This is a genomic window from Bacillus sp. MYb78 (assembly GCF_002975115.1).
GTDB classification, from domain to species: Bacteria; Bacillota; Bacilli; order Bacillales; family Bacillaceae_G; genus Bacillus_A; species Bacillus_A cereus.
On sequence record NZ_PCOB01000004.1, the window covers coordinates 244,728 to 302,398 of the forward strand.

The window sequence follows — 57,671 nt, forward strand, 5'->3', positions numbered from 1 at the left end:
AGGAACTGGAACAGGAGGAACTGGAACAGGAGGAACTGGAACAGAAGGAACTGGAACAGGAGGAACTGGAACAGGAGGAACTGGAACAGGAGGAACTGGAACAGAAAAACCAAAACCAGATCCAGAACCAACATACCCCACAATTACAGTATCACCAAAAACGGGTGATATTCTTGTAGAATGGTATACAGCAAATGGGGAGAAATCTAGTGCGGTGTTTTTTGGAGAGTTTTATAAGGCACAAAATCATTTGAAATTAATTGATGGTATGACAAATACAATGGCGGAACGTGATGATTTACAGCTTATTTCTCAGAGCTCCTCGACAGCCAAAGCCAATAAAGCAGCATTATTGTTAGCAGCACAGGATTCTGCTCAATTTGAAAAAGTAGCTAGTTCAAAATATGAGCAACTATTTTATATTCGAAATCAATTAACTTTATATCAAGATCCAGCGTTTAATGACCAAGAATTTGAACGCTTTAAAGAAAATAAGAAATATGTTATAGAAAAGTTGTCTAAAGACATTTTTAATGCGGCGCTTAGAGAAGAAGAACGAGATGTAAATGCAGCTTTAAGTAAATATTATTTATTAACTTCTGTATTACAAGGCGTTGATGAAGACTTACAAAAACAAGCTTACGATCGAGTGCAAGATATTTTTAATCAAATGCTTGAAAAAGAATTGAAACAAATGGTACAAGGGAAAGTTGATGTTCCAACTGTACCAGTTTTAAATCAAGGAAAAGAACAAAAGAAAAATGTAGAAGAAAAAGCAATGACTGAAAAGGAAGTACAACAATCAAAAGGTGAAGAAAAACAAGAGAATAAAGAAAATTCGAAGCCAGAAGAATCGAAAACAAATAAAGAAGATGTAAAACAAGAAGAAGCACAAACGAATAAAGAAAATGCAAAACAAGAAGAAGCACAAAATAATAAAGAAGATAAAAAGAATGAGGAACAAAAAGATAATAAAGATGGTACAAAGCAAGATGAAGTAAAAACACCTGGACAATGGGCGATTGAACAGGTAACAGCGTATATGAACGAAGCGAAGTGGAAAGAAGCAATTGTACTAGCAGATCAATACATTGATCAGACAAAAGGTGAAGAACAAAACACATTGCGGGATCAATTGAAAAATGCAATTGAGAACTTATTAACAAAATCAAAAGCAGAAGAGACATCTGCAGAAGTGGCATTACAAAATTATCACTTTATCTTAAATGTTAAAAATGTAGTTGTTGAGCAGAGAGAAAAGGCAAAATCGTTATCTTTACCTGTAATGTTAGAAGTAAAGGCAGATCAGGCATTAGTAGAGAAAGATTATTATAACGCTGTATTATATATGGCGAATTCTATTCGTAATGGAAATAAACATGCTCGTGCATTTGAAAAATTACAAACAAATACAAACTTCCTTTGGAATCAAACTATGGAGCAATGGAATAATTTAAAGGGGAATTCTGGATGGCAAAGTGAAGTTAAAAAATCTGTTCAACCATCCCTTGAATTAATTGTATATTTAAAAGATATTTCATCAGCTATAGTGGATGATGCAAGATTCAATGAGAAAATAAAGGAAGCAACGAAGAAATTAGAAGGTATTCAATTGTTGAATTTAGCAAGTTATGAAAATAGTAAGAGTGATGAAGCTAGTCAATTGAATGCATTATATTATTATGGACAAGCTTATGAACGTGGTATAGCTAATGCAGGAGATATGAGTAACATTTTTAATAAGTTATTAAATAAAGCACGTGGATTTGAAGTATCTGATCCTGCAAGAGCTATGAATTTATACCGATTAATGTATACAACGCCTGGTGCACAAGGACTTGGCTTCCAAGACGTAATTAGAAATTCTATTGATTACCTGAATGATTTCAATGTAGCAAGTCAATCGTTCGCGAAATATGGCAATAGCTCAAATGTGAAAGATATTGCAACTGCATTAGTTTATGCAAATACAGCTATTGAAAATGGATATACAAATGAACAAAGTAAAGCGAAAATAAGACAAATTGCAGAGACGATGGTTATTGTTGGGCAAAATGCATTAAAGGGAAATGATTTAAATACTGCATATCAGTGTTTCGAATTTGTAAGTCGTGCGGATTATAAACATGTTCCGCAGGACGTTCGAAGCCAAGCAAATGATGGGCTACAAGCGATAAAAAATGCTACTAAAAAATAAAGTAATAAAGTTCGCCATCTTACCCTAGGTAAGGTGGCGAACTTATTTCAAATAAGGAGTGAAAATTCATGAGTTTACTAGAAATTTGTCCATTAGATGAGGCGTTAGTGGAGGCTTTACAGAATGAAGAAAAAAGAGTTCGTTTTTATGAGATATTACAGAAATCAAATTTGTACGTTGTTGCTTCGGTAGAGGGCGATACAACTGTAGATGAAGAAGGAAATTTGATTTCAACTGAAAATACACAATTGCAAATTCATTATTTTGAAATGGAAGAAGGATTAATGTTACCACTGTATTCTGATTTGAAACATTTAGAAATGGTTATTCCAGAAGAATGTCCGTATGTCTCTATGAATGCAGTTGAATTATTAAAGACGATAGATTTAGAGGCAAATGTAATATTAAACCCAGGAACAAAATTTCAAAAATTATTTGTAAAGGAAGAAATTGAAGCGGTTTGTGATAACAGTATTTTTGATGTTTTTTCTAATGGGAATAAGTAAAAATTGATGCAGTTCTATTTCTTTTTGGTATAAAATAGAGGAAGGTGGGAGAAGGTTTGGAGATTAAGGTCAAACCTGAACAACTCGAACAAATTGCCAAAAACATATCAGAGATGCAAACACACAGCCAGACGATACAACAAAATCTCAATCAATCTATGTTTAGTATTCAAATGCAATGGCAAGGAGCAACGAGTCAGCATTTTTATGGGGAATATATGAGATCAATGAGACTCATGGAATCTTACATACGTAACTTACAAGTTACAGAAAAAGAATTACGGCGTATCGCTCAAAAGTTTCGTCAAGCTGATGAAGAATATCAAAAGAAACAAAATGAAAAATTGAAAGAAACCCATAAAAAAGAAAAGAAACATGAAAAATCATGGTGGGAAAAGGGAATAGAAGGAGCAGCTGAATTCATCGGAGTAAATGATGCAATTCGTGCAGTTACCGGTAAAGACCCTATTACAGGAAAAGAATTATCATCAAAAGAAAGACTCATCGCCGCAGGTTGGACACTCCTAAACTTTGTTCCTGTTGGAAAAGTGGCAAGTCTTGCTGGAAAAGGAATAAAGTATGTCGCTTCTAGCTTTGGGAAGACGATTGTAAAAGCCGGAAAAAGACTAGGCGAAGGCGTAACAATGGTAGCCGGAAAAGCTGGAAAAGCAGCTGTTGATGGCATAAAAACAGCCAGCCACAAAGTAACAGAAGGTGTAAACTTTGTAGCCTCGACAGCAAAAGGATTTGCCGACAAAATCGGCAATCTATGGAACAAAGGTGCCACAACCGTAAAAACAACTTTCTTGCAGGGGAATGAAAAGATCCAGCACGCAGTAAAAAAATTACTGGAATACAAATGGATCCCAGGCGAGGGAAAAGGCTTCGCCATGGCTGGAGTAGGAAATGTCTCAGGAGGACAGTATTCTCTGAAAGAGGCTTATCAGTATATGGAGAGTAAGGTTGTTAAGGGTACGGGTGAAGGTAGTAAGATAGAGAATATATCTAAATTAACTACAGAAGATATCCCGACTGCAAAAAGTGGCAAATTTAATGATTTCTTTAATTCTCTTTCTAGTGCAGAATTGGATGGATTATGGAAAGATAAAAAGATTAGAAAGAAAATTGAACGTCAGCTTAGAGAACCTGGTGGTTTACATGAATGGCATTTAGTATCGAGGGCTCCACAATTCAAGTTTTGGGATATAAGTGCTGAAAAAATTAAAGATTTAAGAACAGCAATATCTGATGTTAAATTTGTAAATCCTAAAGGCGTTCATGGGGGATTAGGTTCTACAAAAGCACATAATGAATTATTGGCAATTATTGATACATCAAATGACTATAACACATTTATTAGAAGACTTAATAATTGGGCTTACTATAGATTAGAGGGTGGAATTTCATCATTGCCAGAAGGATTAAGATTAAAATAGGGGTGTGTTATTTATGGAAAAGCAAGGAATGGTTTCAATATGGTTAGGTAATATTAAAACACAAAACCAGTTAGAGAAATACGTCAATTTAACATACGATGAAGACGGAGAGTCTGTACCTTCTAAATTTTTTGTAGATTTCAATATTGATATGGATGAAACAGATGAGGATTTTATTGAAAAAGCGGTATTAGAAGAAAAGAGTGATAATATCTCTGCTTTATTAGAGGGGTGTTCATATGAGGAAATTATACTACCTAAAATTAGAGGATATGTTAACGTAAATAAGTTATATAACGCTGTTATTTTAATTTACAATTTTGAGTACGAGAACCTAGTTAACTCTTTTGAGGATTTTGATTATATTACTTCTACTAGTTACTTACAATAGTAATTTTTTGATTGAAATTTGAATAAACTGCTGAATAGTGAAGAGCGTTAATCTTATATTAATTTGAAACCTTGATGGGCTATATGCCTCTCAAGGTTTTTATAATTTTATGTTAAAATCAAAAGCTTATAGTAAAAAGAAAAGTGCATGGGATTGGTTACAATGACTTTATAAGTATTGCAACTACACTTACTACTCGATATATACTTTACATAAGAAAATAAAAAAGCTCGTGGTGTTAAAGTTTAAATATACATTAGCACATATACGAATGGAAAATAAAGTACATGTGAAGTGGATAGAAAAAATAATAGGGTGTTTGAGAATACGTACTCCATGATGGTTGTACCATCATGGAGTACTATGTGCAATGATAGAATAGAAAAGGAAGTATGAGCTTAGGCGAGATGACATTTTACATGGCGATGAATATAGACATATGGAATGTATATTAAACTAATGAACTCGTACAAACTCGTAAGTTTTAACGTAACACTTGTTGCGACATGTAAAAGGTGTCATACTTGTACTACAAAACTTACAAATTTATGCTACTTAAAAACATATGAATTTAAAGCACTTGATTGTCAATTAAAGGCAATAAGTGCTTTTTTGCGTTTTAGCATAGAAATTTAAAAGAGCATTATAATTTTATAAGTGCATTAAGTGTTAAATTTTTATTGTTGTTTTATAGATTGTAATGGCTATGTACAGTGTACGACGATAGTAGAGGAAAAAATAAAGGGTTGTGTTATTTTTTGAAGTCATCGTAAAGTACGTTTTAACGGATGGACGTTATGCATACGTTATCCGCAAAAAACGGGTAAACGTTACAGGGACTTTAATTGCTGTAACGGGAAGGGGCTCAATATGGGAGAGAAAGTAGTTGGTTATGTACGAGTTTCAACGGAAGGACAAGTGCGTGAAGGGTATAGCCTAACGTATCAAGTAGAAGAAATTGAAGGGTACTGCATCGAAAATAAACTACAACTGCTTCACATATACGAAGATAAAGGAATCAGCGGAGCGAAAGTAGATGAAGATGGATTAACAGTTGAACGTGAGGGATTAGAAGAGCTATTGTCGGATATGGCGTAGCAACAAGTGAGTCAAGTTGTTGTACTAAATACATCTCGTTTATGGCGCTCAGACATGGCAAAAGTGTTAATACAACGAGAGCTAAAGAAATATGAGGTAGATGTGAAAGCAATTGAACAATCAAATTATAGTATATACACGCATGACCCAAATGACTTTTTAGTAAATGGTATGTTAGAGCTATTAGATCAATATCAACGTCTTGAGATTGCATTAAAGCTAAGTCGAGGTAGAAAGAAGAAAGCAGAAAGCAGAACAAGGTGGATATGCGGGGGGCGGTGTGATGTTTGGTTATAGAGTAAAGAAAGGACAAAAAGTGTTAGAAGTAGATACGGAGAAAGCAGTGGTTGTACGTAGACTATTTGAGTTAAGACACTTTTTTAAACATTGGTCGCTGACTCAATTGGCAGAACGACTAAATAGGGAAGGGTATTGTACTGAGAAAGGAAAGTTGTTTACGAAAGTGCAAGTGAAACGTATGTTAGACCGAGAGAACTTTTATCGAGGGGTATATACATACGGGCAAATACAAACAATTGGGAAACATCCAGCAATTATTTTATAAATTCACTTAAAAAATTAGCTCATTTTACTATACATACTACTAGAGTTATGAAAAATGGATAGGCTTGCGTACCTATGCGCATCGGAAGATGAACGCTCGAACTAAGGTTGCCGACATTTTTATATATGACTAAATCATTGAATAGAGGGATGAGTTATGCATAATAGACAGAACTATTTGTATGTAGGAGTAGAGTTACATAAGGAGCATCATACGGCTGTTATTATTAATTGTTGGCAAGAGAAACTAGGAGAAATACAATTTGAGAATAAACCATCTGCATTTTCGAAGTTTTTATTAGAAGTAGAGACATATGTGAGTGCTGGGGTATCAGTTGTATTTGGTTTAGAAGATGTTGGTGGTTACGGAAGAGCGTTAGCGAAATATTTAGTAGATCATGAACAAGTAGTGAAAGAAGTAAATCCAGCTTTATCATTTTTAGAGCGAAAAAGCCATGTGACGACACAAAAAAGTGATAGTTGGGATGCGGAATGTGTAGCACGCATATTGGTAAACAAATTTAATCAATTGCCAGATGCAAAGCCAAAAGATTTATTTTGGTCGATACAACAATTGGTTTCAAGAAGGAATGCATTAGTAAAAGCACAAAGTGCATTAAAGAACCAATTACATATTCAATTAAACCACCATTATCCAAGTTATAAAAAGTTTTTCTCAGAGTTAGATGGAAAAACAGCATTAGCGTTTTGGCAGCAATATCCGTCACCCTCTTGTTTAGAGGGGGCAAATATAAAGCAATTAACAGCTTTTTTATTAGATGTTAGCAACAATACATGTTCAGTAAAGAAAGCAAGCGAAATATTAAAACTTGTAAAAGAAGATGAACATACAATGAAGGAATATCAAGAAACACGAGACTTTTTAGTAAGAAGTATTGTACGGGATATTGAGTTTAAAAAGACAGAAATTAAATACATCGAAAGAGAATTAAAACAGCTAGTAAAACTACTAGCTTATCAATTAGAAACGATGCCGGGAATAGAACTTGTGACGGCATCAGCATTAATTGCAGAAATTGGGGATGTAAGGCGATTTCCAAATGCCAACAAATTAGCACGATTTGCGGGGATTGCGCCTGTTTACTTTGGTTCTCTGGTGGGAAAGGTAAGACACACAAAAGCAAACAAGGAAACAGGGCGCTACACGCTTTATTTTATAATTTAGCAGTACAGCAAGTGCAAGTAGCAAAAGGCAGTAAGAAGCCACGGAATCCAGTGTTTCATGCGTACTACCAAAAGAAATTAAAAGAAGGAAAAACAAAAGGACAAGCATTGGTATGTATTATGAGAAGGCTTGTAAACATTGTATATGGCATGATGAAATATAAAATAGCTTATGAGTTGCCGGTAGTGGAAGAAAAAGAAGTAGTTTAATAAGGTTTACATGGTTTGTTTTTTTGTTGTGAGGGTTTAAGATTACAACATAGGGTACGGGTGAAGTCAAGCATTTAGATGATATACCTAGAATAAAAGAAATTGAAGTGAAATTTAACTACAAAACAAAATTCGATTCAGAAGAATTTGCAAGACAGTTAAAGGATCAAGAAAAAGGTATGAATGAATTAACCGTACATGAATACCGGGAAAATCGAAATCGATTTATTGATAAAGGTAGGGCAATAGAAGGAAATGCATACCAGCAGGCAGCAAGAGAAAGAGCATTAAGAGATAAAATTGATGAGTTATTTGAACAAGGATTAACACTTAAAGAAGCAAAGACGCAAGCGAATGAATGGATGAAAACTCAAGCAGCACTTCATAATCCAGATCAGGTTGCGGGTGGAAGACCTGAAATAATAGGAGGGATGGGAGATAAGAGGGTTAATTTCTCTATAGGTAGTCAATGGCGGACTAGAATCAAAATTGTTGATAAACAAATCGAGGAAATAGCAAAAAACATGACATCAGAACAACTAAAAAATACTTATTTGAATGTCAAGTTAACACATTAAAGGAGGAAAAAAATTGCATAAATTAAAAATAATGAAGGAATTTAAACTGGAACAAAAAGTCCCTGAAAGTATAATTGAAAAATATTCTAATACACTTCCTGAATCATTAACTGATATTTGGAAAGAGTATGGATTTGGAACGACCTTGAATGGATTTCTTAGGTTAATTAATCCTGAAGGTTATTTTGAAATTGTCAAAGAAACATATATTAGACACCAAAATACAATACCATTATTTACAACAAGTATGGGGGATATCCTTTTGCTTGAGAAATATGGTGATAAATCATATATTATTCAATTAAATTATCGTAAAGGGAAATCAAAAGTCATTGCTTCTAAATTTGAGCTATTTTTAAGGTTTCTTGAGGAAGAAGAATATTTAGAAGAAGACATGGAATGGAATCCTTATTCAGTAGCTATCCAAAATTACGGAATACCAACTTATAATGAGTGTTTTGGTTATGTTCCTCTTCTTGGATTAGGAGGGGCAGAAAAAGTAGAGAATCTGCAAAAAGTTAAATTGATTGAGCATATTTATTTAATTACTCAGTTTATGGGACCGATTGAATAAATAGAAAGAATAAATCATTGTAGACCAAGAGATTACTTAAAGGTAGTCTCTTTTATTTTAGATAATACCTATTGTAACACTATGGAGAAGAATTGGCAGAATCTATGATTCTTTTATTAGATTATATGATTTTGAGTACGATGGAGATATAGATGAAGTGAAATTTAATTTTAATTTATAAAGGATCAGTTGTATATGAGGAGTGGGATGAATAGTTTATAATAAATAATTTAAGAGGTTAAGCATATATGTAGATGAGTAAAAAATAAAGTATATTTGCAGTGAAAAGAAAAAGAATAGGCTGTTAGAAAGTACGTACTTCATGATGGTTGTACCATTATGGAGTACTGTGTGCAATGAGAGAATATAAAACGAAGTACGAGCTTAGGTGAGATGACATTTTACTAGGCGATGAATATAAACACATGGATTGTATATGAAGCTAATGAACTCGTATAAATTCGTAAGTTTTAAAGTAGTAGTTTTTATGACATACAAAAGGTATCACATTTTTTACTGCAAAACTTACAAATTCATGCTACTTAAAAACACATGAACTTAAAGCACTTGATTGTCTATGAGAGGCAACAAGTGCTTTTTGCATTTTAAGATAGAAGAGAGGATAGTATAATAAATAATAAGTACATATGTTGTTTCAGCAAATAGTATAAGAAAATAGATTAGAAGGAGCAGCTGAATTCATCGGAATTAATGATGCAATTCGAGCGGTTACTGGTAAAGACCCTATCACAGGCGAAGAATTATCAACAAAAGAAAGACTCATCGCCGCAGGGTGGACACTCCTAAACTTTGTTCCTGTTGGAAAAGTGGCAAGTTACCGGGCGATAAATATAAACACATGGAATGTATATTAAACTAACAAGCTCGTACAAACTCGTAAGTTTTAATATAGTATTTGTCATGATGTACAAAAGGCGTCATACTGTTACTACAAAACTTACAAATTTACGCTACTTAAAAACATTTGAACTTAAAGCACTTGATTGTCAACTAAAGGAAACAAGTGCTTTTTTGCGTTTTAGGATAGAAATAGGTAGACACATTATAATTTTATAAGTGCACGAAGTATTAAATTTTTATAGATTGTAGTGGCGTTGTACAGTGTATAACGAGAGTGGAAGAAAAAATAAAGGGTTGTATTATTTTTTGAAGTCATCGTAAAGTACGTTTTAACGGAAGGACAAGTACGTGATGGACTACAAGCGCTATTGTCCGATATGGCGAAAGTATTAATACAACGAGAACTAAAGAAATATGAAGTAGATGTGAAGGCGATTGAACAATCTATAGTATTTACACATGATCCAAATGACTTTTTGGTGAATGGCATGTTAGAGCTATTAGAACAATATTAACGTCTTGAGAAATCTTTTTCGACAAAAAAATAATATATCCCTTGACAGTTACAAATATAACCGATATACTTCATATTAATTTCAAAAGAAAATATATTCTAAATATTAAAATGTGTTGAATAGGAGTAGTAAGGTCATGTATTTGTACAGAGAGCTATGGGTTGGTGCGACATAGTCAAATGACATCCTGAACTCGCCTAGGAGCAGTAAGGTGGAACGGAATCACATTCTTAGTAAATCTTAACGGTTAACCTTCGATATTAGGTTTGTAATCAAACGATTACTACTAAGGTGGATTCATAATGGAATCAATAAGGGTGGTACCGCGTTAAGTAAATGGCTTAGCGTCTCTTTAAATAGAGATGCTAGGCCATTTTTTTATTATATGGAAGAAGAAATGGAGGGTTTATTTGGATAGGTATATAAAATTTATTTATTTATATAAAAAGATTTAATTAGGAGGAAAATGAGATGAAACAGACGGAGCAATGGACTTCGAAATTAGGTTTTATAATGGCAGCAGCCGGATCAGCAATTGGACTTGGTGCGATATGGAAGTTTCCTTATATCGCTGGGAAGAGTGGGGGAGGAGCGTTCTTTTTAATCTTTATATTATTTACTGTTTTAATTGGACTACCGCTACTTATAGCTGAATTTATGATTGGACGCAGTACGCAGAAACAAGCAGTTGGAGCATTTAAAAGCATCGCACCAAATACAGGATGGCACTGGATCGGACGCCTTGGCGTTGGAACGTGTTTTATACTACTTTCGTTTTATAGTGTTGTAGGTGGATGGGTATTAATTTATTTATTCAGAGGAATAACAGGACAACTGATTACTCCAGGACAAAATTACGGTGCGTTATTTACTGAAACAATTGGGAATCCCGCTTGGGCTATTATGGGACATTTCGCTTTTATGTTCATTACGATATGGGTTGTATCAAAAGGTGTACAAAATGGAATTGAAAAAACAAGTAAATATATGTTGCCAGCATTGTTCGTTTTATTTGTCGCTCTTATTATTCGTTCGTTAACACTTGATGACGCAATGAAAGGTGTGAAGTTTTTCTTACAACCAGATTTCTCAAAGATTACTTCGGAAAGTATTTTGTTCGCAATGGGGCAATCATTCTTTGCGATTAGTATCGGGATTTCAATTATGGTTACCTATAGTTCCTATTTAAATAAAAAAGAAAGTTTACCAAAATCAGCAATAACAATTGTTGGATTGAATTTATTTGTTTCTTTATTTGCGGGTCTTGCTATTTTTCCAGCCGTATTTTCATTAGGAATGGAGCCAACAGAAGGACCTGGATTACTATTTATCGTATTACCATCTGTATTTAGTCAAATCCCATTTGGTGGATTTTTCTTAACAGTATTTCTTGCACTATTTACATTTGCGACATTAACATCGGCATTTTCTTTACTAGAGACTGTTGTTTCAGCATTAGCAAATGGTAAACAAGACAGAAGAACGAAATTATCATGGATGATCGGTTTCTGTATTTTCTTAGTAGGTATACCATCTGCGTTATCATTTGGAGTATGGAGTGATATTACGATTTTTGGAAAGAATATTTTTGATGCAGTAGACTTTTTATCTAGTAATATATTAATGCCGCTTGGTGCACTATTTATTAGTATTTTCGTTTCATTCAAAATGGAGAAGAAGGTACTAGAAGCAGAGTTTTTTGTAGGTGGAAATTATGGAAAGAAAGTATTTACTTGTTGGGCATTTTTACTTCGATTTGTAGCACCACTTGCAATAATTATCGTCTTCTTAAATGTAATAGGGATTATTTAACATTAAATGTTATAATATTCAGTAAAAAGAGAGGGTGATGATCATAAAGGCAAATTTGATAGAAGCAGGGAAATACATGAATATTAGAGGGAAAAAGCTATACGTTGAAACGCATGGAAATCCTAAAAATAAGCCAGTCTTATACTTGCATGGTGGTCCAGGAGAGAGTTGCTATGATTTTTCATTTCATCAAGCGGAACGTTTAAAAGATTCTCTATATGTAATTATGATAGATCAAAGAGGTGTTTGTCGTTCAGAAGTAATTTCAGAAGAAGAACCTTTTGGACTAATTGATTTAGTTGAAGACGCTGAGGAACTAAGAAAAGTATTACAAATTGAGAAATGGTCTGTAATTGGACATTCTTTCGGTGGATATGTAGCGTTGTTATATGCTTCGGCATATCCAAGTTCAATAGAGAAAATAATATTTGAAGGACCAACTTTCGACTTTGCATTAACAAGTAGAGCTTTGTTGCAAAAGACAGGGCATTTATTAAAAAAATATGGAAAAGAAGAAGTAGCAGAAGAGTCTCTTGCTTATTCATCTAGCAATGCTAGTTCAAAAGAGTTGTTAGAAGCTTATATAAGACTAAGCAATGAATTAGAAGAAAAAAGAATGGAGATTTACAATAATAAGGAAGATAGGACAGATGAGAGTTTATACAGTGATGAAGAGTGGGAAGTATTTTCAAATCGCTCTCAAATTCATTTTGATAGATTAAAATTAGAGGGCTCATGTCATACGTCATTATTATATAAAATAAAAGAAGTACAGAATCAAATGTTATTAATTGTAGGAAAACATGATGTAGTAACGTGTGAAGAACAAATTAAAACATTTAATAAAGATGCCCGAAACGGCAAGTATATCGTATTTGAAGAGAGCGGTCATTCACCTCATTATGAGGAAGCAGATAGGTTTGCAGAAACAGTCATATATTTTTTGAAATGAAGAAAAGGGTGCTTCTATAAATGAGGGGCACCCTTTCTATATTTCTGGATATGTGATTGTGATGTTAGGCCACTTACTTTGCCAATTCTTTTTTATAACTCTGTTTTTGTACATATGTAATCGTTCTTTCGATTCAAGAAAATGAGCTGTTGGTCTCACTTGTAAGGAAAGGACATCTTCAATACCACATGGGGCTGTTAATATGACGTTGTTTAGTTCATCAAGTGTAACTCCTAAAGCCGTTGCTGTTTCAGGAAATTTAGAAATAGCATCAACAGAAGAAGAATATGGCGGCATGTTATTCATTACATGCATACGAGCTTGATTTTTTATTGACCAAGGGATAGTGGCATCCATATTCATTAGTTTCGTTTCTAATAACTTTTCATATGTTTCGTCTTTATGTAGACAATCGTAATAAATAACATCTACATCAGGCGTATCTGTTCTTATTTCGTAGTCGTGTAAAGTATCCCAAATTTTAGAACGAACAAAGCCGGCACAAACCCACCAATCAGGTAGCTCTAGTGATTTTGCCATTTGTAATACAGTCATCATCCATTCGTCGTTTTCTATTAAGCGAATGATATCTTGTTCTGTTTGTATAATCATTTGTTATCTCACCTGCTTTTTTTAGAGTGTGGATTTAATTCATAAGCTTTATAATCCATGTGATCCAGTAAGCACCTGGTATGAATAACAGTTGAGCTAGTAATGTACCAAAAAGTCTAGAAATCATTAGCCAAGCATACATTTTACTCATTGCTTCAGCACCTTCTTCTGATTGAAGAGCTCGCTCTGTTAAAAGAGCAATACGTGGATCTAGTAGCACTGTTAATAAAATAGTAGCAAAACCATTAATAAGACCAGAAGCTGTAGTGGCTTTTGTTGCGAAAGCTGGAATTAAAAAAGAAGCATATAGTGCGGAAAGAACCCCCGCTGTATAAATTGCAGTAGCGAACATGTTAATAAGCATTATACGCTTTGGAATACCGCCGATACGCAATCTATGAATCATTTCTAACTTTGGAAAGCGGACATATTTTTTTGTGTACTTTAATTTTTGAATGTTATTCGTTTTCATCATTCGAATGAAAGAACCGTCTGTTTCAAAGTTTTGAATGACATATCCAAATAGTTTTGTCAAAGTTGGATACAGTATAATCGCAAGCAATGTACCGATAGAAGCAGATAATAGTACAAGACGTATAATATGCTCTAAATCAATAGAAGGATCTAGTTTTGCTTCGTCAACAATCCCGCCAAGTAAAAAGGCTTGTAGTAAGTTTGATGTTCTTGAAATGAGTAATACGATTCCTACGACGGATAATGCGACAGCAATCTTCTTTAAACGAACCCCGGCTAATCGAATACTATAAGAGCTTGTTTCAACTGCGTGGATCACAATTGTGAAAGCCATTATAAAAATTAACGTAATTGACATTTGTTTCACCAGTTTCTATTAAAATAATTGTAACTTTTTTACTGTATCATATCTATCGTATTTTGTAACTGAAAGTATGTGACATATGGAAATTGATTTTTCGAAAAAATAGATAATGATAGTATAATAGGGAGAAGTGGAAGAGATGTTAGCAGTTATTTATACAGCAAATTAAGTGGAGGAATGAAACATGTATAAAACATTTCTATTTGATTTAGATGGAACTTTAACGGATCCGAAAGAAGGGATTGTAAACTCGGTTTTATATGCATTAAAAAAAGTAGGAATTGAAGAAGTACATGTAAGTGAGTTAGATTCATTTATAGGTCCTCCTATTCAGCAATCATTCATAGAGAGATATAATATGAGTGAAGGAGAGCTTGAACGTGCTGTTTTTTACTTCCGTGAGTATTTAAAGCAGCGTGGATTGTTTGAAAATAATGTATATGAGGGGATTCTGAAGCTCTTGCAACAATTAAAAAGTTCAGGGAATCGCATATTTGTAGCAACTTCAAAGCCCACTGTATTTGCGAAACAAGTTATAGAGCATTTTCAATTGACGAATTATTTCGAAGATATCATTGGAAGTAATTTAGATGGTACAAGAATAAAAAAAGATGAAATAATTGCTCATATTTTACAAACAAATGAAGAACTAAATAAAGAAGAAATGATAATGATCGGTGATAGAAAGCACGATATAATAGGTGCGAATCAAAATGGAATTGCTTCAATTGGTGTTTTATATGGCTATGGCTGTGAGAAAGAACTGACTGAAGTTAGTGCGACTTACATAGTGAAAGATGTTGAAGAACTGTATCATTTTTGTGTAGAAAAAAGTTTAATAAATTAGTAAATATAGATACTAGCAATCCCTTTATAACGTATGATGAGGAATTCGTTTCTGTTTAAAGGGATTTTTCATATGTAATCGAATATTTATAATTAGACATTTTTAGCATGAAAAAATTGTATGAATAAGAGGAGGGATGTCAGAATTAAAAGATTAGTAGAAGTTTATCAATAAATTTTAGAATATTCTGTTTAATGGAGGGGTAAAATTGGAGTTAGTTATTATATTATTAGCACTAAGTTTACTTATGTTCGTAGCATACAGAGGCTTTTCTGTTATTTTATTCGCACCGATATTTGCATTATTTGCAGTATTTTTGACAGAACCTAGTTATGTATTACCTTTCTTTTCTAATATCTTTATGGAGAAAATGGTTGGTTTTATAAAGCTATATTTTCCTGTGTTTTTATTAGGAGCAATATTTGGAAAAGTAGTGGAAATGTCAGGAATTGCGGATTCTATTGCAAAAACGATTATTGAGTTAGTCGGTGAAAAACGTACTATATTAGCGATTGTATTAATGGGGGCTATTTTAACGTATAGTGGTGTTAGTGTGTATGTAGTAGTGTTTGCTGTTTATCCGTTCGCAGCTAAGTTGTTTCGACAAGCTAATATTCCAAAACGTTTAATCCCTGGAACGATTGTTCTTGGAGCAGTAACGTTTACAATGGATGCACTACCTGGATCACCACAAATTCAAAATGTAATACCTACAACATTTTTTAAAACGGATATTTATGCTGCACCGATACTTGGGATTGTAGGAGCAATTTTTGTTCTTACATTAGGTTTACTATATTTAGAGAGTAGACGTAAGAAGGCAAAAGCGGCAGGTGAAGGATATTTTGGTTTTAATGACGGAAATACTGAAATGGCAGCATCTTTGCAATTAGAACAAAAAAATATGCCATTAATTAATAACATTGAAATCACAAGAGCACAACAACTTATTGCATTTATACCACTTATTTTAGTAGGTGTAATGAATAAAGTGTTTACTATTATGATACCGAAGTGGTATCCAAGCGGTTTTGATTTTTCTGCAATTGGTATGAAAGCATTTGGAAAAGTAGAATTAAGTGCAGTAGTAGGAATTTGGTCTGTAGAATTGGCACTTATTATAGGGATCTTAACAACGTTATTATTATATTGGAAGCGAGTAGTAACAGGTTTCCAAGCTGGATTGAATACAAGTATTGGTGGAGCGCTACTTGCAACGATGAATACAGGAGCTGAGTTTGGATTCGGTGGTGTCATTGCAGCACTTCCAGGCTTCGCAATTATGAGAGATGGTATCTCTGCTACTTTCACAAATCCGTTAGTGAATGGTGCAGTAACGACGAATATTTTAGCTGGAATTACAGGCTCTGCATCAGGAGGTATGGGAATAGTATTAAGCGCAATGGGAGATAAATTTATTGCAGCGGCCAATCAATTTGATATTCCATTAGAAGTTATGCACCGTATCGTATCAATGGCATCAGGAGGAATGGATACACTACCGCATAACGGGGCTATTATTACTATTCTTACAGTAACAGGATTAACACATAAACAGTCCTATAAAGATATATTTGCTATCACAATTTTGAAAACGGTTGCTGTATTTTTAGTTATCGCGTTCTATACTTTAACAGGACTCTATTAAAAATTCGAATCGTAAAGATTCATCAAATCGATAATTTATATCATAAAATATTAATTAGGATAAGAAGGGGTGGAGTACTTGCAAGAAGTTTCTGAGTTTCGTATGCCAAAGTCGGTATTATATGGAAGGAATTCGCTTGAAAAACTGGGGGAACAATCAAAAAAGTTAGGGAAAAGAGCTTTTATAGTTACTGATACAATTATGGAGAAATTAGGATATGTTGAAAAGTGTATACAACAACTAAATAAGAAAAGTATTACTGTTAGTACATATAATAAAGTAGATGCTGAGCCTACAAATATACACGTGTTAGAAGCGTTATCTCTTTGTAAAGAGGAAAAGTGTGATTTTATTATCGGTATTGGTGGTGGAAGTTGTATTGATGCTGCGAAAGCAGTAGCGGTTTTATATACAAATGGTGGAGAAGTTGAGGATTATGTCCAAAAGGATATTGAAATAGAAAACAATCCACTACCACTTATTGCAATTCCAACAACTTCTGGTACTGGATCGGAAGTTACAAGTGTAGCAGTAATAACGAATAAAAAAACAGATGTAAAAATGATGATGAAGCATCCTAGTTTTATACCGAAAGTAGCAATTATAGATCCAGTTTTGACAAGTTCATTACCAACACAAATTACGGCAGCAACAGGAATAGATGCATTATGTCATGCGATTGAAGCGTATATTTCTAAAGTTTCACAACCACTTACAGATGTACTTGCTCTTTCAGCTATTGAAAGTATTATGAAATATTTACGTATAGCATATGAAGATGGACGTAATATGGAGGCAAGAGAAGCGATGATGATTGCTTCCTTACAAGCTGGAATTGCATTTTCTAATGCATCAGTTACATTAGTTCATGGAATGTCAAGGCCAGTGGGAGCATTATTTCATGTACCGCATGGAATATCAAATGCCATACTATTACCTACAGTGTTAGAGTTTACAAAAACAAGTGCAATGAAAAGGTTAGCAAAAATTGGACGTAGTTTAAATAAGGATTTGTATTCGAATTCTGATGAGGAAGTAGCAGACTACACGCTTGGTGAAATAAAAAAACTTTGCTTTGATCTTCGTATTCCAAATTTAAAAGAATACGGAATCGATGAAATTGAATTTGAAAATGCTATTTCTAAAATGGCATCAGATGCAATTGAAAGTGGTAGCCCAGCTAATAACCCACGTGTTCCATCATATGATGAAATCAAAGAGCTGTATCGAGAGTGTTTTAATTATAAGTATAAAGAATTCATAAAAAAATCAGATTATTAATTTCAGAATATTCTATAAAAATTTCCTTGGAAATGAAAGTAGAATTATTCTTTATTATTTCCGTATTTTCCGTTAAAACAAGACTTTATATTCCAAACTTAAAGTCTTGTTTTATTATGTATAATATACATAATAAAACATTGTTATTAGTTTTATAAAAATAGTTTAGGTAGGTGTTTGTATGAAAACGATAGGTCTTATAGGTGGTATGAGTTGGGAATCAACTTCTGAATATTATCGAATTATTAATGAAGAAATAAAAGAGAGATTAGGAGGGCTACATTCAGCAAAATGTTTGATTAATAGTGTGGACTTTGAAGAGATTGAAAGATTCCAGTCTAGAGGAGATTGGAATGGAGCAGGTGAAGTTTTAGCGAATGCGGCGTATTCATTACAGAAGGGAGGAGCAGACTTTATAATCATTTGTACAAATACAATGCATAAGGTAGTTGGAAAAATAAAGGAGAAAATTGATATTCCAGTCTTACATATTGCCGATGCAACTGCAAAAGAAATTAAAAGAAAAGACATTCAAAAGGTTGGTCTGCTTGGAACTAAATATACAATGGAGCAAGATTTCTATAAGTCACGTATTGAAGAGCATGATATAAAAGTAATAGTACCATCAGAAAAAAATAGAAAAGAAATAAATAAAGTAATATATACAGAATTATGTTTAGGAAAAATAGTATCTCAATCTAGAGAATATTATAAAAGAGTCATCGAAGAGTTAGTGCAAAAAGGAGCACAGGGAATCATATTAGGTTGTACAGAAATAGGGTTATTAATAAAGCAAGAAAACGTATCTGTCCCGATATTTGATACGACTCATATACATGCAATTGAAGCAGTCAAGATAGCTCTAGATAAATAGATTATAATTATATTATGTAAACTTAATTCATATATCTGGAAAACATTCAGAAAATATTTTATAATGTAAGTGGTTACATTTAAGGGGGAATGCGTATGTTTTCAGTTCAACCAATCGCATTTGTACATAATGAAAGAAAGGAAATAAAAGATGATGAGTGGGGAGAAGTAAGATCCCGTATAACTTTAACTGAAATGTATGCAGAAGAAAGTATACAAGGGATTGAAGATTTTTCCCATATTGAAGTTGTTTTTTATTTTCATAAAGTAACTGACGAGCAAATTCAGTATTTTGCTAGACATCCTAGAAATAATAAAGATTATCCTGAAGTAGGTATTTTTGCACAGCGCGGAAAAAATCGCCCGAATCGCATAGGTGTAACAATTGTAAAGGTGATCAAAAGAGAAGGTAAATCAATTATTGTTGAGGGATTAGATGCTATTAATGGTACTCCTATATTGGATATAAAACCAATAATGAAAGAGTTTATGCCGAAAGAAGAAATACACCAGCCTAAATGGGCAACGGATATAATGAGACAGTATTGGAAGGGGAATGGAGTAAAATGAGAATATATGAGGCAACAATTGCAGATTTAGATGGACTAGCATCAGTTTTTAATAACTATCGCATGTTTTATAGGCAGGATTCTGATTTAGAAGGTGCAAAAGTATTTTTACGAAATCGAATTGAGAAAAAAGAGTCCGTTATTTTCGTAGCAGTTGAAGACGGCGAATATATTGGGTTCACACAACTATATCCATCATTTTCTTCCATTTCAATGAAAGAATTATGGATTTTAAATGATTTATTTGTACAAGCGGCGAAGCGTGGAGCCGGAACAGGTAAAAAATTATTAGAAGCTGCTAAAGAATACGCATTAGAGAATGGAGCAAAAGGTGTAAAATTGCAAACAGAGATTGATAATTTATCAGCACAACGATTATATGCTGAAAATGGTTATTTGAGAGATAATCGTTATTTCCATTACGAATTAACGTTTTAAAAAATTAAGTTGAAAGAGACATTTTCAAGAAAAAGAATTTCTTTGTAATGAGAAATTCTTTTTTATTTTTGCCTAAATTAAACATGACGAAAACGATATTTATTTATTGTTAAACGATAAACAATATGATAAAATTATGTTATCATTAAATAAATGAGGTATTGTAAATGAATCTTAAACGAAGTTCAACAACGTTCTTAAAAGTAATTATTTTTCTTGTCGGAATTGCAGTACTTGCTTTATGCATATTTTTAGTGCCGGAAATGGCGAATTTCGCAGCGAATTTGTATCCTAATATTACTCTGATAAAATATCTTGTTTTCATTGTGATGTATGGAGCAGCTGTGCCTTTTTACGTTGCTCTTTATCAGGCTTTCAATCTTTTACAGTACATTGATGAGAACACAGCGTTCTCGGAGTTATCTGTAAAGGCGTTAAAGAATATAAAGCGCTGTGCAGTTACAATCAGTGGTTTGTATGTATTAGGTTTACCACTTTTTCATTTTATAGCGAAAAAAATGGACCCTCCTATTGGGTTAGTGGGACTTATTATCGTTTTTGCTTCGCTCGTTATCGCTGTTTTTGCTGCTATTCTTCAACGCCTTCTACAAGAAGCAATTAACATAAAATCAGAAAATGATTTGACGGTCTGAGGTGGCGGATATGACAATTATTATTAATATTGACGTCATGTTAGCAAAACGAAAGATGAGTGTAACGGAACTTTCGGAGAAGGTTGGAATTACGATGGCGAATCTTTCTATTTTGAAAAATGGGAAAGCAAAAGCGGTTCGTTTTTCAACATTAGAAGCGATATGTAAAGCTTTGGAGTGTCAGCCAGGGGATATTTTGGAGTATAAAAACGATGAGAATACTCAATAAAAAAAGATAACAAATGTAAATAATAGAAGTCAATAAAGAAGGGATAGCCACTAAGCTATTCCTTCTTTACGTTAATTGCTGTTACTAATAAAAAATAAAATTTGAATTGCAATGTTTGCTTATCAAAAGGGAACTTGCTACCTTTTGAGGTAATCCGTTTTGTGGAAGACAATTATTTGCCAAAAAGGCTATTTTAACTATGTTTTAAATTATTTTGAGTGCATCAAAATCTTCATTTGTATTATAGTTGATTTAAAACCCAGTTTGTTGCATCTTCAAAGTTATCTGCAATGTAGTTTGGTTCAATATGTGCCCATTTGTCTCGGTACGTATGCAAAGCATCATACCCAGCGCCTGTTCGGACTAGAATCGTAGTTGCATTTACTTTTGCTCCTGCAACAATATCAGTCCAGCGATCACCAACTACAGCACATTGTGTTAAATCAAGCCCATGTTTTTTTGCTGCTTTAAGCAGCATGCCTGTACTTGGTTTACGGCATTCACAACCATCACCGTGTTTATGAGGACATACATAAATATCATCAAAACCGAAGCCTTCTAATTCTTGTACAAAATCGGCTACAGTTGCTATTCCATCTGCGATACCAGGTTGATTTGTGAAAGAGAAAATTTTTATATTTTTAGCTTTTAGTTTTTGCAAGGATGTTTTTGTGAATGGAAATAATGTAAAAGATCCTGGATAATGTATTGTAGTGTCACCACCAATTGTACCGTCACGATCAATGAAAATTGCTTTAATGTTTGTCATAGTTATAGTCCCTTCAATTATAAGTAGTTTAAAAATGTTTTACAAATCGGTAGCCATTTACTGCATATCCTAATTTTTTGTAAAAAGGATGAGCTTCTACTCTTTTTGTTCCACTAACTAGCCATGTGCCAATGCAATTATGTTTCTTTGCTAATTGCTCTGCATAATCCATCAATACTTGTCCAATGCCTTTCCGTCGTATGTTAGAATCGACGCTAATAATTGAAATCTCTCCATAACGTGTTACATCTTCTAAATTTTCACGTATACGAAATCCAAGTAATCCAAATATAGCTTCTTCTTCCTCGTAAACATATAAAAAATCAAACGGACTCATTTGTACGAATTGTAATCGATTGTTCATATCTTCATAGGAAATAGAGGAACCTTTTAATTCTTTCGTTAAAGAACAAAGTGCGTCTATATCATCTATCGTTGCTTCACGAATTTGAAAAGACATATTATCCACCCCAATAAAATGTAATCAAACATTTAATATTCTGTTAAAAAATGTTTTTTCCTGCTATGAAAATAAATATTTTATAATGATATATAGATAGTTATATGTTATTCTTTTCCTTGATTGTATTGGAAATGGAAAGAGGGGAAATGCATGTTAGAAGTAAATATCCGCTCAGCCGGATATGAAATAGGCGAAAAAACAATTCATGATATAGCTTTTTCTATCGAAAAAGGTGAACTAGTTGCTCTTATTGGAGCAAATGGTGCTGGGAAGAGTACGACGATAAAAACGATGCTCGGATTACTTGTAAATATGGACGGTGAAATATCATTCGGTGAAAAGAAAAATCCGTATGCATACGTGCCAGAACATCCAACATACTATGATTACTTGACGCTCTGGGAACATATTGAATTATTAATGGCTGCTCGTGGAAGTGAAATGGGAAGCTGGGAAGAACGAGCGGAACAATTATTACATACTTTTCGAATGGATAAGCATAAACATGAGTATTTATCAAAGTTTTCAAAAGGTATGAAACAAAAATCGATGCTAATATTGGCGTTTTTAACTGAGCCAGATTTTTATATCATTGATGAACCCTTTATCGGTTTAGATCCAGTAGCTACGAAAGAGTTTTTAAGTTATTTATATAAAGAAAAAGAGCGCGGAGCAGGAATTTTACTTTGTACGCACGTATTGGATACTGCTGAAAAAATTTGTGAAAGATTTTTACTCATTTCACAAGGTACATTAGTCGCAGATGGACATTTAGAATCTATTCAAATGTTAGCGGAAATGCCGGGTAGCTCATTACTAGACTGCTTTGATGTAATCGTAAGGCGTGAACAACATGATTAAACAACAATTTTATAAAAGATTACGCCATGAGCTTCAGCGGAAGTGGAAGTCTATACGTTCGGTAACAGATTGGACAGTCGCATTATATATTATTATACCAGCACTTATATTTATGGGAATCTATTATAGGTCACTATGGATAAATGAATTATCAACGGAAGAGACGATTTATTTCGGATTAGGATTACTCGCATTTTATCTAGTAACATATCCGAGAGGAGTTCGTTCATTTTTTGAGCAAGCGGATAGTTTATTTTTAATTTCGTATGCAACACATATGCAAAAATTAGTCCAGTATGGCATGATGTACACATTTGTTCGAATAGCGATAACGAATATAATATTAGTCGTTATTATGTTACCGGTGTTGATGAAAAGTATCGGAGTAACAGAGATACAAGTCCTATTATTTTGGGTATTCTTTACTATATTTCGATTTATGATGTCGTTGTTAACGAGATTTATTCATGTACATGCGGAGAAACGATGGGTTTTATGGATTGTAAAAAATGTAGTATTTTCTATGAGTGTGTCCTTTTTTGGAATTAGTTTATTTTTTATTTATAAAAATCCATTTTATTCAATTCTATTTATCGGTTTAGTAATTTTCTTAAGTAGTGTATTAGTAAAAGCGAAAATGAATTATAAAAAGTTCTTTTTTAAAGAAATTGAGAAAGAAAAGGAGGAAAGCATGCGCTGGACGAGCGGAATTATGCAAGTTGGTGGTCATGCGGCTAAACCGAGTAGTTCGAATAAAAAACCGTGGATGTTTCCGTACTCTAAAAGACTTTTAGGAAAAAAAGCTGATTCTCGTATTGTCGAATCTTTTTTGAAAGAATTTTTCCGTACAAGTACTGCACGAATATTTTATATTCAAATTGTATGTATCAGTACTGCAAGTATAATTATGACTCCTAGGTGGATTGCAGCTATTGTTCTCGTATTTGCTGTAGTTGCAATTTCTCGCTATGCACGTGATTATTGGAATGAATTTACGAATAAGATGTTTCTTCATTTATATTGTGATGAAGGGAACTTACTTTTGTTAAGATGGAAGGCAAATCGTTATTTACTACTACCAGCAATACTTTTGTATGGAATAGTTATACTTGCCCAGTTTTATTTATTGCCAGCTGTGATTGGTGGCATTATTTTTATTTTATTAATTGTATGGATTGTATTTTTACCATTAAAAAAGAGCCATTGACGGCTCTTTTTCTAGTCTGTAACACATTGATAAATAAAATATACTAAAACGAGTATGCTTACGGCGGAATACATGACATCTAAAGTCATCTGATCGCCTCCTTATTATTGTTGTATTTTTATTGTATGAAACCTTACAATTTCATATTCAAGTGAAAAATATGTGAACGTTAACAAAATTGTAAAGTGCAAAAATTACAATCATTTTGTATAATAGAAGAAACCACCGTTATATAAAAAAATAATGAGTGAAAGGGGAGGGAACATAAATGCCAAATTGGTTTAGAAAAACCTTAGTCGCATTAATTACCGTATTTACATTTGGTTTAGTGACGCCTCCTTCCATATTACTTGATAATGCCAAAGCTGCGGACAAGCCTACGAGCACAGCTGGGCAACAAAGTTTGGAGAGCACGTCCTATACATATGAAGAAACGAATGACAGGTTAACCACCGATACTTTTATTACTTATGCAATGCAAGAAGCAGAAAAGCAGTCGATGCAAAAGTTTGGTACTAAAATTGGTCCAGTAATTGAAGATGAGTTTAAAGATGTAATATTACCGAAAATTGAAGAGGCAATTGCTGAGCTTGCTAGTGATGTACCAGAAGATTCACTACAATCATTAGCGATTTCTCAAAAACCAGCTGGTGGAAATAATGAAAAGATTTTTCACGTCTACGATACGAAATCAGGAAATGATTTATTGCGTTTCCATGTAAGAAGAGATCATCCGCCGCAAGATGGTTATTATTTTAATTTCCATTATCACCGTTTTGATGATGGATACTCTGGACATCATGAGTTAGGAAATATTTATTGGAATACGAATGTACCGCCGAAATGGTTGTCTTAAAAAGAACAAGAGAAAATCTTGTTCTTTTTTATTTTTATAGAAGGGACAGACAACTATGTTGTTGAATAACATAGGTTTAGAAAAAAGAAGCAAAAGGAGTATGGAGATGCAAAAATATATTGTTTTTGACTTTGATGGCACATTAGTAGATTCACAAAATATATTTGTACCGATTTATAATCAACTTGCTGAAAAACATGGGTATAAAGCAGTAAAGGAAGACGAAATTGAACATTTACGTAAATTAACGATGACAGAGAGATGTAAACAACTCGATGTACCACTGTATAAATTACCGATATTAGCTTTGGAATTTTATAAATTGTATCAGCCTGCTATAAAAAATCTTGTTTTATTTCATGGGATGAAGGATGTATTAGATGAACTACATAAAACAGGATACGGTATTGCGGTCATATCATCTAACTCAGAAGAGCATATTCGGGCGTTTTTGCACAATAATGGTATCGAAAATATTCAAGAAGTGTATTGTTCTAAAAATTTGTTTGGTAAAGATAAAATGATAAAAAGATTTTTAAAATCGAAAAAGATAACAGAGCAAGATATGTTATACATTGGTGATGAACAGCGAGATGTAGCAGCTTGTAAAAAGGCTGGGGTGAATGTAATTTGGGTATCTTGGGGATATGATGTTATTGAAACAGTGAAAAAAGACGCACCCGATTATATGGTTCATAAGCCGATGGAAATTGTGCAAGTAGTACAAGGAGTGTATTCATCATATTGAATTTTGAGTAGCAAATTTAGAGGAATCCATTTCTTTTTATAGTAAGCTGTTTTCAATAATTGGATGGAGAAGATTAAATGAAGTAGCATATAGCACGGGAGAAAGTGAAATATAATTTAAAGAAGTAGATGAGGAAATCGTAAGGACGTTAGGTCCTAGACATATTTGTTATCAAGCTATTCATAGAGAAGTAGTTGATGAAGTAGTAGATTTTCTTTCTAGTACGAAAGTGAAGGTAATACGTAGTCTAATTGAAATGAATCATTATTCAGAAGGGTACTATACGATTGATTTTTACGATCCGAATGGATTTATTGTAGAAGTAGCCTATACACCAAATGCAGAAATATAAGGGGAATAGATATGAAGATAATTACAGCACGGCAAAACAATATACAAATTGTAAAAGATGCAGCGAATATTGAAGAAATTTCTAAAGGTTTCTCTCCAGATAAGAAATATGTAATTACGAATGCAAATAATGAAAAATATTTATTTCGGACAGGAGATATAAAAGAGTATGAAAGAAAGAAAATAGAGTTTCAAATTTTAAATGAAATGGTAAAACGTAACGTACAGGTACAAAGGCCAATTGAAATAGGTATATTGGAAGAAGGTGTATGCTATAGTATTTTTTCATATTTAGAAGGGGAAGATGCGAAGAAGCTATTGCCTACGTATTCACCAAAAGAACAATATGATATTGGCATAGAGGCAGGAAAAGATTTAGCAAAAATGCATACATATGAAGCTCCTAATGATATACTTCCATGGCATGAAAGAGCAATGAAAAAACATAGTAAATATGTAGAAGCATACAAAACATGCGGAATAAAAATAAAAAATGATGATAAGATTATTAAGTTTATAGATGAAAATGAAATGTATGTAAAGGATCGCCCAAATCGATTTCAACACGATGATTTTCATTTAGAAAATATAATTGTACGGGATGGGAAATATGTAGGTGTAGTTGATTTTAATGGTTATGACTGGGGCGATCCACTGCATGATTTCGTGAAAATTGCACTATTTGCAAGGGACATTAGTATTCCGTATTCAATCGGACAAATAGAAGGATACTTTAATAGGAGAATACCAGAGGAGTTCTGGAAATTATATGCGGTGTACGTTGGCATGACAGTTTTCTCATCAGTTGTCTGGACATTAAGAGCAGCACCACATATGTTGGATGATATGTTAGAGCGTCTTCATATTGTATTGGAAGATCATAAAAACTTTGAGTTATCAAAACCAAGTTGGTTTCAACCAGATAAGATTGATATGAAATAGAAAAGGTAGGTGTGATTCGCACCTACCTTTATTTTTTACCATCAAAATACTTATTTAATTTTCTTAAATGTAAGTGGCTGAGTACTTAATGTGGCTGGTACATGTAACTGAAGGGATGGGAATTCACCTCTTATATTCATTTCATAAGCGAATAATAAACTCATTTTCATTTGGAATAAGTCAACTTTTGCAGAGAAGATGTCGTAATGATGATGCCCTAATTGAATATCCATTTCCATAAATTGTACATATAACGAATCATCGCGTTTGTATACTTGTAATGTTCCATATGCAGGATGTTCAAAAGTACCAGTATAGTCCTCTAACTTGTGCGAAGGTGTAGTCCCTTTAATTTGTTCAGGGAGGGATTCAGTTGCTTCTTTCATCATTTCCTTCATTTTTTCAGTATCTTCTACAGCACGTTTATGCCAATCAATGGATTCAAATTCAAGTAATTCATCATAAATTTGATTAGCCAGATAAGTAGGAAGTAATGTTCCTCCAGCATTCGTTAAAATGACAAGGCCTATGTTTTCTGTTGGTATGAATGAAACAAGCGCTGAAAATCCATCGATATTACCGCCATGATGAATCACTTTTTTACCACGATAAGCGCTAATAAACCAACCAAGGCCGTAACTATTTAATGGAGATTCAGGGAGTGATAAAACCGGTTGGTCTGGAATTGAATTGTGTGGTGTATACATTTGTTGTAATAATTCAGAGGAGATTAATTCATGATCTCCAAATTTTCCTTCATTTAAGTGGAGAAGTACCCAATTTGCCATATCTTCAATTGTAGAATTAATACACCCAGCAGCGCCGACTGTATCGATGTTGCGGAATGGAACTGCTTTTATTTCACCGTCATTTTCAATGTAAGGTAAAGCATAATCATCTGTAGTTTGTGAATCGTTAACAGAGAAGTTTGTATGTCTCATATTTAAAGGTTCTAAAATATGTTCTGTAGTGTATTGCTCCCACGTTTGATTTGTAATGTTTTCAACAATGTAGCTAATTGTTGCATACATTAAGTTGTTATATAGAAATGCAGTCCGGAACGGTGCATCAAGTGGTAAATGTTTTATTTTTTCAACGAGATCTTTTCGAGATAACGAAGAACTGTACCAAAGAGCCTCATGACGACTCACTCCAGTTCGATGAGAAGCTAAATCTCGTCCTGTAACTTGTGAGCTAGCAAGTAGTTCAGATAAAGTAAAGTTAGGTATATAAGACTGGATAGGGGTATCCCAATTAAACTTTTTTTGCTGTGCTAACAAGCTTAATGAAAGTGTGCCAAACGCTTTCGTTGAGGAACCGATTGCGAATCGAGTATTCGGTGTAACAGCCTCTTTTGTTTCTATATTACGATAGCCGAAACCTTCTGAAATAATAACTTCACCGTCTTTTATAACAGCTACAGCAGCACCAGGAACATTTAAATCCTTCATCATTTTTTCAACCGCTGTTTGTAAAGAAGTCATAACAGGCGTTTCAATTTTAGACATACTTCTAACCTCCAAATATAAATTTTGTTCTACCGCACTATACTTTCGGTAATAGAAAATGAAAACCTTTTTAAATTTGGAAAGTTAATAATTTTGTAAGAATTAGCGGAAGAAATTTTATTAATTAGGATTATTAAATTTACCATTTTTCATGTTATGATAAATTGCATATACGATTGAAAGAAGGTTTTCCTACATATGAAACATGCTGAAAATGAATACTTAAATTTATGCCGCCATGTAATGGAACATGGTACGAAGAAAGAAGATCGTACAGGGACAGGAACTGTATCTGTATTTGGATATCAAATGCGTTTTGATTTGAGTAAAGGATTTCCTTTATTAACGACAAAAAGAGTACCATTTCGCCTTGTAGCAAGTGAACTACTTTGGTTTATGAAAGGTGATACAAATATTCGCTATTTATTGCAGCATAATAATAATATTTGGAATGAATGGGCGTTTAAGAGCTGGGTAGAAAGTGATGAGTATACTGGTCCTGACATGACGGATTTTGGTCTTCGCTCACAACAAGATGAAGAATTTAAAGTACAGTACGATGAGCAGATGGAATTGTTTAAAAAGAACGTTTTAGAAGATGATGATTTCTCAAATAAATATGGTTATTTAGGAGACGTTTACGGTAAACAGTGGCGAGCTTGGAAAACGACAGCTGGTGAGACACTTGATCAATTAAAAGATGTAATTGAAATGATTAAAAAAACACCAGACTCACGTCGTTTAATCGTTTCTGCTTGGAATCCTGAAGACGTACCAAGTATGGCATTACCCCCTTGTCATACATTATTCCAGTTTTATGTAGCGGACGGAAAGCTTTCTTGTCAGCTATATCAAAGAAGTGGTGACATATTCCTTGGAATACCATTTAACATCGCAAGTTATTCACTACTAACACATTTAATTGCACACGAATGTGGTCTTGAAGTAGGGGAATTTGTTCATACAATTGGTGATGCACACATTTATACAAATCATTTTGAACAAGTAGAAAAGCAATTGGCACGTGAACCACGTCCGTTCCCGAAACTTACATTAAATCCAGATGTGAAATCTGTTTTCGATTTTGAAATGGAAGATTTAACGATTGAAGGATACGATCCGCATCCAGCAATTAAAGCACCGGTTGCAGTATAATTGTAGAGGAGATGAAAAAATGATTGTTTCATTTATGGTCGCAATGGACGAAAATAGAGTAATTGGTAAAGATAATAATTTACCTTGGCGTTTACCGAGTGAATTACAATACGTGAAGAAAACAACGATGGGTCACCCGCTTATTATGGGAAGAAAGAACTATGAAGCGATTGGTAGACCGCTGCCTGGAAGACGTAATATTATTGTAACACGTAATGAAGGATATCACGTTGAAGGATGTGAAGTTGTTCATTCTGTAGAAGAAGTATTCGAACTATGTAAAAATGAAGAAGAGATTTTTATTTTTGGCGGAGCGCAAATTTACGATCTCTTTTTACCATACGTAGACAAGTTGTATATAACAAAAATTCATTATGCATTTGAAGGAGATACATTCTTCCCAGAAATGGATATGACAAATTGGAAAGAGATTTTTGTAGAAAAAGGTTTAACAGATGAAAAAAACCCGTATACGTATTATTACCACGTATATGAGAAACAACAATAATAAAGAAGATTGATGTGAGAATTCGCATCAATCTTTTTATTTATATTCACCAATATAAGTTTATAGATGAGATTCGATAGTGCTATAATGATAGGTAGCATGTAAAAATGCTAAAATTTTCAAAAGTACTAATATAGAAAGAGGAGGAGAATCGATTGAGAAAGATATGGGGGATTCTTTTTCTTTGCTTAACATTCATGTTAGTTGGATGTGGTAAAGAAGAAAAACCACAAGAAGTGTTTGATACATATGTAAAAGCGTGGAATAAACAAAAATTTGCAGATATGTATGATCAACTATCAAAAAATGCAAAAAAAGATATTTCAAAGAAAGAATTTACTGAGAAATATGAAAAAATTTATTCTGGTATCGAAGTGAAAGACTTAAAGGTAGAAACAGGGGAAGTAAAAGAAGATAAAAAAGATGAAGGCCCTGTTCCTTTTAAAGTAAGCATGGATACAGTTGGTGGTAAAATTACTTTTGGCCATGAAGCAAAAATGGTGAAAGAAAAAGATGGAGATAAAGAATCTTGGAAAATAGATTGGACTCCTGATTTTATTTTCCCTGGCATGACGAAAGATAGTAAAGTGCGTATGCAGACAACACAGCCAAAACGTGGTGAAATATACGATCGTAATGGAAAAGGTCTTGCAACAAATGGGAAAGCTTCTGAAATCGGATTGATTCCTGAAAAGTTAGGCGATACTGCTCCGCAAACGAAAGAAACAGTAGCGAAGTTATTAAATATGTCTGTAGAAGAAATTGATCAAAAATTAGTTGCTAAATGGGTAAAACCAGGGTATCTCGTACCAATTGGAATTTTGCCTGAAGGGGCAACGCAAAATACGTACATTGATTTACCAGGTGTTTCAACAAAACCTGTAAATGTTCGTACATATCCGTTAGGGGAAGCGGCAGCTCATCTGACTGGTTATATTGGAAAGGTAAATGCTGAAGATTTAAAAACGCTACAAAAGAAAGGCTATCAAGCTGATGACCCAGTTGGTAAAGCTGGTTTAGAGCAAGTATTAGAGGAAAAGCTACGCGGTAAAAAAGGTGGCCGTGTCTTTGTAGAAGATGCGCAAGGAAAAGAAATTAAAAACTTGGCAAAAACAGATGCTGTTGATGGAGAAAATGTAACTTTAACTATTGATAGTGCTGTTCAAGAAAAAACGTATAATGAAATGAAGGGCGAAGCTGGTTCAAGTGCAGCAATCAATCCGAAAAGTGGAGAAACAATTGCACTAGTAAGTAGTCCAGCATATGATCCTAATTTAATTGCACGAGGAACATCGAAAGCGCAACGCGAAGCTTGGAATAATGATCCGAAAAAACCGATGACGAATCGCTTTACACAATTATCGGTACCAGGTTCTGTATTTAAACCAATTACAGCTGCAATTGGTCTTGAAACGAAAACAATCGATCCAAAAGAAGAGTTGAAAATTGAAGGATTAAAATGGACAAAAGATTCTTCTTGGGGTAATTATTATGTAACGCGTGTGAAAGATGCAAATCCGATTGATTTTGATAAGGCGATGAAATACTCGGATAATATTTACTTCGCACAAGAAGCTTTGAAAATCGGAAAAGACAAGTTTATGAGTGAAGCGAAAAAATTCGGATTCGATGAGAAACTACCAATTGAATATGGATTCCCTGCTTCTAAAATTGCAAATGACGGTATTAAAAATGATATTCAAATGGCAGATACAGGATATGGACAAGGACAAGTATTAATGACTCCTCTTCATTTAGCTTTAACGTATGCGCCAATTGTAAATGATGGAACGATTCCATCACCGTATATTATTAAAACAGATAAACAACCAAAAGCTTGGAAAGAAAATGTAATTTCTAAAGGAAATCAGGATATATTAAAAACTGCTATGACGAAAGTAATTAATGATCCGGATGGTACAGGGAAAATTGCTAAGATTGATGGAATGACTCTTGCTGGAAAAACAGGTACAGCGGAATTAAAAGTATCTAAAGAAGCCGAAGGAAAAGAACTAGGCTGGTTCGCTGCATTTGATTTGAATTCGCCAGATATGGTCATTACAATGATGATTGAAGATGTAAAAGGTAGAGGTGGAAGTAACATTCCAGCTGAAAAAGTAAAACATGTTTTTCAAAAATAATATGTAATAAAAGGCTATCTCTATAATTTATAGAGGTAGCCTTTTTGTATGAGAAGTCTTAATATCTGTATACTAAATTTTAGAGAAACAAAATAAATCATTAACTTACGAAAAAAAAGTAGCTATTTTTTATTGACATTGAATAAAACTTTTTGTATTATACTTACATAAGGTAAGTTATTAACTTTTAAAAAACAAATCTTGAATTGAAGATAAAAAGAAAAAAGGGAGAGAATACAATGACAAAAGTACTATTTATCACAGCAAATCCAAATTCAGCAGAAGGTTCTTTCGGAATGGCAGTAGGGGAAGCTTTCATCGAGGCTTATAAAAACGAGCATCCACAAGACGAAGTTGTAACAATTGATCTATTCAATACTACTGTACCAGCAATCGATGCAGATGTATTTGCTGCTTGGGGTAAATTTGCAGCAGGTGAAGGCTTTGAAACTTTAACGGAAGCTCAACAACAAAAAGTAGCAGCAATGAACACAAACTTAGAAACATTTATGCATGCAGATCGTTATGTATTCGTAACTCCAATGTGGAACTTTAGCTATCCACCAGTAGTAAAAGCATACTTAGATAACGTAGCAATCGCAGGTAAAACATTCAAATATACTGAAAATGGTCCAGTCGGCTTATTAGAAGGTAAAAAAGCACTTCACATTCAAGCAACAGGTGGCGTATATTCTGAAGGAGCATACGCAGCTGTAGACTTCGGACGCAATCATTTAAAAACTGTATTAGGATTTGTCGGTGTAAATGATACTGATTATATTGCAGTTGAGGGTATGAATGCAAACCCTGAAAAAGCACAAGAAATTAAAGAAGCGGCAATTGCTAATGCTCGTGAATTAGCAAAACGTTTCTAATATAGAATGCTTAAAAAGTCCAAACACTTGCTGTTTGGACTTTTTTTCTTCTTTTTCCTTCGTTTGTCTAGTATAATGAAGGTCGGAATGATAATAGGTGGGGGTTCTGTATGATTCAAACGTTTTTTAAAATCTTTTATTTAATTTTAATTGTAATTGCGATTACACCGAGAATGTGGCGTCTTAAAAGACAAGTAAATACGATGGCGCCAAAAGAAAAAGATAATGCTGTGTATAAAACGACAAATTGGTTTGGTAAGAAAATGGTACGTGTAGCTGGAGGGACAGTAGAAGTGAAAGGGCTTGAAAATGTTCCGAAAGACAAGCCGGTACTAGTTGTAAGTAATCACCAAAGTAATATGGATATCCCTGTTTTACTAGGTTACTTAAATAAACCAATTGGATTCGTGTCAAAGGCAGAGATTAAAAAGTTCCCAGTTGTACCAACTTGGATGGAACTTATGAATTGTGTATTTATGGATCGTAGCGATCGTCGTCAATCTCTTAAAGCAATTAAAGATGGAATCGAACTATTAAAGAATGGACATTCTATCGTAATTTTCCCAGAAGGAACGAGAAGTAAAGGTGGCGAAGTTGGAGAGTTTAAGGCTGGTAGTTTCCATCTTGCAGTAAAATCAGGTGTAGCAATTTTACCTGTAACGTTAGATGGTACATATAAGATGTTTGAAGCGAATGGAAATCGTATGAAGTCAGCTCATGCAACAGTAACAATTTCTAAGCCGATTACACCTGAAGAGTATGCGAATATGGATATTAAAGAATTAACGAAGCATACACAGGAAGTTATCGCATCACAATTACATAAGTAATAAAAAAGGTTTCAGCTTATAGTAAGCTGAAACCTTTTTTATTATGCTGTAGGTAAGACATAAAAGAGTACACAGAAGAACATCATCGTACTACCACCTAAAACGAACAGGTGCCATATGGCATGGTTGAAAGGTAGCTTTTCCCAAAGGAAGAATATAGCTCCGACAGAATATAAAATTCCACCTGCTAAAAGTAGTGAAAAACCATGTCCAGTTAGATTTTCATAAAGTGGTTTAATGGCAACGATTATGAGCCAGCCCATAATGATGTAACATAAAGTTGATGCCTTTATAAAGCGACGTACAAAGAAGATTTTGAAGACGATACCTCCGATTGCAAGTGTCCAAATTATAGCAAGCAACGTCCATCCTAATGGGCCACGAAGTGTAATAAGTAGAAAAGGAGTATACGTGCCAGCAATCAATAAGTAAATGGCTGAATGATCTAAAATAGTAAATATTTTTTCTACTTTAGGATGATGAATGCTATGTAGCAATGTTGAAAATAAGTACAGTAAGAACATGCTTACACCATAAACAGTAAATGCGACTACAGCTGATGCGGTACCGTGCTTAGAAGCATGAATAATCAATATGATTAAGGCAGGGATGCTTAAAATGGCACCGATACCATGTGTAATTGCATTTGCAATTTCTTCTTTTACAAATTGGGTCATTCGTGTCATTTTTTCAGTCATAATGCAAATCCTTTCTACTATCATAAAATAATATGTCATTTCCCTTACCATATCATACACAAGAGCAATAGAAAATGAAATTTGTATAATTGATTATATTTTTGAATTTTTTTGACAAAAGGTAATGGATTTGTTGACGTTTTCAAACTTTTTTGACAAAATAAAATTATGTAATAGTAGGACAAGGAAACTACTAATAAAGGGGATGGGGAAATGTTTTCAAATATTGGCTTTCCAGGGTTAATTTTAATTTTAGTAGCAGTACTCATTTTATTTGGACCTAAAAAATTGCCGGAAATCGGGAAGGCTTTAGGGGAAACGTTAAAAGAGTTTAAAAAATCAACGAAAGAATTGACAGATGACGCATTTCAAGAAAAGGAAAAGAAAGAAAAACTGTAATGTATTTTCCTTGTAATGGATAAATAAAGTGTGGTGAACGAGATGGAAGATCGGGAAATGAGCGTAGTAGAACATATTGTTGAGCTTCGAAAAAGAGTAATATATACGGTGTTATCCTTTGTACTATTTTTAATTATTGGATTTACTTTTACAAAGGATATTTATTTTTGGCTTGTAAAAGATTTACCAATGAAATTAACTGTTCTCGGTCCAAGTGATGTATTGTGGATTTTTTTCTCGATTGCTACAGTATTTGCTATCGTTTGTACAATTCCTTTTGCTGCTATACAAATTTGGTTATTTGTAAAACCGGGTTTACATCCAAATGAACAAAAGATGACAATAATGTATATACCGGTATTGTCTATATTATTTATCGCAGGTTTATGTTTTGGATACTTTATTGTAATGCCGTTTCTATTTCACTTTTTAACTACGATAGGTAATGAAATGTTTAATACGATGTTTACGACAGAAAAGTATTTTCATTTTGTACTTAATTTAACAGTTCCATTTGCGGTGATTTTTGAATTGCCAGTTGTTGTAATGTTTTTAACTAGTATTGGAATACTTACGGCGGAATTTTTAATAAAAATAAGAAGGTACGCTTACGTAGCATTGATTATCATTGCATCTTGTATATCACCGCCTGACTTTTTATCTCATAGTTTAGTTGCGGTGCCGCTTATTTGTATTTATGAAGTAAGTATTGCTTTATCAAAGGTTGTTAGTAAGAGAAAAAAGAAAAGAGAAGAAATGCAGTCGAAAAGTGCCTCGTTATAAAGGCACTTTTTTATTTATTTGTTATACTATAGCTATAAACGTATACAATATATAGAAGAAAAAAATTATAGAATCTCCAAAATTTAGACAAACTTTGCGCTTTTATAAGCTTATACTAAATGTATTAAACAATTGATGGGTAATGAGGTTCCCGTCTCAGGGATATTTAGGACGGGAAGATGGATTAGGTGGAGATGAATAGAGTATAAATCTTCTAGCCATAAGGACTACAGAAATCATATAAGTCTGATTTTACTCCACTTTAAACAACGTCTTACAGCGCAAAGTAGAGGAAGTTCAAAAATCCAATGAAAAAGAGGATTGATATTGTGATTACGAAAAGTTTTTATTTCACTCATTCAACAGGGGATTGTATTAAAATATTCGAAATCCCTGTCCTACAGGCACAGCATCCATTATCGTTTCTAATTCAGTCTCGTCTTCAATTATTTATTGCAAAAATTCAAAAACAAAAACATCCAAGATTTTCATATTCTTTCCGTGAATATTTACAAAATTGTTTGAAGTGGAATGATTATTTAAATGTATATAAAACAAATACTCTTGAAAAAAATGCATGATATAGAGTAGAGACAGGGTTAGGAGCTCTGTCTTTTTCATTTTAGATATAAAAATATAATTAATTTGATGAAATTTCGTTCCAAATTGTTGAAAGCAATGGGAATACTAGTATAATAACAAGGAGAGCGTATTGGAAAGGGAAGAATATAATATGCAAAAAATTAAAATTGTAACAGATTCAACAGCAGATTTATCACAAGAGGTAATCGAGAAGTATGACATTCATGTTCTACCATTATCAATCTCTGTAAATGGACAAACATATTTAGATCGCGTTGATCTACAACCAGATGAATTTATTGAAGAAATGCTTAAATCAGAGGAACTACCAAAAACATCACAACCAGCAATGGGTACATTTGTAGAAATGTATGACAAGTTAGGTGAAGATGGAAGCGAAGTACTTTCCATTCATATGACAAGTGGAATGAGTGGTACTGTAGCAACTGCAAATAGTGCTGCATCAATGACCGATACAAAAGTAACAGTTGTTGATTCTCAATTTATTACACATGCTTTAGCATATCAAGTAATTGAAGCTGCAAAAATGGCAAATGAAGGACGCTCACTAGAAGAAATTTTAAAACGTGTAGATGAAGTAAGAAAGAATACTCGTTTATATGTAGTAGTAGATACATTAGAAAACTTAGTGAAGGGTGGACGTATCGGTAAAGGAAAAGCGTTTATCGGTTCGCTACTTAATATAAAGCCAATTGCTAGTCTTGAAGACGGTGTTTATAATCCTGTAACGAAAGTTCGTAGCCAAGGCCAAATTGTAAAAACATTAGCTAAGTTATTTGAGCAAGATACAGCTGGAAAAGTTGTAAAGGCTGTTGCAATTCCGCATGCGAAAGCAATTCCTTTAGCTGAAAGTATGAAAGCGGCGGTTGAAAAAGTGAGTGGGTTTGCTCAATCAGAAATTTTCTATACAACGCCTATAATTAGTACTCATACAGGTCCAGGTGCAATCGGATTTATGTATTTAGCAGAGTAATAAAAAAGCTACTTGAAAATATATTTCAAGTAGCTTTTTTATGTAAATAGAAAGTAAGAAATAAGAAGAGCTATACAGGCACTACCGCTAATGATATAGCGAGTCTGTAAATATTCATTCATAGCTAACACCCTTTATCCTGCTATTTGCGGACAGTAAAACTCCCACCTCAAAATTTAGCTGGAGCAAAGAAGTTAGGTGGCGGGCTGTCCGTAAAAGCCCGATTGGTGAAGGTTAATAATCAGTGGGGATAAAGAAACTCCCATTGATTAAAATTTCATTATAGGATTTTCTATATTATATGTTGGATATAGAAAATCAGTCGTTACGTTACACATGTAAAGTTTCAATTTTTTCATTTACTTGCTTATCATTTGTTGCGTTACTATAAATAAAAGTTTGGCCTAAAAAGAGTACATGCAGTTGTTCCCATGGTAACATGCGCAAATTCCAATTATTTCGAAGTCTAGTTATTGCTTCACGAGGTGTTTCATCGGCGAGTGCAAAAGCTCCGTAATGCATCGGTATAAAATGCGTAGCGTTTAAATCTAAATAAGCTTGCACAGCTTCTTCGGGTGAAACATGAGATACTTTCATAAACCATTCTGGTTCATAAGCGCCAATGGGCATAAGAGCAATATCAATTAAAAAGCGTTCACCGATTTCTTTGAAACCTTGGAAATAGCCACTGTCGCCACAAAAATATATGGTTTCCATAGTCGTTTCATTATCAATAATCCATCCGCCCCAGTGAGACGTATTCATATCAAATAAGAATCTTCTCGTCCAGTGCTGAGCAGGTACGAAGTGAAAAGAAACTTCGTTAATTATCGTACTTTCCCACCATTTATACTCTTCTACATGTTTAAATTTCTTACGAGTAAATAATTTTTTTAATCCGATAGGTACAAGATATAGAACATCATCATTCAACTGACGAAGAGTTGAAAAATCTAAATGATCATAATGACCATGTGAAATAAGGACAATATCAATTTTAGGCAGTGCTTCTATAGAGAGTCCAGGTTCTGTAAGTCTTGTAACTAGCTTTAATTTATTGGCCCATACTGGATCTGTTAATATATTAAGTCCATTCGTTTGGATAAGAAAAGTAGAATGCCCAATCCATGTGACAGTCGTTTTTTTTACATTACTTTGCAAAAATGCACTTTGTTTAACGGGTGATTGTTCTACTAAGAAAGAAAAATCTTTTTTGTTTTGCTTTCGTTCTTTACGCCAGCGTAAAAAAGAGCGAATTGATTTTTTTGTACTAACATTATCCATATTTTCATAGCGCTTTGCCATGAACATCACCTCATTTACAATCGTTGTATTTGTATTGTACCGAAATGTTGTTAAGGAATACAGTGTAAAACATGGATTAATGTTTAAGGAATTGTTAAAAAATAGGGAGAGGTATTTACAAAAGTAACAATAAAATTAGTTTTATCAATTCTATTTATAGAAATAATAGTAAAAAAATATATTTTGTCTAGTAATTCGCTTGAAATAAAGAAGTAACATACGTAAATTCGTACGATTTCGTGAACAAATGTAGTAAACAATTTTCTCGTAGTGTTAACTTTTGTTATTATAAACATAACCTATTTAAATTTAGGATAGAGAAAAGAGGTTTATAAATGAAGCGTTATCAAAAAATAATTGGTCTTATGGTTGTATTTTGTCTCTTTGTACTTGCTGGATGTAGTGAATCAGGTTCAAAGCTTCGTAAACCATTAAATTGGGATTTAGAAACTTTCCAATTTACAAATCAAGATGGAAAGCAATTTGGTACAAAAGATTTAAAAGGGAAAGTTTGGGTTGCAGATTTTATGTTCACAAATTGTCAAACAGTTTGTCCACCAATGACTGCAAATATGGCCAAGCTGCAAAAGATGGCAAAAGAAGAGAAGATAGACGTTCAGTTTGTTTCATTTAGTGTAGATCCAGACCTTGATAAGCCGGAAAATCTGAAAGCTTTTATTCAAAAGTTTACAGAGGATACTAGTAACTGGAATTTATTAACGGGATATTCGTTAGAAGATATTACGAAGTTTTCAAAAGATAATTTCCAATCACTTGTAGATAAGCCGGAGAATGGTCAGGTCATGCATGGTACATCATTTTATTTAATTGATCAAAACGGAAAAGTAATGAAAAAGTATAGTGGAATTAGTAATACGCCATATGAAGACATTATACGTGATATGAAGCGATTAGTGGATTAAAAATAAGGGTGCTATGCACCCTTATTTTTTTTGCATTAGTCTATGGATAAAATGTCATGTTGTTGGGGAAGTTTCGGCGCCCGAATTTCTAATACGCCGTTTTGATAAGAAGCTTTTGCTGCTTTTTTATTAATTGAATACGGCAACTTAATCAATCTTGATGCTTCTGAAATGGAACGTTCCCGGCGATAATAGTTATGGGATGTTTCTTCTTCTTCTTCGAGTATCTCTTCTTTTACAGAGACTTTTAAGTATTCACTTTGTATTTCAATTTGAATTTGCTCTTTTTGTATACCTGGTAGTTCAGCTGTAACAACGAGTTCTTCACCAACTTCATATAAATCTACAGGGAATGTTAATAAACGGTTTCCTTTTTGGAAAAAATGATTTAAATCAGCGATTACATTGCGAAGAGGTGTTTGCTCGAAGAAATCATCAATTTGCTTTAAGTAATTACGAACCGGTGGGCGAGAAGAATCTTTTTTTTCTTCACTCATGGTATTCCCTCCTAGAAATCAATTTGCAATATCATATGACAAAAGCGGAGAAAGGTGAGTGCCTAGTTTTCATGTTTTCATAAAAAATTGTTAAAAATGTGAAATGGAGTGATTTTTTTATAGTTTTTGGTCGCCATATTCAGTTGATTATGCTAGTATAAATAGGGTTGATATAGTAGTATAGAAACAGAATGAAAACCGAAAGAGGGTAAGAAGTATGTGTGGTTTTGTAGGATGTTTATGTGAAAACCCTAGAGAGTTTTCAGAAACAGAAAAACATCAATTTGAAAATATGAACACGATGATTTTCCACCGTGGTCCAGATGACGAAGGATATTTTCGTGATGAACATGTACAATTTGGCTTCCGCCGTTTAAGTATCATTGACTTAGAGGCAGGACATCAGCCGCTAACTTATGAAAATGATCGATATGTAATTATTTTTAATGGTGAAATTTACAACTATGTAGAATTACGTGAAATGTTACTTGAAAAAGGTGCAACGTTTGCAACACAATCTGATACAGAAGTTATCATTGCATTGTATGCACATATGAAAGAAAAATGTGTAGACTATCTTCGTGGTATGTTTGCATTTATGATTTGGGATCGTGAAGAGAAGAAACTTTTCGGTGCACGTGACCACTTCGGTATTAAACCTTTATACGTCGCACAACAAGGTGATACTACATTCTTCGCATCTGAGAAGAAAAGTATTATGCATGTGATGGAAGATAAAGGAGTTAATCCAACGTCACTACAACATTACTTTACGTACCAATATGGTCCAGAGCCAGAAACATTAACAATTGATGTTAATAAAATTGAGCCTGGTCATTATTTCGTAAAAGAAATCGGTAAAGAGATGGAGATCCATCGCTACTGGAAACCTTATTTCAATGCTTCAAGCGCAACGAAAGAGGAGCATATCCAAGCAATTCGTGATGTGTTATACGATTCAGTAAAAGTGCATATGCGCAGTGATGTACCAGTAGGTTCATTCTTATCTGGTGGTATCGATTCATCTATTATCGCTTCTATCGCAAGAGAAATGAATCCAAATCTTTTAACATTCTCTATTGGTTTTGAACAACGTGGTTTCAGTGAAGTTGATGTTGCCAAAGAAACTGCTGAGAAATTAGGCGTTAAAAACCATAACGTATTCATTTCAGCGAAAGAGTTTATGGATGAGTTCCCAAAAATCATTTGGCATATGGATGATCCTTTAGCAGATCCAGCAGCTGTACCATTGTACTTCGTTGCAAAAGAAGCACGTAAGCATGTAACAGTTGTTCTTTCAGGTGAAGGTGCAGACGAGTTATTTGGTGGTTATAACATTTATCGTGAGCCAAACTCACTAAAAATGTTCTCTTACATTCCTAGCCCAGGTAAGAGCGTTCTAAAAGCATTAAGTGGTGCTCTTAAAGAAGGATTTAAAGGTAAGAGCTTCCTAGAGCGTGGATGTACGCCAATTGAAGAGCGTTACTATGGAAACGCGAAAATCTTCCGTGAAGAAGAAAAAGTTGAATTAATGAAGTATTACAATGAAAGTGTTAACTATATGGATATCACGAAACCATTGTATAACGAGATTAAAGATTATGATGATGTAAGCAAAATGCAGTACATTGACATGTTCACATGGTTACGTGGTGACATTTTATTAAAAGCTGATAAAATGACAATGGCAAACTCATTAGAACTTCGTGTACCGTTCTTAGATAAAGAAGTATTCGATGTTGCATCTAAAATTCCAACTGAATTTAAGATTGCTAACGGAACTACGAAAGCTATTTTACGTGAAGCAGCACGCGGAATCGTTCCAGATCACGTATTAGATCGTAAAAAACTTGGATTCCCAGTACCAATTCGTCACTGGTTAAAAGACGAAATGCATGATTGGGCTATCAATATTATAAACGAGAGTAAAACAGAGCATTTAATCGACAAGCAGTATGTATTAAACTTACTGGAAGCACATTGTGCAGATAAAGGCGATTATAGCCGTAAAATTTGGACTGTCCTTGCGTTTATGGTATGGCACCAAATTTATGTTGAGCATAAATACGATACGAATAAGTTCCATGAAGAAACAAAACGTGCGTATAGCTTAGTTTAATTAGAAAAACCTTAAGATCGCATACGGTCTTAAGGTTTTTTTCATAAATAGGAAGTATTATTGATACAATAATAGTAAAAGGATGGACAACATATGATTACGTTTGAGAAAGTTACCGTAGAAAATGAAAGCGTTGTTAAAGAAATGTTTAAATCGCATAGTTTAGGTGAGAAAAAGGTACAGTACTGTGTGAAAGTTGATGATACATATATTGGTGTAATAGATTATAGTGTTCAAGAGGAACGAGCTGTTTTATCACAGCTAATTATTCATTTTGATTACCAAGGTTACGGTTATGGTGCAAATACGTATTTTACATTTGAAGAAATGATGAAACAAAGAAATGTGAAAGAAATAAAAGTGCTACAAGAGGAATTAACAGAAAAGGCGAAGTCTTTCATAGAGAGTTTTGGTTTTACTTCAGAAGATGAAGAGTATGTAAAGAAAATATAACGATGATTATTTATGAGATAAAATAAATATAAGGCAGGTGGATGTATGACGATGACTTCTGGTCTTGTATTAATTGGAGGGTGCTTTATAGTAGCAGAATTATGTCATATACTCATTCGGAAAAGAATGAGTAAGAAAAAAAAGCCGTATGAATTACAATACGTCCCTGTCTTTTTCATTATGTTTTGTATGCTTAGTACATTACAAAATCTAATGAACTTTCCACCACTTGTGAATGTTTTTTTTAAGTTCGGTTTACTTTATAGTGGTGCTGGAATAACACTTTTATTTATTTTATTTTGCATACGTTATGTTCACTATCAATCGTATATATTTATTTTAAATTGGTTAAAGCAAGATGATAGAAAACGCCTTACATAAGGCGTTTTTTTTATTTGTAATTGTAACAGAACTTGTACATTTCACATAAAATAGGACGAGTAGCAATGCAAACATATTACAAGAAAGGGGCGGGGCAATAAAATGAAACTTGTTATAGACGCAGGGCACGGTGGATATGATTCTGGTGCTGTTGGTAATGGTTTAGTAGAAAAAAACTTAACACTTCAAATTGCTAGACGCGTTCGAGACATTTTAACGGTAAATTACCCAATTACAATTAAAATGACACGTGATAGTGATGTGTTTATTTCTTTATCGGAACGTGCTAATATTGCCAATGCTTTTGGTGCGGATTATTTTATTTCATTTCATATTAATAGCGGCGGGGGTACAGGTTTTGAAAGCTATATTTATAATGCGTTATCCAACAGCAGCACTGCATATGCAAAGCAACAAAAGATGCATACAGCAGTAAATCCTGTATTAACAAAATACGGTCTTCGTGATCGAGGAGCAAAAAAAGAAAATTATGCGGTATTAAGAGAAACCGCAATGGATGCAATTTTAACTGAGACTGCCTTTATTGATACAACGTTTGATGCAAATTTATTAAAAAATCCACAATTTATTGAAGATCTAAGTCAAGCGTATGCGAATGGAATAGCGGCTATTTTTGGAGTAGCTCCAAATCCACAACCTCCTAACCCACAACCGACACCTCAAACGAAGGGAATCGCTTATATCCTTGGGAAAAATGTAAATTTAAGAAATGGTCCATCAACTTCTTCCTCAGTTATTCGTCAATTAAATTCTCCAGAATCTTACGTTGTATATCAGGAAAGTAACGGATGGTTAGATTTGGGGAATGGACAATGGGTGTATAATGATCCTTCTTACATTAATTTTGTAAAGACAAGTAATAGTGATGGAAGTCCGATTGGGGTTGCATATATACAAGGGATGAATGTAAATTTAAGAAGTGGTCCATCAACTACATCTGCAGTTATCCGCCAATTAAATTCTCCAGAATCTTATTTAGTATATATAAATGAAAATGGTTGGTTAAACCTTGGTGGAAATCAGTGGGTATATAATGATCCATCGTATATTAAGTATACTCAATATTAGCAATTAAAATGATAATGCAATATGGATGCGTATCTTTGTTATGTATAACAAAGATACGCATTTTAATAACAACATTTATTTTCATACTTATGCACTAAGTTTTAAAAAGAAACATTAGAAAAGCGGATAGAATCTAAATAGTATATATTAAAAAAGTTTTCTGATATACATTGACAATGTATGTAGGATACATTAATCTTTAATTGTTAATGATAATCGATTTCATCTAGGGAGGACATATGATACATACTAAAAAACTAATTATGTTCTGCATTATGATACTCATGGTTGTAATTGCAGGATGTAGTAAAGAAGTGAAAAAGGAAAATGATATATCAGCGAAAGCAAAAGATTCATATACGGTAAAGCATGCAATGGGCGAAACGACAGTAAATGGTACACCTAAAAAAGTTGTTGTTTTAACGAATGAAGGTGCAGAGGCTCTTCTAGCTGTGGGCGTAACTCCAGTGGGGACTACAAAACCACGTGCTGGTGATGAATGGTATCCTCATGTAGCGAAAGAGTTAAAAAATACGGAAGTTGTAGGAACTGAACGTGATATTAATTTAGAGGCTGTAATGAAGCTTAAGCCAGATTTAATTATCGGAAATAAAATGCGTCACGAAAAAATATATGATCAGCTAAAAGAAATCGCACCAACTGTTTATGCAGAAACATTACGCGGTGATTGGAAAGAAAACTTTACGCTTTATACAAAAGCTGTAAATAGAGAAAAAGAAGGGCAAAAAGCTCTTGATGATTATAAAAAACGTATTGAAGGAATGAAAGAGAAGTTAGGCGATAAATTGAATTCTAAAGTTTCTATTATTCGTTTCGTGCCAGGTGATGTTCGTATTTATCAAAAAAACTCATTCTCGGGAGTTGTGTTAAATGATATTGGGTTTAAACGACCACCATTACAAGATAAAGATGATTTTGCGATAAAAGGAATTACAAAAGAGCAAATTCCAAATATGGACGGAGACTACTTATTCTATTTCACGTCTGATAAAGATGCAGATAAGAATAATGAAGGAAATTCGTTAGCAAAGGAATGGACAGAAGATCCACTCTTTAAGCAACTACAGGCTTCTAAAAATAATAAAGTATTCCAAGTAGATGAGGTAATCTGGAATACAGCAGGCGGTATTAAAGCTGCGAACCTTATGTTAGATGATATTGAAAAATATTTCCTTAAATAAATGATAAAATACATCACTTTTACGAAGTGATGTATTTTTTGTTTGTGAAAATACAGAAAATTCCTTCTTTCGGGGTGACATAAGTTGTACAATAAAATCAATCATGTGATAAAGGAGTGGGGAAGAATGAAAGCTACTCATAAAGATTGGATCTTGTTTAATGGGAGAATGATTAATACGAAGGAAGAACAGCCGATGGTCGCATTAGAAGAGCGCGGTTTCCAATTTGGTGATGGTATTTATGAAGTATTTAGACTATACGATGGCAAGCCTCATTTATTAGATTTACATTTAGAACGATTCTTTAACTCTATGGCAGAAATAAAACTAATTCCACCATTTACGAAGGAAGAATTAGTAGAAGAGTTATATCAAATGATTGAAAAAAATCAATTTCAAGAAGATGGGAATGTATATTTACAAATATCAAGAGGTGCACAACCGCGCAATCATGTATATGAATCAGATTTACAACCGACATATTTTGCAAATCTTGTTTCGTTCCCAAGACCAGTTGCTTCAATGGAGGCAGGGATTAAGGTAACAGTAGAAGAGGACATCAGGTGGAAGTTTTGCCATATAAAATCTTTAAATTTGCTTCCTAATATTATGATCAAAAACAAAATAAATGAACAAGGATATCAAGAAGCAATATTAGTACGGGATGGCATTGTGACTGAAGGGTGTCATTCCAATTTCTTTATTGTGAAAAATAATAAGTTAATTACACATCCAGCGGATCATTTCATTTTACATGGTATTACACGTCACTACGTGATTACATTAGCGAAAGAGTTACATATCGAAGTAGAAGAACGAGAGTTTTCGTTACAAGAAGTATATGAAGCTGATGAGTGCTTCTTTACAGCGACGCCACTTGAAATATTCCCAGTCGTTCAAATTGGTGATGAACAGTTTGGAGCTGGTGAAAGAGGACCAATTACGAAAAAATTACAAGCTGCATATGAAGAGAGTATTCGTTTGTTTAAAGTGACAAATTAATCATGAAGAAAAAAGCTGGTATTCTTCCGGCTTTTTTTCATGATATAATTCAAGCATAGGACAAGTTTTGAAAACGCTGTAAAAAGGGGATTTAATATATGAATTATGAAGATTTTAAAGAAGTAATTCACGGAAGACGAAGTGTTAGAAAGTTTAAAGATCAAGAAGTATCTACTAATGATATAAAAGAAATAATTGATTGTGCGCGTTACGCACCGAGTGATACGAATTCACAAACGTGGGAATTCTTAGTTATCATGAATCGAGAGAAGATTAAAGAAATTGAACAAATGACATGGGATGCATTACATAAACTTGCGGCAAAAGCAGCAGAAAATGGAGAAGAGAAAGCAGGGAAATTACTTACACGTTCTTTCGGACCATATGCAACAGCTTTCTCGGAGGCACCAGTATTAATCGTATGTTTGGCAACACCATATGAATCAAAGTTCCGTGAAAAGATATTTGATCCAATTGCTTTTGTTCCAGATTCAGTTTGGGAAGAAGAAGGGATTAAGAGTAGCTGTTTAGCGGCACAAAACTTAATGTTAGCTGCACATGCAAAGGGACTTGGTACTTGTCCAATGACAGGGCCAGTATTGCTAGCTCAAGATGAACTGCGCCAATATTTACAAATTGAGCCTGAAAAACAAATAAATATGGTTATTTCACTAGGATTTCCGAAAGATAAGCCAAAAAAACTTCCAAGAAAAGAAGTAGAAGAAATCACAACATTTGTTTTTTAAAGTGCTACATAGAAAAGACATTGGACATATCAATGTCTTTTTATTTTTGAGCGGGTATTATATCGATTTGTTGGGCTAAAATGATAAATAAGAAGGAATTACTATTTATTTCATAAAAAAAATTAATGTTCTATTAAGGAAAGTATGATACATTAATCGTGAGCAAGCTTCTATATGTTCATAAAAGTTTTAAAAGTTGTCTTAAAATTTAAAAGTTATTTTTGTATAATAAATTATAATCAAATGACAGGGGGGATGAATTTTGAAAAAATTCATAATCACTGGATTGTCTGTATTGTTATTAGTAGGTTGCGGTGCTCCACAGGAAAAAGAGGACGCGCAATCAAAACAGGAAGAACAAGTTGTAAACGCAAGTGATGAGAATATGGTTGTATTTCCTGAAGGTGCAATGTCAATTGGAGAAGGGAAAGTAAAAGTTATTACTCCAGATGGTACTTCTGAAAATGGCAATATACCGACTGTATTCATTAAAAAGGATACTTTAATTCAGCAAGTTGAATTAGAACTTTCTAATTTTCAAAGTGATAAAGAAACCTTCATATTTGTAGATCAAATGTATACAGATAGACATCAAGTAACTAGTACAACGCAGACAACAGTACAATTAAAAGAAAAGACGCTTGAAACAGGTAGTCATACGATTACTGCAGTTCAGTATGAAAACAATGACCCGAAAGGAAAGGTTATTAGTTTTAATCAAGCAACATTTGAGACAAAACCTGCGTCTTAATAAGAATAAAAAGTACATTACTCAAAAAAGTAGTGTGCTTTTTTATTTGGACTAGAGTGTGCAAGAGTGAATAACTTGTTTCGTTTTCTAATACGATTAAATAGGAAGAAATCACTTGCTACTACTATGACAGAGAAAGAGGTTGAAGATGTGAATCGGTGTATTCGTATCGTCTTGATTAGTATAATGATGGCAGTAATTTGGTTTACGATACAAGAGGTGATTCAAATTACGTTTAATTACCAAATTCATGACTTAGTAATAGGAGCTAGTTGTTTTACCATTGTGTATCTATTATATCCCGCATTAATGGGCAGTAAGACCTCGCCTTAAAAATCGGTATATGTGAGGAGATTAGGTGGGAGATCAACTGTCCGATTGGTTTAACTAATAATCATTGGAGATGAACAAACTCTCCAATGATTAAAGTTTCACTTTATGATAAACTCGAATTAAGGTGAGTTTTACAAGAAAAATGTAGGTATTTCATTTGAAATGTCGAATAGTACATACGATGTCGTAATAACAAATTTTCTATTGTTTACTGTGAAACAGAAGAAGGAGAGATAGTAGTTATGAAACGAGCTCTTATTAATATTGATTATACATATGATTTTGTAGCGGAAAAAGGTGCTTTAACTTGCGGAAAACCAGGTCAAGAAATTGAGAAGGAAATTGTACATATAACGACGCAATATATTGAAAATGGAGATTACGTTGTCTTTGCGATTGATAAACATGAAAAAAATGATGTATATCATCCAGAATCAAAATTATTCCCACCCCATAATATAGCTGGTACAAGTGGAAGAGATTTGTTTGGGGAATTACAAGATGTATACGAAACATATAAAAATGCTGAAAATGTATATTACATGGATAAAACACGATATAGTGCATTTGCAGGAACCGACTTAGAAATGAAGTTAAGAGAAAGAGGAATAGAAGAAGTTCATCTTGTAGGTGTTTGTACTGATATTTGTGTTCTTCACACAGCAGTAGACGCTTATAATAAAGGATTTAAAATTGTTGTTTATGAAAAGGCAGTTGCATCTTTTAATGCGCAAGGGCATGAATTTGCACTTGGACATTTTAAATCTTGTTTACATGCAGAAGTGAAATGAAAAAGAGGCCTTTAAAAAGGTCTCTTTTTTGCGTTTAAACTGAGACGACATTTTGTTCAATTAATTTTTTTATGAATGGGCTAATATTTTGTGGTAGCTCATTTAAATTAAAAAATTGTACATGTAATGATTCGACTCCATCAGCTTTTAGCAAGCCACCTGTAATATCTTTGCAAAGGTAAGCAATTGTTATAGGGTAAAATTCATCTCCGTTCGGTAATTTCACAAAACATTCTTTACCTGAAAATACAGTTGCTAGCTGAAGTGTACCAATTTCGATTCCGGTTTCTTCAAGTACTTCTCGTTTTCCAGCTGCTTCTATAGATTCACCAAGTTCTACAAAACCTCCTGGAACGCCCCACATGCCATTTCGCCTTTGTTGTAGTAGTATTTGTCCTTGTTCATTGAAAACAGCTACCGCAACGCCTGCTAAATTAAGCGGTCTTGATCCAACAACGTCTCTTAGTTCTTCAATATATCCCATTGCTTGCAACCTCCGTGAGTAATAATATTTTCAAATGAACTATTCGATATTATGTAAATGTTTTCCTTTTATTTGGATGGGTAGTGTAGTCTTAAAGTAAAGTCATAAAAAAATTCAATTGTCAGCTCCCTTTAGGTTATGAAAAAGGGTATATTTATAGAAGAATGTCTAATGAATTTTAAAAATATAGCAGCTTTGTATAGAATTTTTATTAGTTAAGGAAGTGGATGAATGAGCTTATTAACGTATACTGAAGAATTTTTTAATTATGTAAGGGAGTTTTTACTTTTAAGATTTTTACTATTTGCTTTAGTTTTAATCATTATTTCATTTGTAATAAATCGTATTATTGATTGGTTTTTTAGGAAATCAAGCTTTTTTGATGAAGAGGTAGAGCAGACGATTCAAAGTGTAATTCGATCTATTTTTAGATATATCATTATCATCAGTCTTATCATATATTTAATTAGCCAATTTGTAGATATAAAAAGTATTATTGCAGGTGCAGGGATAGCTGGAGTTGTCATCGGTTTTGCAGCACAACAGATGCTAAAAGATGTTATATTAGGCTTTGCAAGATTAGCGGACAAAGAGTTCCGAGTTGGTGATTTTGTAACTTTTAACGGAACAAATTCAGGAACTATTGAAGAGATTAGTATTCGTTTTATGCAAATACGTGAATGGTCAGGAAAACTACTTACCATCCCGCACGGAGAGATTAGAACGATACAAAATTTTAATAAAGGATGGATGCGTGTAATTGAACGCATCACGGTAAGTTATCAGGAAGATCCAACAAGAGTGAAGGAATTGTTAGAAGAAGTATGTGTTATATGCAATGAAAAATTGAATCAAACTCTTTATAGAGTAGAGGATGACGCTGTTGAACCATTTAAATACGTCGGTGTTACAGACTTAAATCCTAACTTGAAATATGTTGGCTATGAATTTTGTATTACAGGTTTAATAAAGCCAGAAGATTATTTTGAAACTTCTAGACAAGTAAGATTTGAATTAATGTCTATGTTTCATAAGAATCAAGTGCAAATGCCAGCAGCGAATATGGTTGTTACTACTGAAGGTTTACAGCATATCCATGGTGGACAATCTTTATCGGAAAGCTAAAGTAGAATCGTTTGTTAACAAAAATTCTGATTCCAACATTGGATAGAATAACAATAATAAAATGATTGATATAAAGAAAGGGCTGAAGGGATTCGGTTCTTTTTTTATTTATAGAATTTAGAAATTTCTTAATGTTATAATTGTAGTTGGTGATGAGAATGAACTTTGAAGAAAAAGAGATGCATCGTTTAGAAGCATTAAAAGAAATTGCTGAATTATTAAATGAAGCAACAAACTTACAGGATATGTTAGAAAAAGTGTTGCATACATTGTTACAAGTAATGAATTTACAAACAGGGTGGATATTCTTTATTGATGAAAGTGGAAAGCATAGCATGCTTGTAGACGAAAATTTACCAGAGGCTCTTACGTGGCAAGAGAAGAAGCCGATGTGTGAAGGAAACTGTTGGTGTGTAGAACGTTTTGTGAATGGGAGATTAGAAAAAGCGACTAATATTATTGAATGTAAGCGAATAGAAGATGCAATTGAATGTAATTGGGGAGAGACAGAAGATGTTACACATCATGCGACAATTCCGCTTAGGTCTGGATCAGAAAAATTTGGTCTACTAAATGTGGCTGCGCCTCATAAGACTCATTTTTCAGAGGAAGAGTTAGCATTATTAGAATCAATTGCATTTCAAATTGGAACAACAATACAACGTATTCAGTTAGTTGAGAAAGAACGTAAATATGTAGTGGTAGCGGAAAGAAATCGACTTGCACGTGATTTACATGATTCAGTAAAACAATTGTTATTTTCTATTATGCTAACAGCGAAAGGTACTTTGAATATGACGCAAGATAGAGAATTGCAAGAGATGTTAAGTTATATTGGAGAATTATCACAAGAAGCATTACAAGAGATGACTCTATTAATTTGGCAATTAAGACCTGAAGGATTAGAGAAAGGGTTAGCAGAAGCAATTCAAAATTACGGGAAGTTATTAGGAGTTCAAGTGGAAGTTCGAATTGATGGGATGGTTTCAATTGGGGATGAAATAGAAGAAGTTTTATGGCGTATTAGCCAAGAGGCGCTACATAATTGTAAAAAGCATGCTTCGTGTGAAAAGGTACATGTTCTTTTGAAAATAGAAAATAACCAGTTACATTTTTACATAGAAGATAATGGAATAGGATTTATACAAGAGCAAGTAAGGGAGTCAGCACTTGGCCTGAAAAGTATGAAGGAACGTATTCAGTTAATGAAGGGGTCGTTTCAAATTATAACAGAGCTGAGAAGGGGTACAAAAATAGAAATTCAATTGCCGATTTGAAGGGGAGAATAAGATTGAAGATTAAATTGCTACTAGTTGAGGATCATCATATCGTTCGAAGAGGACTTGTATTCTTTTTGAAAACGAGAGAAGAATTTGAAATTATTGGGGAAGCGGAAAATGGCGAAGAGGCATTACATTTCGTGCAAAAAGAAAGACCGGATGTCGTACTAATGGATGTATCGATGCCGAAAATGGATGGAATTGAGGCAACAAAACGTCTAAAGCAATACGATGAGACGATAAAGGTACTTATATTAAGTAGTTTTTCAGAGCAAGATTATGTTATACCAGCACTTGAAGCTGGAGCAGATGGTTATCAATTAAAAGAAGTACAACCTGAGCAACTTGTCGCTTCTATTATTGCAGTACATCAAGGAAATGCGAATTTTCACCCGAAAGTAACACCTGCATTAATGGGGCGTACCGCAGTAAAGAAGGAAATAGAAAATCCTTTTTCAATGTTAACGAAAAGAGAGCAAGAGGTACTTCGCGAAATTGCGAAAGGAAGAAGCAACAAGGAGATTGCAGCAGAACTTCATATTACAGAACAAACTGTGAAAACACACGTTTCAAACGTTTTAGCTAAATTGGAAGTGGATGATCGTACGCAAGCCGCATTATACGCAGTGAAACATGGGGAGGATTATTCATAAGCATGAATAATTCTGTTATATCGTATGACAGAATACATAGGAGCAATTAAAATTTATAGTAATCCCTAATATAGGTTTTTCTTCTTTCAATAATTAGGTACAATAAAGTTAAACTAATCGGTTTTTACAGGATAAAGCTACGATAGAAGAGGAGGATATGCTATGCCTGGTACAAGGAGTGGGATTGGAAAGATTCAGGCTTCGTTAAATGGTTTATCACCGAAATTGCGAAGTATTGCCGAACATATTTTGAAACATCCACAAGATGTTGTACATAAATCTATTACAGAATTAGCTGAAGTTACGAGTAGTTCCGAAGCGACGATATTCCGCTTATGTAAACACCTTGGTTTGCAAGGTTTTCAAGATTTAAAGATTACATTAGCTCGTGAAATTGTACATACACCGATGCAAAATATTCATGAAGAGGTATCAGCAGAAGATAGTATGGTAACTGTTGCTAAAAAAGTTTTTCATTCGCATATTACAGGACTGCAAGATACTTTACATTTGCTAAATGAAACAGCACTTGAGCAGGCTGTACGAGCTTTGCAAGAAGCAAGTCGAATTGAGTTTTATGGAAATGGTGGCTCTGGTATTATTGCGATGGATGCGTATCATAAGTTTATGAGAACGGGTATTTCTTGTATCGCTCATACTGATTCGCATTTTCAAATTATGGGAGCAGGTTTACTCTCGGAAAATTCAGTTGTTATTGGCATTTCTCATTCTGGTAGCAATAAAGGATTACTTGAAGCGTTAGAAGTAGCGAAAGCAAGAGGGGCCAAAATTATTGCGATTACGAGCTATAAGAAATCAGCATTAAGTCAACTTGCTGATATTACGTTATATACATCAACACGTGAGACTGAGTTCCGCACAGAAGCAAGTTCATCACGATTAGCACAGTTAAGCTTATTAGATACTTTGTATGTAGGGTTGTCGTTGCAGCGACAAGAGGAAACGCTAAAAAATTTACAAAGTATACGTGAAACGATTTCGATGAAGCGAATATAAAAAAAGCTCTTCAAATGAAGTGCTTTCAGACTGTAGACAAACTATTTTTGGAGAGTTCAAATGCTAAAAAAAATAGTTTGTCTCTTGTTTTATTGATAATTTATCCAATTATATTTATATATAGTGATTATTATATTGGAATTTACTATAGGCGAGGAAGGTGTCTTATGAAAATATCTGTTTATGTTGCAAGTGCATTTAGCAAGGATCATAAAGGCGGAAATAAAGCGGGAGTGGTATTTATTGAGAATACATTGACCACTACTCAAAAAATGGAAATAGCCAAACAACTGGGCTATGCGGAAACCGCATTTATATCAGAATCTGAAATTGCTGATTATAAATTTGAGTATTTTACACCAAAAGAAGAAGTTGATTTATGTGGTCATGCCACAATCGGATCTTTCACGATACTGATGCATTTAAATAAAAATTTCAAGAATCGCTATACGATTGAAACGAACAGCGGTGTTCTTACTATTACTATAAAAGATGACATCATATTCATGGAACAAAACAAACCGATATTCTATGATGTTGTATCTCCAAACGAGTTCATCGACTGTTTTGACATTAAAGATATAGACAATAATTACCCAATTCAAATTGTCTCCACGGGCTTAAAAGATATTTTAATTCCTATAAAAAGCGAAACACAATTACATGCGCTACAACCTAATTTTGAAAAAATTAAAGAAATCAGCAAGTATTATAATGTTGTCGGGATACATCTATATACTTTTAATGACAATCGAATTATATGCAGAAATTTTGCTCCACTATACGACATTAATGAAGAAGCAGCGACTGGAACTTCAAACGGTGCATTAGCTTGCTACCTTTATGAACAGCACTACTTGCAAAAAGAAGTCTATGTATTTGAACAAGGTTATTCATTACACTTGCCTTCTGAAATATTAGTTAAATTAGCAACCAATAGCAAAAATAAAATAGAAAAAGTTTATGTTGGCGGTAAAGGCTATTACTGTGAAACTAAGTGTTTAAATATAGAAAATATTGAGTGAAGAGCTTTTTTATCGATGAGAAGTTTGTTACTTTATTTTCTTTTAGAAATGTATGACTTACTTATAGTCAGTGGTAAACTCTCATTTTTAAAAATTTAAAATAAAGACCGATTTGTGTAATAATTCAAATATTGTTCATAATTTCACAATCTGTTTATGAAGTGTCATGTTATGATGAAGATGTAATGATGATTGAACACTTAAATTTGGTACAATAACTAGCCAAAGTAGTGAGGAAAGTAGTTGTGAGATAAACTCATTAAAACGCTAAAACACTAAAGGGGAGATCACATATGAAAGCAGTAGTGGTTAATAAAAACAGCAAAGCAAACATCGAAGTGATTGAAAAAGAATTACGTCCGTTACGCTCAGGCGAAGCGTTAGTAGATGTAGAGTATTGTGGAGTTTGCCACACTGATTTACACGTTGCGAATCATGATTTTGGTAACACTGATGGCCGTATTCTTGGTCATGAGGGTGTAGGTATTGTTACGAAAATAGCTGATGATGTTAATTCGCTAAAGATAGGTGACCGTGTAAGTATTGCATGGATGTTCCAATCTTGTGGACGTTGTGAATATTGCGTAACTGGTAGAGAAACATTTTGCCGTGAAGTTAAAAACGCAGGTTATTCAGTAGATGGTGGTATGGCTGAACAATGTATCGTTACAGCTGATTATGCGGTAAAAGTACCAGAAGGATTAGATCCTGCTCAAGCATCATCAATTACATGTGCTGGTGTAACTACATATAAAGCTATTAAAGTATCAGATATTAAACCTGGTCAACCTATTGTAATCTATGGCTGCGGTGGATTAGGTAACTTAGCTATCCAATATGCTAAAAATGTATTTGGTGCAAAGGTAATCGCAGTAGACATTAATGACGACAAATTAGCCTTAGCGAAAGAAGTTGGTGCTGATATGACTATCAATCCAATATCTCAAGGTCCTGCTGATAAAATTGTTCAAGAGGAGCTTGGTGGCGCTTATGCTGCGGTAGTAACAGCAGTCTCTAAAGTAGCCTTTAACTCAGCAGTTGATGCAGTACGTGCTTGCGGTAAAGTAGTTGCAGTAGGGCTACCAGTAGAAACAATGGACTTAAACATCCCGCGACTTGTACTGGATGGAATTGAAGTAGTTGGTTCTCTAGTGGGTACTCGTAAAGATTTGGAAGAGGCGTTTATGTTTGGGGCAGAAGGAAAAGTAGTGCCGGTTGTTCAAACTTGTTCGCTAGATAAAGTACAAAATGTATTCGAAGAAATGGAACAAGGTAGAATTCAAGGGCGTATGGTAATTGATTTTAAAAAACATAATTGTGATTGCAAATAATTCACTTTAAATATAAAAAGCATGAGTCTAGCAAAGGACATGTAAAAAAGTTAGACAGCATAAGAAGATGATCCCTGTATTTAATAGGGATCATCTTCTTTATTTTCTACTAATATCGATGCCAATTAATACTTGATTAATGAGAAATGATTAAAGGTTTACTTTATTTGCAAACGAAAAGGAATCTTTATGTTTAACAAATTTTTTATGATCTGGAACGTTTTGAATTGCTACAATTTGCGAATCTCTTGCTTTCAGTGCATCTTGAATCCCGATGGTCATAAGCTTAATAAATAGAATCGTAATAAAGAATGAAGCGAGAGTATAAAAAATAATCCACCATGAAAGATTCATTTCATTACGATTTAATCCAATAAGACCTGCCCAATCATTAGATAGAGAAACAGGTTTGAGCACTCCGTCATAGAGTTCACGCATTTGTATGCCGCCAATTACAATGTTAAGCAACGCTAAATGGATAACGAGTATGAGTGTTTGGACGATATGTTCCATAAATAATACAAATAAGCGGTCAAGTAATAAGACTCGTAAGTGTTTTTTAATAATATGAAAACGACTAGCCCCCAGTAATTGTGAACTTAAGATGTAATCTTGTTTCATAAATTCATCAACCTCTGAGGATATGTATAAAGAAAGTGTAGGCAGAGCGACGAAAATAAGTACGAGTACTTGATAAAACGTAAATGAAATATTTGGATCTACCCCATCAGCATTTGATGTGATTATAATATTAACGGGCGTGATGAGTATGAATGCGATAAATAGAGTTGGAATATAATAAAAAACTTCTGAGCATGACTGGAAAAATCTCTTGAGTTTTGGAGCATATAAACTTAAGAGGATTCCTATACATGTTCCGCATAAAATTCGAAAGAAGCTAATTGCTACGGCTAATAAAATAGTGAATTTTGCTCCTTCTACAATTTGTAAGAAAACAGACTCTCCAAAACGATCAGATCCAAAAGGTGGAATTAACGATGGCGGAAAGGGGGCCTTTCCAAGTAATTCGTTATTGTCATTGTAAAGTAACTGAGGAGGTTTTGGGATGTTATCTTTAAAGAACCAACTATAAATAAAACTAGCTGAAATAAGTATGAATAGATAAGTAAAGCCGATTAAAAAGCGTTTTGATTTCCAAATAGATTTCATAATGATACTCCTTTCAATTGCTTTTTCCATCTATTCATCATGAATGAGACTATTTGGAAAATGGCATAAAACGGTAAAATAATCATAACAAGTATGATAAATGCAGCGGGAGGTGAAACAAACGCCTTATTAAATAGAAATTGAATAATGCCTTCCATATTAAAAACAAATTCTAAAATGAATAAATTAGAAAGTAAGAAAACAAAAATCGTTTTTAAATGGTGAAAGAAGTGGATAGATATATTTTTGAATAAATGAATGCAGAGTATATAACTTGATGAAAGGCCTTTTCCATATGCAACCTCTACGTAATGTTTTCCTTCTTCTTCTTTTATGTATAACACCATCATCCGAAACATTTGTAATGTAGGTAAGACAGCTAATGATAAAATAGGGAGTAAATAAGCTCGATTTTCATTAAAAGAAATAATAGTGACAGGAGATTCCCCGAATTTTT

Annotated in this window: 60 protein-coding genes, 4 pseudogenes and 1 other annotated feature (1 of these 65 only partly in view); of the genes and pseudogenes, 53 read left to right on the plus strand and 11 right to left on the minus strand. The window is 33.6% G+C overall.

Features of this window, described 5'->3' with window-relative positions:
- The 13 genes and pseudogenes from CQ064_RS12025 to CQ064_RS12090 form a co-directional block, all read left to right on the plus strand.
- Window positions 1-2,197, plus strand: a 2,197-nt coding sequence (locus CQ064_RS12025; protein ID WP_258166662.1) for a hypothetical protein, incomplete at its 5' end; no start/stop codon positions are given.
- Window positions 2,198-2,265: 68 nt separating this feature from the next.
- Complete coding sequence (locus tag CQ064_RS12030; protein WP_000054423.1) at window positions 2,266-2,703, plus strand: SseB family protein; 438 nt, start codon at window positions 2,266-2,268, stop codon at window positions 2,701-2,703.
- 56 nt (window positions 2,704-2,759) lie between these two features.
- Window positions 2,760-4,139 carry a WXG100 family type VII secretion target gene (locus tag CQ064_RS12035; protein ID WP_000404152.1) on the plus strand — a complete coding sequence of 460 codons (1,380 nt, stop codon included), beginning with the start codon at window positions 2,760-2,762 and terminating at the stop codon, window positions 4,137-4,139.
- 13 nt (window positions 4,140-4,152) lie between these two features.
- The gene (locus CQ064_RS12040; protein WP_000414798.1) at window positions 4,153-4,530 is read left to right on the plus strand and encodes an immunity 22 family protein; all 378 of its coding nucleotides are present in this window, start codon (window positions 4,153-4,155) and stop codon (window positions 4,528-4,530) included.
- An 870-nt stretch (window positions 4,531-5,400) separates the two neighbouring features.
- A pseudogene (locus CQ064_RS12055) lies at window positions 5,401-6,193 on the plus strand (recombinase family protein).
- 156 nt (window positions 6,194-6,349) lie between these two features.
- A complete protein-coding gene (locus CQ064_RS12060; RefSeq protein WP_003270416.1) occupies window positions 6,350-7,378 on the plus strand; it encodes an IS110 family RNA-guided transposase in 1,029 nt (342 codons plus the stop codon).
- Between the two features lie 11 nt (window positions 7,379-7,389).
- Window positions 7,390-7,587 (plus strand): hypothetical protein, encoded by a 198-nt coding sequence (locus tag CQ064_RS34050; protein WP_003270418.1) that lies wholly within the window; start codon window positions 7,390-7,392, stop codon window positions 7,585-7,587.
- Between the two features lie 107 nt (window positions 7,588-7,694).
- Complete coding sequence (locus CQ064_RS12065) at window positions 7,695-8,165, plus strand: polymorphic toxin type 15 domain-containing protein (RefSeq protein WP_000671527.1); 471 nt, start codon at window positions 7,695-7,697, stop codon at window positions 8,163-8,165.
- A 31-nt stretch (window positions 8,166-8,196) separates the two neighbouring features.
- On the plus strand, window positions 8,197-8,739 hold the full coding sequence (locus CQ064_RS12070) for a T6SS immunity protein Tdi1 domain-containing protein (RefSeq protein WP_003270419.1): 543 nt from the start codon (window positions 8,197-8,199) through the stop codon (window positions 8,737-8,739).
- A gap of 671 nt (window positions 8,740-9,410) precedes the next feature.
- Window positions 9,411-9,575, plus strand: a pseudogene (locus CQ064_RS34055) (pre-toxin TG domain-containing protein); the annotation flags it as partial.
- 372 nt (window positions 9,576-9,947) lie between these two features.
- Window positions 9,948-10,112, plus strand: a pseudogene (locus tag CQ064_RS12080) (recombinase family protein); the annotation flags it as partial.
- Window positions 10,113-10,221: 109 nt separating this feature from the next.
- Window positions 10,222-10,470 (plus strand) — a binding site (T-box leader).
- Window positions 10,471-10,586: 116 nt separating this feature from the next.
- Complete coding sequence (locus CQ064_RS12085) at window positions 10,587-11,927, plus strand: sodium-dependent transporter (protein WP_000814534.1); 1,341 nt, start codon at window positions 10,587-10,589, stop codon at window positions 11,925-11,927.
- Window positions 11,928-11,964: 37 nt separating this feature from the next.
- The gene (locus CQ064_RS12090) at window positions 11,965-12,879 is read left to right on the plus strand and encodes an alpha/beta fold hydrolase (protein WP_000584226.1); all 915 of its coding nucleotides are present in this window, start codon (window positions 11,965-11,967) and stop codon (window positions 12,877-12,879) included.
- 36 nt (window positions 12,880-12,915) lie between these two features.
- Here the strand turns inward: CQ064_RS12090 and CQ064_RS12095 are convergent, their stop codons facing one another.
- Complete coding sequence (locus CQ064_RS12095; RefSeq protein WP_000586693.1) at window positions 12,916-13,491, minus strand: nucleotidyltransferase family protein; 576 nt, start codon at window positions 13,489-13,491, stop codon at window positions 12,916-12,918.
- A 34-nt stretch (window positions 13,492-13,525) separates the two neighbouring features.
- Window positions 13,526-14,323, minus strand: a complete 798-nt coding sequence (locus CQ064_RS12100; protein ID WP_000028911.1) for a lipid II flippase Amj family protein — start codon at window positions 14,321-14,323, stop codon at window positions 13,526-13,528.
- A 190-nt stretch (window positions 14,324-14,513) separates the two neighbouring features.
- Between CQ064_RS12100 and CQ064_RS12105 the strand changes: the two genes are divergently transcribed.
- The 8 genes from CQ064_RS12105 to CQ064_RS12140 all read left to right on the plus strand — a co-directional run bounded on the left by CQ064_RS12105 (window position 14,514) and on the right by CQ064_RS12140 (window position 20,867).
- Window positions 14,514-15,176 carry an HAD family hydrolase gene (locus CQ064_RS12105; RefSeq protein ID WP_000278491.1) on the plus strand — a complete coding sequence of 221 codons (663 nt, stop codon included), beginning with the start codon at window positions 14,514-14,516 and terminating at the stop codon, window positions 15,174-15,176.
- Between the two features lie 208 nt (window positions 15,177-15,384).
- Entirely contained in the window at window positions 15,385-16,824 is a 1,440-nt protein-coding gene (locus CQ064_RS12110; RefSeq protein WP_000424326.1) for a GntP family permease, read from the plus strand.
- A 78-nt stretch (window positions 16,825-16,902) separates the two neighbouring features.
- Window positions 16,903-18,105, plus strand: coding sequence for an iron-containing alcohol dehydrogenase (locus CQ064_RS12115; protein WP_001158667.1), 1,203 nt, complete (start codon window positions 16,903-16,905; stop codon window positions 18,103-18,105).
- A 181-nt stretch (window positions 18,106-18,286) separates the two neighbouring features.
- Window positions 18,287-18,979 (plus strand): aspartate/glutamate racemase family protein, encoded by a 693-nt coding sequence (locus CQ064_RS12120; RefSeq protein ID WP_000848576.1) that lies wholly within the window; start codon window positions 18,287-18,289, stop codon window positions 18,977-18,979.
- A 95-nt stretch (window positions 18,980-19,074) separates the two neighbouring features.
- Complete coding sequence (locus CQ064_RS12125) at window positions 19,075-19,548, plus strand: SAM-dependent methyltransferase (RefSeq protein WP_000493252.1); 474 nt, start codon at window positions 19,075-19,077, stop codon at window positions 19,546-19,548.
- On the plus strand, window positions 19,545-19,985 hold the full coding sequence (locus CQ064_RS12130; protein ID WP_001223866.1) for a GNAT family N-acetyltransferase: 441 nt from the start codon (window positions 19,545-19,547) through the stop codon (window positions 19,983-19,985). The genes CQ064_RS12125 and CQ064_RS12130 overlap by 4 nt, the downstream gene beginning before the upstream one ends.
- A 167-nt stretch (window positions 19,986-20,152) precedes the next feature.
- Window positions 20,153-20,638 (plus strand): DUF2975 domain-containing protein, encoded by a 486-nt coding sequence (locus CQ064_RS12135; RefSeq protein ID WP_001050152.1) that lies wholly within the window; start codon window positions 20,153-20,155, stop codon window positions 20,636-20,638.
- 10 nt (window positions 20,639-20,648) lie between these two features.
- Entirely contained in the window at window positions 20,649-20,867 is a 219-nt protein-coding gene (locus CQ064_RS12140; protein WP_000152534.1) for a helix-turn-helix domain-containing protein, read from the plus strand.
- A gap of 241 nt (window positions 20,868-21,108) precedes the next feature.
- Here CQ064_RS12140 and CQ064_RS12145 read toward each other — a convergent pair whose 3' ends face one another.
- Window positions 21,109-21,636, minus strand: a complete 528-nt coding sequence (locus CQ064_RS12145) for an HAD-IIIA family hydrolase (RefSeq protein ID WP_000181782.1) — start codon at window positions 21,634-21,636, stop codon at window positions 21,109-21,111.
- 28 nt (window positions 21,637-21,664) lie between these two features.
- Complete coding sequence (locus tag CQ064_RS12150; protein ID WP_000009775.1) at window positions 21,665-22,096, minus strand: GNAT family N-acetyltransferase; 432 nt, start codon at window positions 22,094-22,096, stop codon at window positions 21,665-21,667.
- A 153-nt stretch (window positions 22,097-22,249) separates the two neighbouring features.
- On the opposite strand from CQ064_RS12150, the gene CQ064_RS12155 reads away from it, so the two are divergent.
- The 6 genes and pseudogenes from CQ064_RS12155 (at window position 22,250) to CQ064_RS12180 (ending at window position 27,064) form a co-directional block, all read left to right on the plus strand.
- Window positions 22,250-22,960 carry an ABC transporter ATP-binding protein gene (locus tag CQ064_RS12155; protein WP_000895234.1) on the plus strand — a complete coding sequence of 237 codons (711 nt, stop codon included), beginning with the start codon at window positions 22,250-22,252 and terminating at the stop codon, window positions 22,958-22,960.
- On the plus strand, window positions 22,953-24,167 hold the full coding sequence (locus CQ064_RS12160; protein ID WP_000595455.1) for an ABC transporter permease: 1,215 nt from the start codon (window positions 22,953-22,955) through the stop codon (window positions 24,165-24,167). Before CQ064_RS12155 ends, CQ064_RS12160 begins: the two co-directional genes overlap by 8 nt.
- 268 nt (window positions 24,168-24,435) lie before the next feature.
- Window positions 24,436-25,023 carry a YpjP family protein gene (locus CQ064_RS12165; protein WP_001134421.1) on the plus strand — a complete coding sequence of 196 codons (588 nt, stop codon included), beginning with the start codon at window positions 24,436-24,438 and terminating at the stop codon, window positions 25,021-25,023.
- A 106-nt stretch (window positions 25,024-25,129) separates the two neighbouring features.
- Window positions 25,130-25,771, plus strand: a complete 642-nt coding sequence (locus tag CQ064_RS12170; RefSeq protein WP_001174995.1) for an HAD family hydrolase — start codon at window positions 25,130-25,132, stop codon at window positions 25,769-25,771.
- A 28-nt stretch (window positions 25,772-25,799) separates the two neighbouring features.
- Window positions 25,800-26,123 (plus strand): annotated as a pseudogene (locus CQ064_RS12175) (VOC family protein).
- 11 nt (window positions 26,124-26,134) lie between these two features.
- Complete coding sequence (locus CQ064_RS12180) at window positions 26,135-27,064, plus strand: aminoglycoside phosphotransferase family protein (RefSeq protein ID WP_000692075.1); 930 nt, start codon at window positions 26,135-26,137, stop codon at window positions 27,062-27,064.
- A 50-nt stretch (window positions 27,065-27,114) separates the two neighbouring features.
- On the opposite strand, the gene CQ064_RS12185 is transcribed toward CQ064_RS12180, so the two are convergent.
- Window positions 27,115-28,572, minus strand: coding sequence for a serine hydrolase (locus CQ064_RS12185; protein ID WP_000034317.1), 1,458 nt, complete (start codon window positions 28,570-28,572; stop codon window positions 27,115-27,117).
- 198 nt (window positions 28,573-28,770) lie between these two features.
- On the opposite strand from CQ064_RS12185, the gene CQ064_RS12190 reads away from it, so the two are divergent.
- The 5 genes from CQ064_RS12190 (at window position 28,771) to CQ064_RS12210 (ending at window position 34,081) form a co-directional block, all read left to right on the plus strand.
- Window positions 28,771-29,727, plus strand: coding sequence for a thymidylate synthase (locus tag CQ064_RS12190; RefSeq protein WP_000679600.1), 957 nt, complete (start codon window positions 28,771-28,773; stop codon window positions 29,725-29,727).
- 19 nt (window positions 29,728-29,746) lie between these two features.
- On the plus strand, window positions 29,747-30,235 hold the full coding sequence (locus tag CQ064_RS12195; protein WP_000637207.1) for a dihydrofolate reductase: 489 nt from the start codon (window positions 29,747-29,749) through the stop codon (window positions 30,233-30,235).
- 155 nt (window positions 30,236-30,390) lie between these two features.
- Window positions 30,391-32,376, plus strand: coding sequence for a penicillin-binding protein 3 (pbpC, locus tag CQ064_RS12200; protein WP_001227261.1), 1,986 nt, complete (start codon window positions 30,391-30,393; stop codon window positions 32,374-32,376).
- A 239-nt stretch (window positions 32,377-32,615) separates the two neighbouring features.
- Window positions 32,616-33,251 (plus strand): FMN-dependent NADH-azoreductase, encoded by a 636-nt coding sequence (locus tag CQ064_RS12205; RefSeq protein WP_000170028.1) that lies wholly within the window; start codon window positions 32,616-32,618, stop codon window positions 33,249-33,251.
- Between the two features lie 110 nt (window positions 33,252-33,361).
- Window positions 33,362-34,081, plus strand: coding sequence for a lysophospholipid acyltransferase family protein (locus CQ064_RS12210; RefSeq protein WP_000616582.1), 720 nt, complete (start codon window positions 33,362-33,364; stop codon window positions 34,079-34,081).
- A 41-nt stretch (window positions 34,082-34,122) separates the two neighbouring features.
- Here the strand turns inward: CQ064_RS12210 and trhA are convergent, their stop codons facing one another.
- Complete coding sequence (gene trhA, locus CQ064_RS12215; protein ID WP_000136890.1) at window positions 34,123-34,779, minus strand: PAQR family membrane homeostasis protein TrhA; 657 nt, start codon at window positions 34,777-34,779, stop codon at window positions 34,123-34,125.
- Between the two features lie 213 nt (window positions 34,780-34,992).
- On the opposite strand from trhA, the gene CQ064_RS12220 reads away from it, so the two are divergent.
- The 4 genes from CQ064_RS12220 to CQ064_RS12240 all read left to right on the plus strand — a co-directional run bounded on the left by CQ064_RS12220 (window position 34,993) and on the right by CQ064_RS12240 (window position 37,537).
- A complete protein-coding gene (locus CQ064_RS12220; RefSeq protein ID WP_000492442.1) occupies window positions 34,993-35,178 on the plus strand; it encodes a twin-arginine translocase TatA/TatE family subunit in 186 nt (61 codons plus the stop codon).
- Between the two features lie 42 nt (window positions 35,179-35,220).
- Window positions 35,221-35,961: a twin-arginine translocase subunit TatC gene (gene tatC, locus CQ064_RS12225; protein WP_000390119.1), complete on the plus strand. Its 741-nt coding sequence runs from the start codon at window positions 35,221-35,223 to the stop codon at window positions 35,959-35,961.
- Window positions 35,962-36,290: 329 nt separating this feature from the next.
- A complete protein-coding gene (locus CQ064_RS12235; RefSeq protein ID WP_000629012.1) occupies window positions 36,291-36,542 on the plus strand; it encodes a DUF2535 family protein in 252 nt (83 codons plus the stop codon).
- Window positions 36,543-36,694: 152 nt separating this feature from the next.
- Window positions 36,695-37,537 (plus strand): DegV family protein, encoded by an 843-nt coding sequence (locus CQ064_RS12240; protein WP_021036079.1) that lies wholly within the window; start codon window positions 36,695-36,697, stop codon window positions 37,535-37,537.
- 330 nt (window positions 37,538-37,867) lie between these two features.
- Here CQ064_RS12240 and CQ064_RS12245 read toward each other — a convergent pair whose 3' ends face one another.
- Window positions 37,868-38,842, minus strand: a complete 975-nt coding sequence (locus CQ064_RS12245) for an MBL fold metallo-hydrolase (protein ID WP_001129640.1) — start codon at window positions 38,840-38,842, stop codon at window positions 37,868-37,870.
- A 335-nt stretch (window positions 38,843-39,177) separates the two neighbouring features.
- Here CQ064_RS12245 and CQ064_RS12250 point away from each other — a divergent pair, with 335 nt between their 5' ends.
- A complete protein-coding gene (locus CQ064_RS12250; RefSeq protein ID WP_000833332.1) occupies window positions 39,178-39,765 on the plus strand; it encodes an SCO family protein in 588 nt (195 codons plus the stop codon).
- A gap of 35 nt (window positions 39,766-39,800) precedes the next feature.
- On the opposite strand, the gene CQ064_RS12255 is transcribed toward CQ064_RS12250, so the two are convergent.
- On the minus strand, window positions 39,801-40,262 hold the full coding sequence (locus CQ064_RS12255) for an Hsp20/alpha crystallin family protein (protein WP_001288086.1): 462 nt from the start codon (window positions 40,260-40,262) through the stop codon (window positions 39,801-39,803).
- A 217-nt stretch (window positions 40,263-40,479) separates the two neighbouring features.
- Here CQ064_RS12255 and asnB point away from each other — a divergent pair, with 217 nt between their 5' ends.
- The 10 genes from asnB (at window position 40,480) to CQ064_RS12305 (ending at window position 49,129) form a co-directional block, all read left to right on the plus strand.
- Window positions 40,480-42,381, plus strand: coding sequence for an asparagine synthase (glutamine-hydrolyzing) (gene asnB / locus CQ064_RS12260; RefSeq protein WP_000333826.1), 1,902 nt, complete (start codon window positions 40,480-40,482; stop codon window positions 42,379-42,381).
- A 93-nt stretch (window positions 42,382-42,474) separates the two neighbouring features.
- Complete coding sequence (locus CQ064_RS12265; protein WP_000627519.1) at window positions 42,475-42,834, plus strand: GNAT family N-acetyltransferase; 360 nt, start codon at window positions 42,475-42,477, stop codon at window positions 42,832-42,834.
- Window positions 42,835-42,885: 51 nt separating this feature from the next.
- Entirely contained in the window at window positions 42,886-43,215 is a 330-nt protein-coding gene (locus CQ064_RS12270; RefSeq protein WP_000200464.1) for a hypothetical protein, read from the plus strand.
- A 102-nt stretch (window positions 43,216-43,317) separates the two neighbouring features.
- On the plus strand, window positions 43,318-44,304 hold the full coding sequence (locus CQ064_RS12275; protein WP_000779885.1) for an N-acetylmuramoyl-L-alanine amidase: 987 nt from the start codon (window positions 43,318-43,320) through the stop codon (window positions 44,302-44,304).
- Between the two features lie 239 nt (window positions 44,305-44,543).
- Complete coding sequence (locus tag CQ064_RS12280; protein ID WP_000581995.1) at window positions 44,544-45,506, plus strand: ABC transporter substrate-binding protein; 963 nt, start codon at window positions 44,544-44,546, stop codon at window positions 45,504-45,506.
- 126 nt (window positions 45,507-45,632) lie between these two features.
- On the plus strand, window positions 45,633-46,508 hold the full coding sequence (gene dat / locus CQ064_RS12285) for a D-amino-acid transaminase (protein WP_000648385.1): 876 nt from the start codon (window positions 45,633-45,635) through the stop codon (window positions 46,506-46,508).
- A gap of 98 nt (window positions 46,509-46,606) precedes the next feature.
- Complete coding sequence (locus tag CQ064_RS12290) at window positions 46,607-47,254, plus strand: nitroreductase family protein (protein ID WP_001105280.1); 648 nt, start codon at window positions 46,607-46,609, stop codon at window positions 47,252-47,254.
- 262 nt (window positions 47,255-47,516) lie between these two features.
- Window positions 47,517-48,005 carry a putative periplasmic lipoprotein gene (locus tag CQ064_RS12295; RefSeq protein ID WP_000713495.1) on the plus strand — a complete coding sequence of 163 codons (489 nt, stop codon included), beginning with the start codon at window positions 47,517-47,519 and terminating at the stop codon, window positions 48,003-48,005.
- 66 nt (window positions 48,006-48,071) lie between these two features.
- Complete coding sequence (locus CQ064_RS12300; RefSeq protein WP_033667345.1) at window positions 48,072-48,338, plus strand: hypothetical protein; 267 nt, start codon at window positions 48,072-48,074, stop codon at window positions 48,336-48,338.
- A 242-nt stretch (window positions 48,339-48,580) separates the two neighbouring features.
- Window positions 48,581-49,129, plus strand: a complete 549-nt coding sequence (locus tag CQ064_RS12305; protein WP_000816771.1) for a cysteine hydrolase family protein — start codon at window positions 48,581-48,583, stop codon at window positions 49,127-49,129.
- A gap of 34 nt (window positions 49,130-49,163) precedes the next feature.
- On the opposite strand, the gene CQ064_RS12310 is transcribed toward CQ064_RS12305, so the two are convergent.
- Window positions 49,164-49,613 (minus strand): NUDIX hydrolase, encoded by a 450-nt coding sequence (locus tag CQ064_RS12310; protein WP_000540497.1) that lies wholly within the window; start codon window positions 49,611-49,613, stop codon window positions 49,164-49,166.
- 231 nt (window positions 49,614-49,844) lie between these two features.
- Here CQ064_RS12310 and CQ064_RS12315 point away from each other — a divergent pair, with 231 nt between their 5' ends.
- The 6 genes from CQ064_RS12315 to adhP all read left to right on the plus strand — a co-directional run bounded on the left by CQ064_RS12315 (window position 49,845) and on the right by adhP (window position 56,044).
- Window positions 49,845-50,738 carry a mechanosensitive ion channel family protein gene (locus tag CQ064_RS12315; RefSeq protein WP_000055430.1) on the plus strand — a complete coding sequence of 298 codons (894 nt, stop codon included), beginning with the start codon at window positions 49,845-49,847 and terminating at the stop codon, window positions 50,736-50,738.
- Between the two features lie 158 nt (window positions 50,739-50,896).
- Window positions 50,897-52,015 carry a two-component system sensor histidine kinase CasK gene (casK, locus tag CQ064_RS12320; protein WP_001008461.1) on the plus strand — a complete coding sequence of 373 codons (1,119 nt, stop codon included), beginning with the start codon at window positions 50,897-50,899 and terminating at the stop codon, window positions 52,013-52,015.
- A 14-nt stretch (window positions 52,016-52,029) separates the two neighbouring features.
- Window positions 52,030-52,671 (plus strand): two-component system response regulator CasR, encoded by a 642-nt coding sequence (casR, locus tag CQ064_RS12325; RefSeq protein WP_000694630.1) that lies wholly within the window; start codon window positions 52,030-52,032, stop codon window positions 52,669-52,671.
- A gap of 162 nt (window positions 52,672-52,833) precedes the next feature.
- Entirely contained in the window at window positions 52,834-53,688 is an 855-nt protein-coding gene (locus CQ064_RS12330) for a MurR/RpiR family transcriptional regulator (RefSeq protein ID WP_001119652.1), read from the plus strand.
- Window positions 53,689-53,855: 167 nt separating this feature from the next.
- Window positions 53,856-54,713: a PhzF family phenazine biosynthesis protein gene (locus tag CQ064_RS12335; RefSeq protein ID WP_000704319.1), complete on the plus strand. Its 858-nt coding sequence runs from the start codon at window positions 53,856-53,858 to the stop codon at window positions 54,711-54,713.
- Window positions 54,714-55,006: 293 nt separating this feature from the next.
- Window positions 55,007-56,044 (plus strand): alcohol dehydrogenase AdhP, encoded by a 1,038-nt coding sequence (adhP, locus tag CQ064_RS12340; RefSeq protein ID WP_000649129.1) that lies wholly within the window; start codon window positions 55,007-55,009, stop codon window positions 56,042-56,044.
- Window positions 56,045-56,194: 150 nt separating this feature from the next.
- Here the strand turns inward: adhP and CQ064_RS12345 are convergent, their stop codons facing one another.
- Window positions 56,195-57,214, minus strand: coding sequence for an ABC transporter permease (locus CQ064_RS12345; protein ID WP_000836572.1), 1,020 nt, complete (start codon window positions 57,212-57,214; stop codon window positions 56,195-56,197).
- Window positions 57,211-57,671: the 3' portion of an ABC transporter permease subunit gene (locus CQ064_RS12350; protein ID WP_080562025.1), read on the minus strand. It continues 244 nt past the right edge of the window; the window shows 461 of its 705 coding nt (coding positions 245-705); its start codon lies off the right edge, out of view; it ends in the stop codon at window positions 57,211-57,213. The genes CQ064_RS12345 and CQ064_RS12350 overlap by 4 nt, the downstream gene beginning before the upstream one ends.

Coding starts and splice junctions, on each gene's coding strand:
- dat (WP_000648385.1), top strand. CDS start 45,633: ATGAAAGCTACTCATAAAGATTGGATCTTGTTTAATGGGAGAATGATT.
- CQ064_RS12195 (WP_000637207.1), top strand. CDS start 29,747: ATGATTGTTTCATTTATGGTCGCAATGGACGAAAATAGAGTAATTGGT.
- CQ064_RS12040 (WP_000414798.1), top strand. CDS start 4,153: ATGGAAAAGCAAGGAATGGTTTCAATATGGTTAGGTAATATTAAAACA.
- CQ064_RS12030 (WP_000054423.1), top strand. CDS start 2,266: ATGAGTTTACTAGAAATTTGTCCATTAGATGAGGCGTTAGTGGAGGCT.
- CQ064_RS12085 (WP_000814534.1), top strand. CDS start 10,587: ATGAAACAGACGGAGCAATGGACTTCGAAATTAGGTTTTATAATGGCA.
- CQ064_RS12185 (WP_000034317.1), bottom strand. CDS start 28,572: ATGTCTAAAATTGAAACGCCTGTTATGACTTCTTTACAAACAGCGGTT.
- CQ064_RS12145 (WP_000181782.1), bottom strand. CDS start 21,636: ATGACAAACATTAAAGCAATTTTCATTGATCGTGACGGTACAATTGGT.
- CQ064_RS12135 (WP_001050152.1), top strand. CDS start 20,153: ATGAATCTTAAACGAAGTTCAACAACGTTCTTAAAAGTAATTATTTTT.
- CQ064_RS12130 (WP_001223866.1), top strand. CDS start 19,545: ATGAGAATATATGAGGCAACAATTGCAGATTTAGATGGACTAGCATCA.
- CQ064_RS12280 (WP_000581995.1), top strand. CDS start 44,544: ATGATACATACTAAAAAACTAATTATGTTCTGCATTATGATACTCATG.
- CQ064_RS12245 (WP_001129640.1), bottom strand. CDS start 38,842: ATGGCAAAGCGCTATGAAAATATGGATAATGTTAGTACAAAAAAATCA.
- asnB (WP_000333826.1), top strand. CDS start 40,480: ATGTGTGGTTTTGTAGGATGTTTATGTGAAAACCCTAGAGAGTTTTCA.
- CQ064_RS12210 (WP_000616582.1), top strand. CDS start 33,362: ATGATTCAAACGTTTTTTAAAATCTTTTATTTAATTTTAATTGTAATT.
- CQ064_RS12270 (WP_000200464.1), top strand. CDS start 42,886: ATGACTTCTGGTCTTGTATTAATTGGAGGGTGCTTTATAGTAGCAGAA.
- CQ064_RS12265 (WP_000627519.1), top strand. CDS start 42,475: ATGATTACGTTTGAGAAAGTTACCGTAGAAAATGAAAGCGTTGTTAAA.
- CQ064_RS12205 (WP_000170028.1), top strand. CDS start 32,616: ATGACAAAAGTACTATTTATCACAGCAAATCCAAATTCAGCAGAAGGT.
- CQ064_RS12165 (WP_001134421.1), top strand. CDS start 24,436: ATGCCAAATTGGTTTAGAAAAACCTTAGTCGCATTAATTACCGTATTT.
- trhA (WP_000136890.1), bottom strand. CDS start 34,779: ATGACTGAAAAAATGACACGAATGACCCAATTTGTAAAAGAAGAAATT.
- CQ064_RS12160 (WP_000595455.1), top strand. CDS start 22,953: ATGATTAAACAACAATTTTATAAAAGATTACGCCATGAGCTTCAGCGG.
- CQ064_RS12250 (WP_000833332.1), top strand. CDS start 39,178: ATGAAGCGTTATCAAAAAATAATTGGTCTTATGGTTGTATTTTGTCTC.
- CQ064_RS12305 (WP_000816771.1), top strand. CDS start 48,581: ATGAAACGAGCTCTTATTAATATTGATTATACATATGATTTTGTAGCG.
- CQ064_RS12255 (WP_001288086.1), bottom strand. CDS start 40,262: ATGAGTGAAGAAAAAAAAGATTCTTCTCGCCCACCGGTTCGTAATTAC.
- adhP (WP_000649129.1), top strand. CDS start 55,007: ATGAAAGCAGTAGTGGTTAATAAAAACAGCAAAGCAAACATCGAAGTG.
- CQ064_RS12345 (WP_000836572.1), bottom strand. CDS start 57,214: ATGAAATCTATTTGGAAATCAAAACGCTTTTTAATCGGCTTTACTTAT.
- CQ064_RS12125 (WP_000493252.1), top strand. CDS start 19,075: ATGTTTTCAGTTCAACCAATCGCATTTGTACATAATGAAAGAAAGGAA.
- CQ064_RS12315 (WP_000055430.1), top strand. CDS start 49,845: ATGAGCTTATTAACGTATACTGAAGAATTTTTTAATTATGTAAGGGAG.
- tatC (WP_000390119.1), top strand. CDS start 35,221: ATGGAAGATCGGGAAATGAGCGTAGTAGAACATATTGTTGAGCTTCGA.
- CQ064_RS12170 (WP_001174995.1), top strand. CDS start 25,130: ATGCAAAAATATATTGTTTTTGACTTTGATGGCACATTAGTAGATTCA.
- CQ064_RS12120 (WP_000848576.1), top strand. CDS start 18,287: ATGAAAACGATAGGTCTTATAGGTGGTATGAGTTGGGAATCAACTTCT.
- CQ064_RS12330 (WP_001119652.1), top strand. CDS start 52,834: ATGCCTGGTACAAGGAGTGGGATTGGAAAGATTCAGGCTTCGTTAAAT.
- CQ064_RS12290 (WP_001105280.1), top strand. CDS start 46,607: ATGAATTATGAAGATTTTAAAGAAGTAATTCACGGAAGACGAAGTGTT.
- CQ064_RS12240 (WP_021036079.1), top strand. CDS start 36,695: ATGCAAAAAATTAAAATTGTAACAGATTCAACAGCAGATTTATCACAA.
- CQ064_RS12060 (WP_003270416.1), top strand. CDS start 6,350: ATGCATAATAGACAGAACTATTTGTATGTAGGAGTAGAGTTACATAAG.
- CQ064_RS12220 (WP_000492442.1), top strand. CDS start 34,993: ATGTTTTCAAATATTGGCTTTCCAGGGTTAATTTTAATTTTAGTAGCA.
- CQ064_RS12310 (WP_000540497.1), bottom strand. CDS start 49,613: ATGGGATATATTGAAGAACTAAGAGACGTTGTTGGATCAAGACCGCTT.
- CQ064_RS12105 (WP_000278491.1), top strand. CDS start 14,514: ATGTATAAAACATTTCTATTTGATTTAGATGGAACTTTAACGGATCCG.
- CQ064_RS12095 (WP_000586693.1), bottom strand. CDS start 13,491: ATGATTATACAAACAGAACAAGATATCATTCGCTTAATAGAAAACGAC.
- CQ064_RS12070 (WP_003270419.1), top strand. CDS start 8,197: ATGAAGGAATTTAAACTGGAACAAAAAGTCCCTGAAAGTATAATTGAA.
- casK (WP_001008461.1), top strand. CDS start 50,897: ATGAACTTTGAAGAAAAAGAGATGCATCGTTTAGAAGCATTAAAAGAA.
- CQ064_RS12090 (WP_000584226.1), top strand. CDS start 11,965: ATGATCATAAAGGCAAATTTGATAGAAGCAGGGAAATACATGAATATT.
- CQ064_RS12140 (WP_000152534.1), top strand. CDS start 20,649: ATGACAATTATTATTAATATTGACGTCATGTTAGCAAAACGAAAGATG.
- CQ064_RS12190 (WP_000679600.1), top strand. CDS start 28,771: ATGAAACATGCTGAAAATGAATACTTAAATTTATGCCGCCATGTAATG.
- CQ064_RS12335 (WP_000704319.1), top strand. CDS start 53,856: ATGAAAATATCTGTTTATGTTGCAAGTGCATTTAGCAAGGATCATAAA.
- CQ064_RS12275 (WP_000779885.1), top strand. CDS start 43,318: ATGAAACTTGTTATAGACGCAGGGCACGGTGGATATGATTCTGGTGCT.
- CQ064_RS12180 (WP_000692075.1), top strand. CDS start 26,135: ATGAAGATAATTACAGCACGGCAAAACAATATACAAATTGTAAAAGAT.
- CQ064_RS12100 (WP_000028911.1), bottom strand. CDS start 14,323: ATGTCAATTACGTTAATTTTTATAATGGCTTTCACAATTGTGATCCAC.
- CQ064_RS12150 (WP_000009775.1), bottom strand. CDS start 22,096: ATGTCTTTTCAAATTCGTGAAGCAACGATAGATGATATAGACGCACTT.
- CQ064_RS12155 (WP_000895234.1), top strand. CDS start 22,250: ATGTTAGAAGTAAATATCCGCTCAGCCGGATATGAAATAGGCGAAAAA.